This is a genomic window from Streptomyces sp. NBC_00083 (assembly GCF_026343295.1).
GTDB lineage: Bacteria > Actinomycetota > Actinomycetes > Streptomycetales > Streptomycetaceae > Streptomyces.
The window spans coordinates 1-52,694 of the sequence record NZ_JAPELY010000006.1 but is presented as its reverse complement, the minus strand read 5'-3'; the positions used below and the strand labels follow the sequence as shown (position 1 = coordinate 52,694).

64 protein-coding genes are annotated in these 52,694 nt (G+C 71.5%); 45 read left to right on the top strand and 19 right to left on the bottom strand.

The features are described from left to right. The first annotated feature begins 1,084 nt into the window (after positions 1–1,084). Together OOJ98_RS34800 and OOJ98_RS34795 are read left to right on the top strand one after the other, a co-directional pair. On the top strand, positions 1,085–1,705 hold the full coding sequence (locus OOJ98_RS34800; protein ID WP_267059173.1) for a hypothetical protein: 621 nt from the start codon (positions 1,085–1,087) through the stop codon (positions 1,703–1,705). A gap of 115 nt (positions 1,706–1,820) precedes the next feature. Then, positions 1,821–2,180 carry a helix-turn-helix domain-containing protein gene (locus OOJ98_RS34795; protein WP_267059171.1) on the top strand — a complete coding sequence of 120 codons (360 nt, stop codon included), beginning with the start codon at positions 1,821–1,823 and terminating at the stop codon, positions 2,178–2,180. A gap of 1,080 nt (positions 2,181–3,260) precedes the next feature. Here the strand turns inward: OOJ98_RS34795 and OOJ98_RS34790 are convergent. The 4 genes from OOJ98_RS34790 to OOJ98_RS34775 form a co-directional block, all read right to left on the bottom strand. Continuing rightward, the gene (locus tag OOJ98_RS34790; protein WP_266862619.1) at positions 3,261–3,533 is read right to left on the bottom strand and encodes a hypothetical protein; all 273 of its coding nucleotides are present in this window, start codon (positions 3,531–3,533) and stop codon (positions 3,261–3,263) included. Continuing rightward, positions 3,533–3,769 (bottom strand): hypothetical protein, encoded by a 237-nt coding sequence (locus tag OOJ98_RS34785; protein ID WP_266862617.1) that lies wholly within the window; start codon positions 3,767–3,769, stop codon positions 3,533–3,535. The genes OOJ98_RS34790 and OOJ98_RS34785 overlap by 1 nt, the downstream gene beginning before the upstream one ends. 269 nt (positions 3,770–4,038) lie before the next feature. Next, complete coding sequence (locus OOJ98_RS34780) at positions 4,039–4,845, bottom strand: hypothetical protein (RefSeq protein WP_323177969.1); 807 nt, start codon at positions 4,843–4,845, stop codon at positions 4,039–4,041. A 103-nt stretch (positions 4,846–4,948) separates the two neighbouring features. Further along, on the bottom strand, positions 4,949–5,539 hold the full coding sequence (locus OOJ98_RS34775) for a terminal protein (RefSeq protein ID WP_267059167.1): 591 nt from the start codon (positions 5,537–5,539) through the stop codon (positions 4,949–4,951). Positions 5,540–5,824: 285 nt separating this feature from the next. On the opposite strand from OOJ98_RS34775, the gene OOJ98_RS34770 reads away from it, so the two are divergent. After that, positions 5,825–6,478 carry a GNAT family N-acetyltransferase gene (locus OOJ98_RS34770; protein ID WP_267059166.1) on the top strand — a complete coding sequence of 218 codons (654 nt, stop codon included), beginning with the start codon at positions 5,825–5,827 and terminating at the stop codon, positions 6,476–6,478. Positions 6,479–6,551: 73 nt separating this feature from the next. On the opposite strand, the gene OOJ98_RS34765 is transcribed toward OOJ98_RS34770, so the two are convergent. The 9 genes from OOJ98_RS34765 to OOJ98_RS34725 all read right to left on the bottom strand — a co-directional run bounded on the left by OOJ98_RS34765 (position 6,552) and on the right by OOJ98_RS34725 (position 17,635). Next, on the bottom strand, positions 6,552–7,109 hold the full coding sequence (locus OOJ98_RS34765; RefSeq protein ID WP_267059164.1) for an XRE family transcriptional regulator: 558 nt from the start codon (positions 7,107–7,109) through the stop codon (positions 6,552–6,554). A 15-nt stretch (positions 7,110–7,124) separates the two neighbouring features. Then, positions 7,125–9,350, bottom strand: coding sequence for a helix-turn-helix domain-containing protein (locus OOJ98_RS34760; RefSeq protein ID WP_267059162.1), 2,226 nt, complete (start codon positions 9,348–9,350; stop codon positions 7,125–7,127). A 150-nt stretch (positions 9,351–9,500) separates the two neighbouring features. Then, positions 9,501–9,896, bottom strand: a complete 396-nt coding sequence (locus tag OOJ98_RS34755; protein WP_266862606.1) for a hypothetical protein — start codon at positions 9,894–9,896, stop codon at positions 9,501–9,503. A 55-nt stretch (positions 9,897–9,951) separates the two neighbouring features. After that, the gene (locus tag OOJ98_RS34750) at positions 9,952–10,785 is read right to left on the bottom strand and encodes a DciA family protein (RefSeq protein WP_267059160.1); all 834 of its coding nucleotides are present in this window, start codon (positions 10,783–10,785) and stop codon (positions 9,952–9,954) included. Next, complete coding sequence (locus OOJ98_RS34745) at positions 10,782–12,962, bottom strand: hypothetical protein (protein ID WP_267059158.1); 2,181 nt, start codon at positions 12,960–12,962, stop codon at positions 10,782–10,784. Before OOJ98_RS34745 ends, OOJ98_RS34750 begins: the two co-directional genes overlap by 4 nt. Positions 12,963–14,239: 1,277 nt before the next feature. Then, positions 14,240–15,469 (bottom strand): XRE family transcriptional regulator, encoded by a 1,230-nt coding sequence (locus OOJ98_RS34740; RefSeq protein WP_119612054.1) that lies wholly within the window; start codon positions 15,467–15,469, stop codon positions 14,240–14,242. A 326-nt stretch (positions 15,470–15,795) separates the two neighbouring features. Further along, positions 15,796–16,131, bottom strand: coding sequence for a hypothetical protein (locus tag OOJ98_RS34735; protein ID WP_267059156.1), 336 nt, complete (start codon positions 16,129–16,131; stop codon positions 15,796–15,798). A 79-nt stretch (positions 16,132–16,210) separates the two neighbouring features. Beyond that, positions 16,211–16,768 (bottom strand): UTRA domain-containing protein, encoded by a 558-nt coding sequence (locus tag OOJ98_RS34730; protein WP_267059154.1) that lies wholly within the window; start codon positions 16,766–16,768, stop codon positions 16,211–16,213. Positions 16,769–16,822: 54 nt separating this feature from the next. Beyond that, positions 16,823–17,635 (bottom strand): GntR family transcriptional regulator, encoded by an 813-nt coding sequence (locus tag OOJ98_RS34725; protein ID WP_267059153.1) that lies wholly within the window; start codon positions 17,633–17,635, stop codon positions 16,823–16,825. 522 nt (positions 17,636–18,157) lie between these two features. Between OOJ98_RS34725 and OOJ98_RS34720 the strand changes: the two genes are divergently transcribed. From OOJ98_RS34720 to OOJ98_RS34660, 13 genes are all read left to right on the top strand, one after another. Continuing rightward, complete coding sequence (locus tag OOJ98_RS34720) at positions 18,158–18,769, top strand: hypothetical protein (protein WP_267059152.1); 612 nt, start codon at positions 18,158–18,160, stop codon at positions 18,767–18,769. A 171-nt stretch (positions 18,770–18,940) separates the two neighbouring features. Beyond that, positions 18,941–19,105, top strand: a complete 165-nt coding sequence (locus OOJ98_RS34715; RefSeq protein ID WP_267059150.1) for a hypothetical protein — start codon at positions 18,941–18,943, stop codon at positions 19,103–19,105. Positions 19,106–19,376: 271 nt separating this feature from the next. Next, positions 19,377–19,676, top strand: coding sequence for a WhiB family transcriptional regulator (locus OOJ98_RS34710; protein ID WP_266862594.1), 300 nt, complete (start codon positions 19,377–19,379; stop codon positions 19,674–19,676). 110 nt (positions 19,677–19,786) lie between these two features. Then, positions 19,787–20,146 (top strand): hypothetical protein, encoded by a 360-nt coding sequence (locus OOJ98_RS34705; RefSeq protein ID WP_266862593.1) that lies wholly within the window; start codon positions 19,787–19,789, stop codon positions 20,144–20,146. Between the two features lie 453 nt (positions 20,147–20,599). Then, a complete protein-coding gene (locus OOJ98_RS34700; RefSeq protein ID WP_267059148.1) occupies positions 20,600–22,117 on the top strand; it encodes a DUF2637 domain-containing protein in 1,518 nt (505 codons plus the stop codon). Positions 22,118–22,254: 137 nt separating this feature from the next. Continuing rightward, entirely contained in the window at positions 22,255–22,803 is a 549-nt protein-coding gene (locus OOJ98_RS34695) for a hypothetical protein (protein WP_267059147.1), read from the top strand. Next, the gene (locus OOJ98_RS34690) at positions 22,800–23,003 is read left to right on the top strand and encodes a hypothetical protein (protein ID WP_119612063.1); all 204 of its coding nucleotides are present in this window, start codon (positions 22,800–22,802) and stop codon (positions 23,001–23,003) included. The genes OOJ98_RS34695 and OOJ98_RS34690 overlap by 4 nt, the downstream gene beginning before the upstream one ends. A gap of 123 nt (positions 23,004–23,126) precedes the next feature. Next, on the top strand, positions 23,127–25,649 hold the full coding sequence (locus OOJ98_RS34685; protein WP_267059145.1) for a hypothetical protein: 2,523 nt from the start codon (positions 23,127–23,129) through the stop codon (positions 25,647–25,649). A 14-nt stretch (positions 25,650–25,663) separates the two neighbouring features. Next, positions 25,664–26,113, top strand: a complete 450-nt coding sequence (locus OOJ98_RS34680; RefSeq protein ID WP_266862586.1) for a conjugal transfer protein TraB — start codon at positions 25,664–25,666, stop codon at positions 26,111–26,113. An 82-nt stretch (positions 26,114–26,195) separates the two neighbouring features. Next, positions 26,196–28,481, top strand: coding sequence for a hypothetical protein (locus OOJ98_RS34675; protein WP_267059144.1), 2,286 nt, complete (start codon positions 26,196–26,198; stop codon positions 28,479–28,481). A gap of 40 nt (positions 28,482–28,521) precedes the next feature. Next, entirely contained in the window at positions 28,522–28,710 is a 189-nt protein-coding gene (locus OOJ98_RS34670; RefSeq protein WP_054219701.1) for a hypothetical protein, read from the top strand. Positions 28,711–28,752: 42 nt separating this feature from the next. Further along, positions 28,753–28,953, top strand: a complete 201-nt coding sequence (locus OOJ98_RS34665; RefSeq protein WP_267059142.1) for a hypothetical protein — start codon at positions 28,753–28,755, stop codon at positions 28,951–28,953. Positions 28,954–29,038: 85 nt separating this feature from the next. Continuing rightward, complete coding sequence (locus tag OOJ98_RS34660; RefSeq protein WP_267059140.1) at positions 29,039–29,536, top strand: hypothetical protein; 498 nt, start codon at positions 29,039–29,041, stop codon at positions 29,534–29,536. Positions 29,537–29,618: 82 nt separating this feature from the next. Here OOJ98_RS34660 and OOJ98_RS34655 read toward each other — a convergent pair whose 3' ends face one another. Next, the gene (locus OOJ98_RS34655; protein ID WP_267059137.1) at positions 29,619–29,837 is read right to left on the bottom strand and encodes a hypothetical protein; all 219 of its coding nucleotides are present in this window, start codon (positions 29,835–29,837) and stop codon (positions 29,619–29,621) included. Between the two features lie 90 nt (positions 29,838–29,927). Between OOJ98_RS34655 and OOJ98_RS34650 the strand changes: the two genes are divergently transcribed. The 20 genes from OOJ98_RS34650 to OOJ98_RS34555 all read left to right on the top strand — a co-directional run bounded on the left by OOJ98_RS34650 (position 29,928) and on the right by OOJ98_RS34555 (position 41,417). Then, positions 29,928–30,710 carry a hypothetical protein gene (locus tag OOJ98_RS34650; RefSeq protein ID WP_267059136.1) on the top strand — a complete coding sequence of 261 codons (783 nt, stop codon included), beginning with the start codon at positions 29,928–29,930 and terminating at the stop codon, positions 30,708–30,710. A gap of 254 nt (positions 30,711–30,964) precedes the next feature. Then, the gene (locus OOJ98_RS34645; RefSeq protein ID WP_267059134.1) at positions 30,965–31,429 is read left to right on the top strand and encodes an RRQRL motif-containing zinc-binding protein; all 465 of its coding nucleotides are present in this window, start codon (positions 30,965–30,967) and stop codon (positions 31,427–31,429) included. 28 nt (positions 31,430–31,457) lie between these two features. Further along, on the top strand, positions 31,458–31,994 hold the full coding sequence (locus tag OOJ98_RS34640) for a hypothetical protein (RefSeq protein ID WP_267059133.1): 537 nt from the start codon (positions 31,458–31,460) through the stop codon (positions 31,992–31,994). 128 nt (positions 31,995–32,122) lie between these two features. Further along, on the top strand, positions 32,123–32,707 hold the full coding sequence (locus tag OOJ98_RS34635) for a hypothetical protein (protein WP_267059131.1): 585 nt from the start codon (positions 32,123–32,125) through the stop codon (positions 32,705–32,707). Further along, a complete protein-coding gene (locus tag OOJ98_RS34630) occupies positions 32,704–33,042 on the top strand; it encodes a hypothetical protein (RefSeq protein WP_267059129.1) in 339 nt (112 codons plus the stop codon). Before OOJ98_RS34635 ends, OOJ98_RS34630 begins: the two co-directional genes overlap by 4 nt. Then, positions 33,042–33,209 carry a pRL2-8 gene (locus OOJ98_RS34625; protein ID WP_267059128.1) on the top strand — a complete coding sequence of 56 codons (168 nt, stop codon included), beginning with the start codon at positions 33,042–33,044 and terminating at the stop codon, positions 33,207–33,209. The genes OOJ98_RS34630 and OOJ98_RS34625 overlap by 1 nt, the downstream gene beginning before the upstream one ends. A gap of 94 nt (positions 33,210–33,303) precedes the next feature. After that, positions 33,304–34,263, top strand: coding sequence for an ATP-binding protein (locus OOJ98_RS34620; protein WP_267059126.1), 960 nt, complete (start codon positions 33,304–33,306; stop codon positions 34,261–34,263). Positions 34,264–34,350: 87 nt separating this feature from the next. Then, a complete protein-coding gene (locus OOJ98_RS34615) occupies positions 34,351–34,665 on the top strand; it encodes a hypothetical protein (RefSeq protein ID WP_266862567.1) in 315 nt (104 codons plus the stop codon). A gap of 90 nt (positions 34,666–34,755) precedes the next feature. Next, positions 34,756–35,433, top strand: a complete 678-nt coding sequence (locus tag OOJ98_RS34610; protein ID WP_267059125.1) for a GGDEF domain-containing protein — start codon at positions 34,756–34,758, stop codon at positions 35,431–35,433. Then, positions 35,430–35,870 carry a hypothetical protein gene (locus OOJ98_RS34605; protein ID WP_267059124.1) on the top strand — a complete coding sequence of 147 codons (441 nt, stop codon included), beginning with the start codon at positions 35,430–35,432 and terminating at the stop codon, positions 35,868–35,870. Before OOJ98_RS34610 ends, OOJ98_RS34605 begins: the two co-directional genes overlap by 4 nt. Beyond that, positions 35,867–36,145 carry a hypothetical protein gene (locus tag OOJ98_RS34600; RefSeq protein WP_267059123.1) on the top strand — a complete coding sequence of 93 codons (279 nt, stop codon included), beginning with the start codon at positions 35,867–35,869 and terminating at the stop codon, positions 36,143–36,145. Before OOJ98_RS34605 ends, OOJ98_RS34600 begins: the two co-directional genes overlap by 4 nt. 21 nt (positions 36,146–36,166) lie before the next feature. After that, positions 36,167–36,370 carry a hypothetical protein gene (locus OOJ98_RS34595; protein WP_267059122.1) on the top strand — a complete coding sequence of 68 codons (204 nt, stop codon included), beginning with the start codon at positions 36,167–36,169 and terminating at the stop codon, positions 36,368–36,370. After that, the gene (locus OOJ98_RS34590) at positions 36,370–36,855 is read left to right on the top strand and encodes a hypothetical protein (protein ID WP_267059121.1); all 486 of its coding nucleotides are present in this window, start codon (positions 36,370–36,372) and stop codon (positions 36,853–36,855) included. The genes OOJ98_RS34595 and OOJ98_RS34590 overlap by 1 nt, the downstream gene beginning before the upstream one ends. Beyond that, positions 36,855–37,034 carry a hypothetical protein gene (locus OOJ98_RS34585; protein ID WP_266862555.1) on the top strand — a complete coding sequence of 60 codons (180 nt, stop codon included), beginning with the start codon at positions 36,855–36,857 and terminating at the stop codon, positions 37,032–37,034. The genes OOJ98_RS34590 and OOJ98_RS34585 overlap by 1 nt, the downstream gene beginning before the upstream one ends. Before the next feature lie 22 nt (positions 37,035–37,056). Further along, entirely contained in the window at positions 37,057–37,470 is a 414-nt protein-coding gene (locus OOJ98_RS34580; protein ID WP_267059120.1) for an NUDIX hydrolase, read from the top strand. A 101-nt stretch (positions 37,471–37,571) separates the two neighbouring features. After that, entirely contained in the window at positions 37,572–38,093 is a 522-nt protein-coding gene (locus OOJ98_RS34575) for a hypothetical protein (RefSeq protein WP_266862552.1), read from the top strand. After that, positions 38,090–38,779: a hypothetical protein gene (locus tag OOJ98_RS34570; protein ID WP_267059119.1), complete on the top strand. Its 690-nt coding sequence runs from the start codon at positions 38,090–38,092 to the stop codon at positions 38,777–38,779. Before OOJ98_RS34575 ends, OOJ98_RS34570 begins: the two co-directional genes overlap by 4 nt. Beyond that, entirely contained in the window at positions 38,776–39,306 is a 531-nt protein-coding gene (locus tag OOJ98_RS34565; protein WP_266862548.1) for a hypothetical protein, read from the top strand. The genes OOJ98_RS34570 and OOJ98_RS34565 overlap by 4 nt, the downstream gene beginning before the upstream one ends. Before the next feature lie 243 nt (positions 39,307–39,549). Beyond that, a complete protein-coding gene (locus OOJ98_RS34560) occupies positions 39,550–40,482 on the top strand; it encodes a ParA family protein (RefSeq protein WP_267059117.1) in 933 nt (310 codons plus the stop codon). Next, on the top strand, positions 40,482–41,417 hold the full coding sequence (locus OOJ98_RS34555) for a hypothetical protein (protein WP_054219720.1): 936 nt from the start codon (positions 40,482–40,484) through the stop codon (positions 41,415–41,417). The genes OOJ98_RS34560 and OOJ98_RS34555 overlap by 1 nt, the downstream gene beginning before the upstream one ends. A gap of 67 nt (positions 41,418–41,484) precedes the next feature. Here the strand turns inward: OOJ98_RS34555 and OOJ98_RS34550 are convergent, their stop codons facing one another. Continuing rightward, complete coding sequence (locus tag OOJ98_RS34550) at positions 41,485–41,790, bottom strand: hypothetical protein (RefSeq protein WP_267059116.1); 306 nt, start codon at positions 41,788–41,790, stop codon at positions 41,485–41,487. Between the two features lie 633 nt (positions 41,791–42,423). On the opposite strand from OOJ98_RS34550, the gene mobF reads away from it, so the two are divergent. Continuing rightward, positions 42,424–44,202, top strand: coding sequence for a MobF family relaxase (gene mobF / locus OOJ98_RS34545; protein WP_267059177.1), 1,779 nt, complete (start codon positions 42,424–42,426; stop codon positions 44,200–44,202). After that, positions 44,199–44,552 (top strand): hypothetical protein, encoded by a 354-nt coding sequence (locus tag OOJ98_RS34540; RefSeq protein ID WP_267059115.1) that lies wholly within the window; start codon positions 44,199–44,201, stop codon positions 44,550–44,552. The genes mobF and OOJ98_RS34540 overlap by 4 nt, the downstream gene beginning before the upstream one ends. Positions 44,553–45,366: 814 nt before the next feature. Here the strand turns inward: OOJ98_RS34540 and OOJ98_RS34535 are convergent. Next, positions 45,367–45,834 (bottom strand): hypothetical protein, encoded by a 468-nt coding sequence (locus tag OOJ98_RS34535; RefSeq protein WP_266862539.1) that lies wholly within the window; start codon positions 45,832–45,834, stop codon positions 45,367–45,369. Positions 45,835–45,926: 92 nt separating this feature from the next. Next, entirely contained in the window at positions 45,927–46,421 is a 495-nt protein-coding gene (locus tag OOJ98_RS34530; RefSeq protein ID WP_267059114.1) for a hypothetical protein, read from the bottom strand. 260 nt (positions 46,422–46,681) lie between these two features. Between OOJ98_RS34530 and OOJ98_RS34525 the strand changes: the two genes are divergently transcribed. Then, a complete protein-coding gene (locus OOJ98_RS34525; RefSeq protein ID WP_267059113.1) occupies positions 46,682–47,152 on the top strand; it encodes a hypothetical protein in 471 nt (156 codons plus the stop codon). Positions 47,153–47,269: 117 nt separating this feature from the next. Continuing rightward, positions 47,270–48,328 carry a replication-relaxation family protein gene (locus OOJ98_RS34520; protein ID WP_323177968.1) on the top strand — a complete coding sequence of 353 codons (1,059 nt, stop codon included), beginning with the start codon at positions 47,270–47,272 and terminating at the stop codon, positions 48,326–48,328. A 54-nt stretch (positions 48,329–48,382) separates the two neighbouring features. Here OOJ98_RS34520 and OOJ98_RS34515 read toward each other — a convergent pair whose 3' ends face one another. Continuing rightward, positions 48,383–49,087, bottom strand: a complete 705-nt coding sequence (locus tag OOJ98_RS34515; RefSeq protein ID WP_267059112.1) for a hypothetical protein — start codon at positions 49,085–49,087, stop codon at positions 48,383–48,385. 243 nt (positions 49,088–49,330) lie between these two features. Between OOJ98_RS34515 and OOJ98_RS34510 the strand changes: the two genes are divergently transcribed. The 5 genes from OOJ98_RS34510 (at position 49,331) to OOJ98_RS34490 (ending at position 51,698) form a co-directional block, all read left to right on the top strand. Further along, positions 49,331–49,597 (top strand): hypothetical protein, encoded by a 267-nt coding sequence (locus tag OOJ98_RS34510; protein ID WP_267059110.1) that lies wholly within the window; start codon positions 49,331–49,333, stop codon positions 49,595–49,597. Further along, a complete protein-coding gene (locus OOJ98_RS34505) occupies positions 49,566–50,099 on the top strand; it encodes a DUF6879 family protein (protein ID WP_266862527.1) in 534 nt (177 codons plus the stop codon). Before OOJ98_RS34510 ends, OOJ98_RS34505 begins: the two co-directional genes overlap by 32 nt. Positions 50,100–50,115: 16 nt before the next feature. After that, positions 50,116–50,964, top strand: coding sequence for a helix-turn-helix transcriptional regulator (locus tag OOJ98_RS34500; protein ID WP_267059109.1), 849 nt, complete (start codon positions 50,116–50,118; stop codon positions 50,962–50,964). A gap of 96 nt (positions 50,965–51,060) precedes the next feature. Next, complete coding sequence (locus OOJ98_RS34495; protein WP_266862523.1) at positions 51,061–51,243, top strand: hypothetical protein; 183 nt, start codon at positions 51,061–51,063, stop codon at positions 51,241–51,243. Positions 51,244–51,287: 44 nt separating this feature from the next. After that, positions 51,288–51,698, top strand: a complete 411-nt coding sequence (locus OOJ98_RS34490; protein ID WP_267059107.1) for a DUF6415 family natural product biosynthesis protein — start codon at positions 51,288–51,290, stop codon at positions 51,696–51,698. Between the two features lie 245 nt (positions 51,699–51,943). Here OOJ98_RS34490 and OOJ98_RS34485 read toward each other — a convergent pair. After that, positions 51,944–52,694: helicase associated domain-containing protein (locus tag OOJ98_RS34485; RefSeq protein WP_267059106.1), on the bottom strand; the 751-nt coding region annotated here is incomplete at its 5' end.

The following is a 52,694-nucleotide window of genomic DNA, read 5'->3' as shown; positions in this document are numbered from 1 at the left end:
GTACCACATCGCTGCGCGATGTGCAAGGGGCGCAGTCGCTGCGCTCCCTTCGCCCACGCGGAGCGTGGGCGCCTCCCTCCGCTGCGCTCCTGGAGGCAGTGGGGCCGGCCGCTGCGCGCCCGGCTGGCCGCGCGGTGCGCGGCCGGGCCGATCGGGTCCGTGGGTGCGGCTAGTGGGGCCTCCAGTACGGGAGTTGGGGAGCGCTGGGCGCTCCCGGCGGGTCCGCTGCGCTCCCCCGCCTGACGGTCCTTCCGGCTGCGCCTCCAGTCCCTTGGGGCCCGCTGGCGCGGGCCGGGCTGGCTACGAGATGGGGGTCGCTCGTTCGTGTGGGTTCTAGTGTACCGCGTGCATCGGGTTGATGCAGCATGTACCGTTGGCGGAAACACGGGACACCCCCCAACCACCCGGACGGGGCGCGGCTTTTGATTCAAGGTCAGCGCCTGAATTCGTTTCCCACCACTCACGCGAGGAATAACGAATTGCGAAGTCGTGGACCCGAGCCACAGAACGGTACCTCGGATATCGGAAAGCTCGAATTCCGGCCTGCGGAGGTACCGGAGCCGAACGGCCCCCCGGGCCGGGCGGCGGAACCGTCCACCGGCACCGGCCACGCTTCCTCGCTTTTGAACGTCACGGTCGGCACCACCCGAGACTCAGAGCCGCTGCTGCCGTCCACGGCCCGCACGAGGGCGCGGTGCCGCACGCGAAGCCGCCTCAGCCACGGAGGCCGGCCCCCTCGATCCGGTGGCTGTCGACGGCGACACGCCCGCCGCTGCCAGCTGCTTGCCCCGTACGCGCCGGGGCGTGTCGGCCGGGGTTCGCGTGGTGGTTGAGCTCTAGTGACACATAAGAGCGTTCCACGCCGAAACCGGCTCTGACCTGCGGTGATGCGAAACCGTTTGTTCTAGGTTTCCAGAACAAACGCGTCCTGGGTGTTCTGGAGATCCAGAACAAACGGGCCCCGAACCTGACGGGTCATCAGGTAACTGTGAGCCACGGTTTGTTCTGCCCCTCTAGAACAAGCCGGTTTACCTAGTGCTACCGTGCAGGCTGAAACGTTGATCATCTCTGGAGGACTGTGCTGATGGAACAGCTGCCGATCGTCCGCCCCGGCGAGCGCGTGGTTGCGCGGTCGGACGGCAAGGGCGGCTTGATCCTGGGCGTGGAGAAGATCAAGGGCCGGGAGTTCGCCGCGAGCGCGGAGTGCAGCGGCTACGTGCTGGACGCCCGGCTGCTGATGGACGTGCTCGGCAGTCTCAAGATGCCCGGGAGCTGGTTCCAGGTCTGGTGCAAGCTCGTGGCGCTGCAGAACGCCAACCGCGCCGACGACCAGACCCGGGCTGCCGCCCGCGGCTTCGTGAAGACCAACCAGCGCGACCTCCAGGCCCGGTGCAACCTGTCGGCGGCCTCGGTGAACGAGGCCAGCCAGTTCTTCGCGCACATCGGCTGGATGCGGACCGCCAAGCGCGGCGTGCTTCAGCTGAACCCGTGGCTGACGGTGGCCGGCACCTCGGGCGAGCAGGAGAAGTGGCAGGCGCTCTGGAACAGCGCGGAGGGCCCGTCCTGCCTCATCCCGCACTCCGACTACCCCACCGAGTGGCGCCAGGCGCGCGAGGTGGAGAAGAAGGCCGTGGAGTCCGCCCGCCGCAAGGAGAAGGTTGTGACGCTGCGCCAGAGGCGGCCGGTCCGCAAGGCCAGCGCATGACCTCGCGCGGCATATCCTCGTTACACGTCGACCTGATCGGAAGTGGTGAGGCTCCGTGAGCAGCTCTTACGTCCCCAGCCCTCCCACAGAGGCCCCTGTCACGATTCCCCGTGCCGTGCTGCGCCTCCTGGCCCTGGTCGACGTCTCCACCGCCGGCCGCCGCGTCCTGGACGAGCTGCTGTACCTCAGCGACCCGGAGAACGGCACCGCCTCGATCAGCCAGAACGAGATGGCGCGCGAGCTGGGCGCGAGCAAGCCGACGGTGAACCGCGGCTTCAAGGAGCTACGCGAGTGCGGACTCGCCTGGAGCCTGGAAGACGGGCTCTACCAGCTCCACCCGCTGCTGACCGGCGGCAAGGTGTCCTCCCCCGTCATGAAGGTCCCGGAGATCAAGGCCGCCGAACCCGGCCGCTTCACCGAGCAGCGACGGGCCCGGTTCGCCGCCCAGATGGCCAACCTGGCCGCCACCGGCTGAACCGTCCCACCGAAGGTCCCAGGCGCCGCACCAGGAGTGCGGCGCCTTCTTCATGCCCTCCACCGAGCCGGTAGCACTAGCTAAACCGGGTTGTTCTGGAGGAGCAGAACAAACGCGAGCCACCGCGCGGTCCGCGCCGGACGGCCCGCAGCGAGTAGGTGGTAGCACCAGGTGAACCGGCTTGTTCTGGAGCAGCAGAACAACCGCCGACGGCCGGGCCGGACTGCTGCGCTGTTGCTGCACCTGGTGAGGCCGGCCTTGCTACCCGTGCAGCACCCGTGTGCCGTCTGGGTCGGGCAAGTGCTGCACCGCGAGCCGGGCGGCCGGGGCAGCACCCGGTCTTGCACCCCTGTGCTGCCCTTGCACCCTTCACCACCAGGAGCAGCAGCTCGTGCAGCAAGCAGAAGGGTGCAAGGGTCTGGGTGGTGCTGGAGGTCCACATCGGGGCCCCGCGCCAGGAGGCCGGCGGGGCCGCCCAAGCGGGGCCGGGCCGGGCCGTCTCTTGCACCCCAATGTAGGTAAGTAGTTGTAGTACCTACGTGCGGGTTGAACTCTCCCCCCTGAGAGCAGAGCTCGCGGCCGGGAGACGAGATCACCGGCGCAGGAGCCGAACCGCGGAGACACCCGACGCCGCGAAGCGCTGTACGCCGCTGTGAGAGCCCGAGAGGCCCGTGATCGTTGTACGGGAGCCCGGAACCGCTCAGAGCGGCGCAGGAGGCCGCACAGCGCCGGGAAGGATCATGTGAGCCGTGGCGCTACGGGCGCGCTGGTGAGCTCCGCCCGACCGTGCGAATGCTGCGCACCCACCAGAACCGCCAACCGAACATCCGCGTCAGCGAGGTCTTGCGCAGCCTCTACCACCGGTATCTCGCCTACGGCGGGTGCGGAGAGCGCGCTCGTCATCTGGTCAGTCAGTCCTAGGTATTCCTCTTACGCGAGCGATCCCTCACCAACCGGCGGACCCGATCCCTCACCAAACGACGAAGACGCCGATCCGCTGCTGACCGTCCTCGTGGTCGGCGCCGGCCTCGTCGACTCCGGCGAGCAGCAGCCGGTCGGCCTGGTCCCGGACGTCGCGGGTCAGACCTCGATGAAGGCGACCACGACGACGGTCTTCAACGCGGTCACCCAGTACACGAGCCGGACGCGTTCGACGTCGTCAACGTACTGGCGCAGCCGCGGGCCGGTGCTGTCGCCGGGGAGGAGTTCGCCGGCGTCGGGGTCGACGGAGATGACGACCAGGGCGCGGTCCAGGGCGTGCAGCTCGGCTTCGCTGGTGATGGCGTCCAGCTGCTTGGCGGCGGAGTCGGAGAACGCGATCCGGGCGCGGCGCGGGCCGTGCGGTGCGGGCATCAGGCGACGGCCGGGCGCTGGGCGGCGAGCCGGGCGAGGTGAGCCTCGCGCAGGTCCTCCCACGGCGTGCAGTCCTCCACCGCGGGCAGGCCGTTGGCGGCGATGTCCTCCAGGACGGCGGCGAGCTGGTCGGCGCTCTCGCGGGTCCGGGCCGCGTACGCGCGCAGTCCGTCGGCGGCGGCGGGCTCCAGCTGCTGCCGGACAGTGGTGTCGGCGGGGGCCGGCTGTTCGCTCATCGAGGACTCCAGAGGGCAGAACTGGCTTCTCTCACCAAGGTATCGCTGGGCAGGCGGGCCCGGGAGCACTCCGCCGGAACCCGGCCCGTAACTACGCTCCGTATTACTCACAAGTGCGCGTGAGGTCCAATCTTGAGTGTCACGCTCCACCCCCGAAAACGTCCTCTGGAGAGCCCTACACCCCCGAGAAACGGACAAACAGGGACAGATTCGAGGCAGCGTGACACGTAAGATCTGACATCGCGAGGGAGCGTGACAGTCACTTTCTGTCAGCGTGACACCGGGTCTGGGCCCGCAGGCGGTCGGCTCGGTGGCGTTCCTTCGACGCGGGTGAGGAACGCGGCGAGCGCGCCGGCGGCTTCGGGCTCGGTGGCGGCGAGCCGGGCCGCGAACGCCAGCTCGTTGACGTCGGCGCCGGGGACCAGGCGGGCGAGTTCGGCGAGCAGCGCGGCGTGCGCGAGGACCGGTGGCGTGAGAAGGCCGGCGGCTTCCTCGCGGGCGGCGGGGTCGCGGTAGTGCCCGAGGTGTGCGGCCAGGGCGTGGGCGAGCCAGGCGTCGACGTCGGCCTGGACGTACCCGCCGGCTCGCCGGGTCAGCTCGTCACGGACGGCTTCGTCACCGGTACGGGGCTCGGTCTGCTCCAGGGTGCCGAGCTCGCGCAGCGCCTGGAGCTCGTCGGCGCGGGCCGCGATCCGCATTGCTTCGCGCAGGTCAGCTTCCCGGGCGGCGGCGGCCGCGGCTTCGGCGGTGAGCTCGGCCTGGACGACGTCGTCGACGTCCGGGTCGTAGACGGTGCCCGCGGGCGCGGCGGCGAGCAGCTGGTCGATGCGTTCCCACTCCGTGAGCTCCGCCGGGCCGCGGGCGTCGTCGGCCAGGTCCTCGTGCCGGGACGCCTGCCGGGCGTGGAAGCGTGCGTCCTCGAGGGCCGCCGCGATGGCGTCGGCGTCCATGCCCTTCGCCCGGCGCCGTACAACACGGCGGCCGATCCGGGCCGGGTCGACCGGCTCACGGGGCGCGGCGACGCGCGGGGCGAGCGGTCGGCTGGTGCTCTCGCCGGGCGGCCAGAACCGGGTCATCTTCGGTCTCGCATTCATCGTGCGGATTCGGTGCGGGCCGCCGCCAGAGCGCTGTACGGCGGCCCGCAGATCTGGTTTATAGCAGGCTCAGAATTCCGGCGGGTCAGAACCGGAAAGAAATTGACGACACTGACGTGAAGTCCGCGCGGAGGCCATCGGCCCGTGTGCCCCATTCCGTGAAATACGACTCCGTGATGGCCTCCGCGACGATCGGATGCAGATCCTCCTCCGTCGCACCGGCCTCCTGAAGCTCCAGGATCTGCTTCACGTACGTGGGCGAGATGTCCGTGGTGATCTGCCGCTCACGGCCATCGTCCGAGCTGCCCGTGCAGGTGAATCCGAAGTACGCCGTCACCTCCACCATCATCCCCCTGGAGGTGGACGCCTGCGCGCGCGCTTGCGCCCTGACCTGCGGTTGCCACTCGGATTCCGTCTCCTCCACCAGGGCGGCCTGGAGCCGCTTCTGCGGGTTCGTCAGCTTCCCGGACCGGTAGCGCTCCACCGTCCGGCGCGAGACGCCCAGGCGCTCCGCCAGGGCCTTGGTCGACCCCTTCGCCCGCGTGAGAAGGAATTTCACCTGTGCATTTGCTGACTTCGGCGCGGGCCGGGTGAAGACCTTCCGCTCCGCCCGCGCGAGGGCCTCCAGGACCTTGCCGCGGCGCGGGGCCGGCTGCTGCTGCTCGTGATCGCTCATACCTCCAGGGACCACGATCCGCCTGTGGACAACGGCCGCGCTCCCGTCGCCAAGTCGGCTGTCAGCGCCGGGTGTTATGCAGGGGGCCCAGCAGGGGAGGTTGCCGGTGACAAGGGGAGGGACACCGTGGGGAAACGGAACGGGGCACGCAAGGGTGCCCGGCGGTCAGGGAACCCGGCGCGCCGCGAGGCGGAGCATCAGATCTCGGGCGTCGTACTGGGCGAGCGCATGTACTCCGGGGCGGCCGGCCACCGAGCCGGGGCGCAGCCGGGAGAGATTCTTCCGGTGAGGGCTCCGGAACTGCCGGACGGCGTCGTGCTCAGGGACGCGGCCCGCACCGACCGGGCCGCGCTGGAGCCGGTGATCCGGCTGGCTGATCCGGACAACCCCGACGGCTCCTGGCGAGCGCTGTCCGAGGTGATCAATCAGAGCCTGGACCCAGGGCTGCAGACGTACGCGCGGGTGGTGGAGGAGACGTCGTCCGGCGCGCTGGTCGGCGGCATGCTTGCGCTGCCGGCCACGTGGGCCTTCACCCATCCCATGCTCATCGGCTCGCCCAACGCGCACATCATCGCTGGTCTGGTCGGCTGCCTGGACTCCCTCGCCGTCGTCGACCAGTGGCGCGGCAAGGGGATCGCGCGTGCCCTGGTCACCGACGCGGAACGTGCAGTCAGTTCACATTCGGCCGGGAAGCTGGGCAGTGCCGTACTGCTCGTCACGCACGAGCCGGAGCTGACGGACTTCTACGCCGGGCTGGGCTTCACGGTGTCCCCGGACGGCATCGGGATTCCCACGCCCACGGGGTTCATCTGCCACGGCCCGACCAAGGGCTTCCGCTTTTCGGTGAAGCCGCTGCGCACCGGCGTCCAGATGAAGCCCATGGCCACGCCGTACGGGCGGCAGCTGGTCATCCAGGACGTCCTGCCGCTGCCCCGCTGAGTCGACCCTGGCGGATACGCGAGCGAGCCCGGACCAGTTGGTCCGGGCTCGCAGCCTGTTCGGGGCGCGGCTGCTACAGGTCGAACTCCAGGTGTTCGACATCGAGCATGCGGACTTCGTCCAGGCTTCCGGCGCGGCGGCCGCCGTCCTGGAAGTACACCTCCTTGAGTGCTTCGGCCGCGATCTCCCGCAGGCGGTCGTCACTGGCGCCGGCGGCCTGTGCGTCGAAAAGGCGGGCGGCGTAGACGGGCGGCAGGGCGACGGTCAGGTGCCGGATGCGGTCCTGGTCCGTGGAGCCGATCGGCGCGGTGTAGCCCATGCGGGCGCGGGCGTCGATCACGATGCCGCCGGTCGTCGCCGCCTTCTCGCGGGCCTTGGCCCTGATCTGCGGCTGCCACCGCTTGGTCACCTCGCGCTCCAGGCGCGCGGCGAGGTCGGCGCGCGGCCTCTTCGCCTTGCCCGCCACGTACCGCTCCACCTGCCGCTGGGACATGCCGAGCAGTTCGGCGACCGCCTTCGTGCCACCGAGCTGCTTGACCATGTACCGCATCTGCGGGCCCGCGGACTTGGGTGCCGGGCGGGTGAACGCCTTCTGCACCGCCTTGTCCAGGCCGTCCCCGAACATGCTCATCGCCTGCGTACTCCCCTACTCGCCGTTGTCGGCGTCGGTGACGGTGCCGTCCTTGATGGACCGGGCGAGGTTGAGCTCCGGCGCGTTGAACTTGTCCCGGACCTCCTCGCCCCACAGGACCGACTGGGTGCCCTCGTGCTTGACCAGGCCGGGGTTGATGCCGAGCTTGAACCCGCCGGGCAGCGGCCTGCCCTCCCGGTAGGGCAGGAAGTCCAGCGGGCTCGGTCCGTTCGCGGCGTAGACGACGCAGTCGGACAGGATCGCGATCGGGTACTGCCCGGTGAACGCCGCGTGCTTGACGATCTTGCGGTGGAGGTTGATCCGGGTGCGGGAGATGACCGCCGCCCGGATGTCCGGCCGCCACGTGGGGCGCTCCAGGGCCCGCCACCGCTCGCCCGGCCGCCAGCCCTCGCCCCGGGGCCGCTCGCGCAGCTTGCCCAGGCCGCCCTTGACCGTCGCCTTGATCGCCGAGACGACGATCGTCAGCTCCGGGTCGCGCTCCTTGTAGCCGTCCATCGCCGCGAGGAAGTCCTCCGGCGACAGGTCGGCGTCGACCCCGAGGTCGGCCATCGTCGCCAGGTAGGCGTCACGCAGCCGCCCGTACCAGCCGTCCAGGTAGCGGCCGTTGTCGTACCGCACCCACGCCTCGATCGGCGCGACGTCGTAGCCGAGCTCCTGGGCGTACGCGACGGTCGGCGTCGCGTACCAGGCCGGGCCCGTGGGCCGGTCGCCCTTCGGCGTGAACGGGGAGGGCAGCAGCGAGCCGTCCAGCTCCACCCACTCCTTGCCGACCTTCACCCGCGACAGGTCGACGTGGGACAGATCGACCAGCCACGAGCCGGGCAGCTTCGGGTCGAACGCGAGGCCCTTGACGTGCGTCGGCTCGCCGAGGCCGACGTTCAGCCCGTTCGCGCCGGCGGCGAAGGCCATGTTCACGTCCAGGCCGACCAGGTAGCGCAGGGTGCACTCGGCATCGGTCATCGGCCGCGCCCAGTCGTACGCCTCCTCGAACAGCTTCTCCGCCGGTCCCCGCACGTGGAAGCGCGGCAGATCCAGCGCAGTGACCACCGGGTGCCCGTCCGGGGCCTCGCACGGCGCGCAGTCCACCGGGTCGCTGCCCAGCGACCCGGGCGTCTTGGTCTCCGCCTGCCGCAGGACACCGGTCTCCTCATCCCGCACGGCGTGGGTCGGCGGGTGCAGCGCGGTCATCAGCTCCAGGCCGGTGACGGCGGTGGAGCCGCGCGGCGTCATCACCCGCGACGCGTAGACGCCCAGGACGCGGGCGAGCTCCGCCGGCGGAAGCTGCGCGGCGTCGCCCCAGAACCGGGCGTCCAGCGCGTTCCACGACGGGATGCACAGCTGCACGCACTGGCGGTCCGAGCCCTTGGCCGGACGGTAGATCCGCGCCCACGGCCCGAAGCCCCTCTTGGTGAGCTTCCAGTCGGCGCGCACCAGCTGCTTGATGACCTTGTGGCTCTCCGGGATCCGACCGGCGTCCTTCTCCTCCGCCGTGAACGAGACCGGGAGGCCGTAGCGCTCCAGGGCGGCCTCGGTGAGCACGAGCAGCGGGTCGGCGGGCCGTCCCGGGCCGGACAGCTTCGGCTGGCCGAGCTTCGCCTCCTTGAGCGTCCAGTCCACCAGGGACGGCAGGGACTTGGCGGGCACGTCCAGGACCAGGCCGCCGGTGCAGTACGCCAGCACCTTCCCGTCCTCGACGTCGACGACCGCCAGCGGACCGTTCTCGAACCGCGGGTCGGTGTCGCCCGCCGGGGTTCCGGCCGGGGCCGCCTTCTTCGCGCCGGGGCGGCGGGACGTCGACGGCCTGGTGGTGCTCGCCGGGCGGGACGCGGCGGCTGGAGCAGCGGCGACGGGGGCCGGGGCGGGGGTCTGGGTGTTCTCGGTTGCAGTCATGACCGCAGCCTCGGACGCCGAACCTGTGGACAGAGGACGGGCTTCCGCCGGGTCGGGCGCGCCGGTGAATGTGGCGGGCACCGGGGCCGGGTAGAGCTCCGCGAGCTGCTTGAGCAGGCGCGCGTACGCCTCACGCTCCGGGCCGCGCGGCTCGGTCGGCTTCTTCGTCGACTCCCAGGCGGACACCGTCGCCCGCCGCACATGGAGAGCACCGGCGACATCGTCCAGCGTCAGGCCATGGGCGACCCGCAGCCGCTTGCGCTCCTCCGCCGACGGCAGAGCAGAACGGGACGCGACCAGCGCGTCGACCGCATCGAACATCTCGGACATGGAACACCTCCTGACCCACACTCTACCCCATGAACCGTAAGGATCGCGTACCTTCGCCGTACGAATACCGTACGGTGCGCGTTCGGAGGGTGGAAACGACGCGCGGCGCCCCTGCTGAGCAAGGGCGCCGCGGTCAGGTTGGAAGGCTGGTCAGTCCGACTGGAAGAGGTCGTACCGCGCCGACGTGGTCGTCCACCTCCCGTTGGGGGAGGGAAGGTTCGTGACGGGCCGGACGTACCCGTCGTAGACGAGGAACGCGATGACCGGGGAGCCGACGCGGCTGTGGGACGACGGCCCCTCCTTCGCCCGTAGCCTCCAGTTCCCGCCCGGCAGTACGCCGCGGACCTGTGGCTGGTTGTATCGCTCCACCCGAAGGAAGCCCGGCCGGTCCTTGGCGACCACGAGGCGGCCTTCCGCCTGGTCCAGGATGAGGGCCCTGCCGTCCGCGTCCCAGGATTCGACCAGCACCTCCAGTTCGTCGTCTTCGCCCTCAGCTGCGTCGGCGTCGGTGAAGTAGGCGTAGTAGCGGGCCGGTTGAGTGTCCATTCGACGATGGTGACCCTTGACCAGCAGAGCAGGGAGGAGATCCAGTCAATTCCGTTCACGCCGACTCCTGGAGCCGAGCCGGCTGCGGCAGCACGGCCGCGGTCCCGGCCTCCCTCGCCGCGCGCTCCGCTCGTGCCCGACGCAGAGCCGCAGCGTGGGAGACGTCGGCCTGGTGACGTCGCTGGGCACGAGCCGCCGCGATCGGGGCCGTCGCATCGTCCGCGACGACGTCGGCTTCGGGGAACGCCCTGCGGGACAGCTCGCGCATCGCCCGGTTCTGCCGCTCCACCGCCTCCGCGATCCCCGGGTCGACCCGGGACGGCACGGCGACCTCCTGGTGCGCGGCGAGCGCGCGGCGGTAGCCCTCACACGCCGTCTCCCTGGACTTCGCCGGACCGGTGGGCGCGGCCGGGACCGGATCTGCCGCAGCGACATCGGCCGGACCGGGCGCGGGGACGGCACCGGGCGCCAGGACCCGCAGGGCACGTACGACGGTGCGGCCCGCCGCCTTGTTGGCGGCCGCGATGACGCGGGTCTGCTCCAGGCGGGCCTTCGTCGCCCACGCCGACGACTCCGGGCACACCGTGAGCTGTCCGGAGTCCGGGTCGTACGCCACGGCGGCGACGTGCCCGGCGAGCTCGGGGGCGATGGCCGCCCACCGCTCCCGCAGCGTCGCGCCGGCGGCCGGGAGCTCCCACGCCCGCTCGGTGACCAGCGCACCGATCGCCGCGCCCAGGCCCAACGGCTCACGCCCGTCGCGCCGCACCGCCGCGCGGGCCCGCGGTTTCTTCTTCGCCTTCTGGCCGGCGCCGTTCTTCCGGGCCTGCTCCATCGCGGCCCGCAGCGCGACCCGGGCCAGGTCGACCCCGGACACCTCGCCCTCGCTCATGCCTGCCCCCAGGTCGCGTAGCCGAGGTCCAGGTGCCCGAGCCGGGAGTGGTGCTGCGCCTGGTCGACCACCTGGTTGCTGAACAGACGCCGGGCCGACGGTTCGCCGTACTGGTCGATGTGGTCGAGGACGACGCTGTGGTCCTTCAACCCCCGCACCCGCCAGGCCCGGACCTGCTCACGGGTCAGGTCCTCGAGGACGAGCTCCTGCTCCTGGTCGTCGCCGTCGACCGGGTCCGGTGCGGCAAGCGGACGCGGCGCGGGCAGCACGACCGGCGCCATCGGCGCGGCCGGGACGTCGACGGCCTGCTGCGCGGCCGCGGCTTCGGCACGGGCCTGAGCTGCGGCGGCCTGCTGCTCGCGGACCTGTGCCCACCGGTGCTCGCGGATCCACGCCTGGGCGGTGACGTCCTGGTGCAGCTGCTGCGCGGTCGCCGTACGGCGCTCGGTCTCGGAGGCGTGCGGCATCGCGGCGTCGACGGCGGCCGCGACCGCACGGCGCTGGTCGCGGCGGTCGGCCTGCTTTTCCTCGCAGCGCGGGCAGTCCTGCCCGGAGTCGAGCAGCACCCGGTCGTCGCACCGGACGTCGCCGCACCGCTGACGCTGGGGCAGGGCCAGGCCGATCAGCCAGCCCACCGGGTCCTTGATCGGCCCGTACAGCCGCATCTGGTCCTCCAGGCGCCGGGCGAGGCGGTCGGCGAGGATCTGCGGAGCGTCCGTACGGCCGGCGAACCCGACCACCCGGGCCAGCTCGCCACGGGCTGCGGCCTCCACCAGCTTCCGGGCGGCCGGACGCTCCAGGCGCGCCCACACCAGGTCGACCGGAGCCAGGACGGCCCGCAGATCCTCCGACGGCAGAGCCACCCTCCCCCGCTGCTGCCTGCCCTGGCCCGCACCGTCCACGGCCCGCACCGGAGCATCGGCCACCGGCCCGCCGCTGCCCTTGATGCCTTCGACGACCGGGGACTTCTTCGGCTGTTCCCCGCGGAGCGGGCCGCCGTCCTCGCGCTCGCACGCGCGGTCCGGCAGACCGTGGTTCCCACCACGGCCTTCGCCGGAAAAGCCACCAGAGAGCGCGAGAGACCCACCAGGAGTAACCCCAGAAGCGTGGAGAGCGTGGTGCTGTGCAGTAGCGGCGAGGTCTGCCGATCCACCGATCCCGTCCTGCCCGGCCCCCTCGATCCCAGTCGCCACAAGGGTCTCGCCCGTCTCGCCGGACTCAAGATCTCCGGATGCAGTACCGGCGAGGTCTGAAAACACGGAATCCGCGACCCGGCGGGCCTCCCGTACGGCCACACCGTGGGCCTTGGCGACCGGCACCAGGCGCACCCGCGACTGCGCGTTCAGGCCCGAGCCGGTCTCCTTGCGCACCACGTCCGCGACGCCGTGCTCCTGGAGGCGCCCCAGCACCTTCGCCCCGGCCGCCGCCGTGCAGCCCAGCAGCCGCGCGACCGTCGCCGCCGGACGGCCCCGGTCGGTGTCGACTGACCCCGGGCACAGCTGCAGCCAGCCCGCCGAACCCGTCGTCAGCACCATCAGCAGCAGCCCGAGCCGGTCCGTCGCAGCCCCCCGGCCCGTACGCCCGGCGAGCAGCCCGGCCGGGATCGGCGGCTTGTCCTTCGGCTCCCACCCCGGACCGAACAGCACGGTGATCAGGCTCAGCAGCACCGCCAGCTCCGAGCGCGACAGCGCCAGGGCGTGCCGCCGGTCGCCGGCCTGCTGCGCCCGGTACATCGGGATCACCCAGCACTCCAGGCCCGTCGCCCACCCGATGGCGTTCGTCGCGACGTTCGAGCCGAGGAACCCCGCGCCGCGCAGCTCGGGCAGCACGGTGTGCGCGACCGTCGACTGGGAGACCCCCAGCCACCGCCCGAGCTCCTCCGCCCAGATCGACGTCTCGAAGTCCTTGCGCGCATCCGCCTTCGCGGTCAGCACGACCGACGCCAGCCGAGTCCCGTCCGACGCACCGGCCAGCGCCGGGGACGTCACCAGCGCGCGCACCGCCGCGAGCAGCCGGGCCCGCATTGTCTTCGACAGCTGGAGCGGGTTGCCCAGCTTCAGCCGCGCGACCGGACCGGCCTGCGCCGGGACCGACCGCAGCCGACGGCGCGAGGCCCCGCCGGCGAAGTGCGTACGCGGGCGCGGGAGCACGGCGGCCGGTGCCGCCACGGTGCTCATCGGCCCACCGCCACGACCGGAGCGGCGGTCATCGCGAGGACCGAGGTCGTCTGTGTCGTCATCAGGCTGGTGTATGCGCCAAAGCGGACACCCCCGCCCGGAGCCGCCGGAACTGCTGTTTCGTGATCCACCCGCCGAGCCTGCAACGGGAGCCCTGTGGACAGAGTCCGGTGAGCCCCGATCACCCCCATCGCTCCCGCACGGCGGGCAACAACCTTCGAACCCGTCCCGCCACACGGGACGGCCCCCTCGAGGACGTCGTCGACGAAGTTGTGGATGACGTCCCGGGCGGGGTGGATCAGCGCGGCGGCCGACCTCGTTTCCGGGACTCCCGAGGCCGGGCGGACCGCCGACCCGGCGGCATCCGTGTGACAGTCGAGGGGTGTGATGTACGTCACAATCCCGTCAGAGGGGACACCACAACCTGCGGCAATCACCCCAGAGGGGGTACTGGCCTGGTCGTGGTCGACCTGACAAGACCTGCGGTGCTCGTGCACTATGGCGATACCAGCCTTCATATGGATCAACGCAGACGGGCCCCCTGCCGGGAGCGCGACTCGGTGGTTCGTGTGGATGTGTGGGAGCCCCCTCCGTGAGGAGCGGGCTGAGTACGAAGGCCAGCGGCGGATCTCCTTTCGTTGCGGGTTTTCGAACTGGTGTTTCGAAGCCCTTGCTGGGGCCTCGAAACCGACGGAGCCGCGAAGCCCCTTGCTGGGGGCCCGCGGGTCTTGCAATGGCGGCCCTGATGAGGGGCCGGTGGGAATGCAGCGGCTTGATAAGCCGCGGCTCAGAGTCGGCTGCGAACCGAGATCTGAGCGACCGACCTGGGTTGCGAATCCAGGCGGTAGACGGGCCGCGCGAGGCCGAAGGGGATTGCGAGTCCACCTTCTGTTGGCGCGCGCGGCTGATGGCCGGCTAGGTCATCCCAACCCCCTGAACACGGAGGCTGGCGTCAGCATGCGCGGACGCAGTCCGGATGGCGTGATCGCAGAAGATCAACGGCGTAGCGGCGCGTGTAGTTCCGCGCGTGCGGGTAGCCTTCATCCCGCGATCACCTCCATTCCAGGTGCGTCGCCAACGGAGCGTTGCCCCGTTCGAGCCACCCCGTAGACCAGGCCCGGTCGCGGGGTGCTCGTCGTTTTGGATCACTGCTGGGCACAGCCTAACTGCACGACCCGACATATTTGCGGGGCGAATTCGTGCAGAGTCCGAGAGGCCCGGAATGCCGAGACCGCGACGCGGTACGTAATCGGAAAGTTGCCCGCCGAACGGGAAGCTCATTGGCCACCCCGCAGTTCGCGAAGATGGGTGACGAACTCCTGCGCCTCGGAGGCGTGTCCGTAGTGCGTCTGGAGGGCCTGCCCGAGGTCGGCGGCCACCATCGCGAGCGACGGCAACGACTTCCGCTCCCCGGTCAAGGCCCGCTCCCCGTAGGCGAGCGCGGTGTCCAGGTCCCCCTCGCGCGCGGCGACCACGCCGAGCGTGACGCGGGCCTCCGCGATCCGCATGGGTGACCGTTCCGTCCCGTCAAAATCCGTGCCCGCCCGGATGACCTCATTGGCCAGTTGCTCCGCGAGCCGGTTCTCGCCCGACTTCCTAAGCGCGTCCATGCGGTAGAAGTCGTATTTCGCGGGGTCGACCACGAAATGGTTCTCGATGTTCTCGGGGTACGGCTGGAGTTCGAGGATCTGGCGTCCCTTGTCGAGCGCGACTTCGGTCTGCGACCGGTCGCCCAGCCGCGCCCACGCCTTGGCTTTCTGCGCGTACAGCTGCGCGGCAACGCTCTCGGTCGGCGCCACGGCGATGCCGGCCTCCGCGGCCGCGATGACGCCGCGGTAGTCGCCCCGGGTCAGCGCGAACCACGCCCTCATCTCGTGCGCCCAGCCCTGCACGCTCAGCTCCCCGGCCTCCTGACCGAGCATCAGCGCGGCCTGGCGTGTGGCCTCCGCATCGCGGGGGCGGCCGGAGTCGTACTCGACGCAGCCCACCAGGAGCGACAGCTTCCCGGCGAGCGCGATGATCTCGCGGTGCTGCGCCAGGCTGACCCGCTGGTGCTGGAGGCCGACGACGCGGGCGAGCCACGCCTTGCCCTCCAGGAGCAACTGGTCGGCGGGCAGGTACGCGTACTCGCAGCACAGCCGGTCCGCTGTGATCCGCAGCGCGTCCAGCGTCGCGACATCCACATCCGAGGCGCGCAGCCGGGCGATGATGTCGACGGTGTCCATACCGCTGACCTGCAAGATTTCCGCCCGACCGTCACGGCGGCTGCGCTCGGGGAAGAACGCGCCGGTCGTCGTGTTGAAGGTCTGGGCGATGGCGGACCTGTACTTCACCGGCTGCGCGTCCCCGGCCTCCCAGCGCTTCCACTGCCGGAGCAAGTCCTGCTCGCTCACGACCTGGTCGTCGGGGAGCCGGACCATCAGTGCGCGGACCGCGTCGACCTGAGACCAGTCGCGCGCCGCGCGCTCCTCAACCATCCGACGTGCCCAGTCGGGACGCTCATCCATCGCCGTTCCCCTTCCCCGTACGGTCCAGCGGCGCGGCCTGCCCGACAGGGTGATGCCCGAGCGGAGGCCGGCCCTTCTGCGGCCGAGCATCGCACGGCCCCTTGATCGCGCGGAGGTGACAAGTGGCGGTGACATTCCGGATGTCACCACCAGTCGTCACTTTGCGCAGCGTCTCAAGGGGCGCACGGTGTGTGCCGTTCACACGAGTCGATCCACGTCCCAGGGGGAGGCGCACGGCACATGCTGAGGCCCGTACGACAGCCGCGAAAGATGAGCGCAACGGGTTCTTCACGGCTCCTCCTTCACGGTGCTTTCGGAATTGGGGATCAGCTGGTCGCGTCGTCGCTGGCTACACGGCGGGCTTGGACCAGGTACGCGTACGCCGCTCCCAAGTGGCCGTATGCCGTGACGTCGTCTGCCGCGACCGCCGCGGTTGCCGACTCGGAGGCCCTGCGCAGCTGCTGCGCCACGGCGGAGGGCATGGTCGGCGCGTCGGCGAACTCGCGCAGGGTCTGTGCTACTTCGGAGAGGGACGCCTCATCGGAGACGCCGGTCGGACCGCCCAGGCCCGAGAGCATGGGGATCCACCCGGTCGTCACGGCGAGGGAACTGCGGATCTCGTCCACCAGCTCGGGGGCGCTGAGCCGCTTCTCGGTGCTCATGTGGGGATCGGTCTCCAGGGACTCAGGGGTGTCAGCGAGGCGGGCGCCCCGGCTGTGCCGGGACGCCCGGGATGCTTCGTCAGGCGAGCGGGGCGGCGTAGCGCAGCTTCCAGCCCTTGCCCAGGACGTGCTGGGTCACCTCGACCACGCGGCCGTCAGCGGCACCGATGTGGTTGATGGTCAGCACGTCCGCTCCCTCGGGCAGACCGAGCCGAGCCGCCTCCTCCGAGGTGGCGGGACGGAGTTCGACATCCTCGACCGCGCTGGAGCCCTGGTCGAACCCGGCCTCCTTCATGCGGCTGATGATGCCGCCGACGCCGGTGTCCGCCTGCTCGATGCCTGCGGCCTCTGCGACGTCGACCGGGATGTACGTCGTGACGAGCTGAATGACGCGCTCACCATCGAACATCTCCCGAGCCCGCACGACGACCTCGCCGTCGACGCCCAGGAGCTGAGCGACATCCGCCGGCGCCGTGGCGCGGCTGACGGAGACCTCGGTCCGCGGAGCGCGGCCCGACCGGCGCAGTTCGGCGTCGAACGCACCGTGCGCGCCGTTCTCCTCTCGCTGGTCGGTGGTGTACCGGGTGCGCGCGTCCCGCAGGACCACGCCGCTGTCGTCGATTCGGTTGCTAGCCATGTGCTGAATGCTCCTTGCTCGTGTCTTGATGGACGTTTGTGTGTTCCGTGCTGGTCAGCCGGTTCCCGGGGTGTCGATGACCCACTCGTAGGCCAACCGCCACTTGGAGCGCGGCAGGACGTGCAGGCAGATCTCTACGATCCGGCCTTCGGCAGTCAGTCCCTTGTGGGTGATCTCCAGTACGGCTCGCTCAACAGGAATGCCGAGGGCATCGGCCTCTTCCGGAGTGGGCGAGCGAACTTCGATCTCCTCGCGCAGCCGCACCTGTCTGAAGCCGGCCTCAGCCATCCGCGACTTGCTGCCTCCGGTGCCCGTGTTGTTCTCCGCGAGCACGGGGCAGGCGTCAACGACGTCCGGCGGGAACCAGCTCGTGGCCACTTGGACGACTTCCAGGGCCTCATCGTTGCCTGGGAGCCCCACCCGCATGATCCGCTCACGCTTGAGGGTCTTCGCGCGGTGGTGCATCCCGTAGAGCTCAGCGACCTTCTTCGGCGGCACGTCCTTGGCGATCGTGACGACCGGGTCCTTGTTCTCGAAGCCCATCGACCGCATCTCAGCCTCGAAGGCTCCAACGGCTCCGCCGGCCTCTCGCAGCGTCGGCAGGTAGCGCTGGGTGCGATCCGAGACGATCTTGCCGATCACCAGGGACACGTAGGTGCCCTTGCCCCGGCGAGAGAAGACCAGACCTTCATCTTCGAGCAGTCCGTAGATGTCGCGCGCGGTCTGGTAGGCGACGCCGTGTTCCTTCTGGAGCTGAGGCACGCCAGGCAGGCGCGACCCAGGTGCGAGTGCGCCTCGCTCGATCTTGTCCCGGATCTCGGATGCGATCCGTTCGACCTTCCCCGGCTCCTTCTGCTTGGTGGCCACTGCTCCCCCTCTCCGTACACGTCGTGGCAGCCAGTGGATCTCGCTGCCCGGTCCGCACAGCATTGCATGTCTAGTTGTTTCTCGAAAGCCGAGACGCGACACGGTTTAAGTGGCTCCATAAAACCGCAGGTCAGGTGCGGTGATGGAAACTACTTAGCTAGACAGGTTGACCGGGGCCCAATAGTGAGGTTCTATCGAGATGCACCAGCGAGCGGTGAGTAGCCGCTTGCAGGGTGTAGCCGGTGTTGTTCCTGCACATCTGGGCGCATCACCAGCAGCAAGACCGCAGTAGTCGTCCGCCCTTCGGGGTCGGCCGGAGTAGCCCTCCTCAGCTCGCTGGGATCCGAGGGCGTGAGAGCACCATCGAACTCCTCCGGAGCCTGACGGCCGCGACAACTGCGTGCACGTCGCAGCGCTGTGCGCTGTCTGTCCTGCGGGACGCCGGCCTCGTGCCGTGCGGCCTGGAGGGCAGAGAGCACATTCGCGACGCGCTCCCTGCCACTCCGTCCATGAGGAGTTCAGATGTCTGCTTCCACCATTGAGCGCCCCGCCCGCACCCGCCGGAGCCGGACCCGCTCCCGCACCGTCAACGCCCGCCCGGCGCTCGTCATCTCCACCCTCAAGCCCCACCAGTACGACCTGCGCCCGGCCTGCGCGTCGCTGATCTGCCCCGACTGCAAGACGTGGGTGCCGATCACCGGCCTCCAGACCCGGAAGCCCAAGGTCGTACCGCACGACACCGGCCTCGCGAACAAGGACGCGTCCGTCCGCTGCCGCCTGGGCAGCAACCGCCTGGTCACCATCGACATGACGGTCAAGAAGTGGCAGGAGCGCCTCGAGGACGGCAACTCGGAGACCGTTCACCGCCGCAAGACCACGGTGCTGCGCAAGCCGAAGGTCGCGCTCGCCCCGGCCGTCAGCCAGATCGCCGCGCAGAAGCAGACGGCGACGGCGGACGACGACTCCGGCGACGGCCGGCCCCTGTGGCTGCTGCGCGAGATGAAGTGGGCGTCGACCGAGTCCGCGGTTCGCGACGCCGACACCCGGCGCGCGCAGCTGCCGGACGGTGAAGCGCCGCTGGGCGCACCGCCGGTCCCGCTCAAGGCGCTGCACCCCCAGCGCCGCGCGAGCTGATCCGCTCTGGACGAACGACCAAGGCCCCGGCCACCCCGCAGAGGGGCGGCCGGGGCCTTGGCTGCTCGTACAAGCAGTCAGCTCCCCAATTGGGGAGTGATCGCGACAGCCCTTGGGATTGCGGCCCGGGAGCTGTCCAGGACCTGACTGGAGGACCTGATGCAGCACAGCATGACACGCACCACGGCGCAGCCGCGGGCCGGAGTCATCGACGACATCGAGCGCGAGGACGACTCCAAGGGCTACGAGCCCGAGGACGCCGCCCGCGTCGACGTCGCCCTGGCGCTCCTGCTCAACCTGACCCTGGCGCAGGCCGGTTGGGAGGTGGCGGCGTGATCACCAGCCTCACCGACGCCGAACGCGAGGCGCTCTCGCAGAAGAACCGAGAGCAGAACCAGCGGTCGGAAGCCAACCGCCGATGAACATCCGGCAGTCCAACCAGCAGCGCTGACCCCGGCCCTGCCCGTCGTCCCCGTGCCTTCCCGGCCGGGGCCGGCGGAGAGCGCCGGGAGCTCCCCCGCTCCGGCCGTACGGCCGCCGACACAGAACAGCCCCAGGGTGGCCGCCCCGGGGCTATCTCCTGCACTGGACCTTCTGGGAGGCCCTGATGAACCGCTCCATCGTACGCACCCCGTACTACGGCGCCGTCTCCACCGCCGTCGCACCTGCCCGGCCCCGCCCGGCGTGCGAGAACGAAGACCCCGAGCTGTTCTTCCCGATCGGCGACACGGGCCCGGCCCTGCTCCAGGTCGAGGAAGCCAAGGCTGTCTGCCGCCGCTGCCCGCTGATGGAGAGCTGCCTCCAGGGCGCCCTGGAGCGCGGCGAGACCGCCGGTGTGTGGGGCGGGCTGTCCGAGCCCGAGCGCCGCCGCATGAAGCGCCGGGCCGCCCGCCGTCGTTCTGCCTGATCCGTTCTGACGGTTGCCTGATCCGCTCGCACCGACCGCTGCACCACGGCGGCCGGGACGGGCGGTGACGGGGAGCCGGACAGCCCGGACCGACAGTCGAGGGAGCCCCCATGGCCACGACGATCACCCCGCTCCAGCCCGGCACGGAAGCCGCCGCCAAGGCCGCCGCGTTCGCGATCTTCGGCAGCGACATCCCGCCGATCGACCCCGACGACTACAACGGCAGCTGGCGCACCACCCTCCACGTCATCGCGGAGGAGTGGGTGGGCGAGGGCCGTGTCGAGCGGCACGCCGCCCGCACCGCGACCGCGATCAACGACCTGCTGAACACCGAGAAGCTGTTCGGCGTGGGATCGCCCGAGGCGCTCGCCGGCGGCACCGCGCTCAAGCCGCTGATCGACAAGTGCCGGATCTACGGCATCACCACCGACGACCTCCGGCGCCACGGCGCGCAGCTCCACACGAGCTGACTTCGCGCCCGCCCGGCGGGAGCCGTTCCCAGTTTCGAGACCGCCCCGCAGCACTTCGCGAGTACGGCCGCCCGCCCCCCGGGCAGCCGGCCTTTTCGCGCGCCCGGAGCGGGTAGAGCCGGTGTCCGGTTCGCAAGCAACCATCCGCACCAAGAGCCGCTTCGGGAACGCCTCACCGCGTTTCGGGAGCAGCCCCCGCCGTTTCGCGTACGCCCTGAACGACCCCCTCCGGAGGCACTCATGACCATCACCGACTGGCCGCGCACCGCGGCTGAACCCGACTCCGACTCGGCTTCACCGGCCGCCGTTTCGGGAACGTCCACGCCGGTTTCGCAGACACCCAGCACCGTTTCGGACGCGGCTGAGTTCGTTTCGGAGACGGAAAGCGGAACCGGAACGAAGCACTCCCCGGGCCCGCTGACCGGAACTCAGAAGTGGGCGGCCGGTGCGATCGTGATCGCCGCGCTCGTGCTCGCGGGCATCGGCCTGTACCTCTCCTTCGAGCACGTCGCGGTCTTCGCGTTCGAGCAGCTCCGCTTCGAGTCGCTCGGCAAGGGCCAGCTGTTCGCGGTCGGCGTCGACGTCGGCATCATGGTCATGATCGCCGTCGACCTCCTGATGGCCTGGCTCAAGCGCCCCATCAGCTGGATTCGCTACCCGGTGTGGCTGCTGACCAGCGCGACAGTCGTCCTCAACGCCGCCTCCGGCGCCCCGGAAGGGGCCTGGAAGCTGCTGGACTACGTCGCCGCCGGCGCCCACGGCGTCGTCCCGATCCTCTTCATCACGGTGGTGGAGCTCGGGCGTACCGCGATCGACCGCATCGTCCGGCCCGACCAGGCCGAACGCGACTCGATCCCGTGGCTGCGGTGGGTGCTCGCCCCCGTCGCGACGGCCCGGATCTTCCGCCGGATGCGGCTGTGGGGCGTCACCTCCTACCCGGAGATGATCCGCCGCGACCAGGAGCTCATCGCCTACGAGCAGTGGCTCAAGCGCAAGTACGAGGGCGGTGACATCTCCAAGGCCAGCGAGGATGAGCTGCTGCCGATGAAGATGGCCCCGTACGGCTACACCGTCGCCCAGGCCCTGGCCATGCCCGATGAGCAGGAACGGGCAGCTCAGGAGCGTGAGGAGGAAGCCGAGCGGCGGCGCCTGGACGCGGAGACCCGCAGCGAGGTCGCCCAGTCCAAGGCCGAGTCCGAGCGCCTGCGCGCCAAGGGCGAGGTGGAGACGGTCCGTGCCGAGATCGACGGCCAGACCGGCCAGGCCCGCGCTCACGCTCGTGCCCAGGTCAGCGCCGCAGAGCGGGCCGCTGAGCTGGAGGAACAGGCCCTCGACAACGCGGTGATCGCCGAAGCCCGCACCCGCGAGGCGGAGGCGGCGCGCAAGGAGGCCCAGGAGCGCGAGGCTGAGGCGGAAGCGGACCTGCGCGCAGCCGAGCTGGAGCGCCAGGCAGCCGAGAAGCGGAAGCTCGCGGCGGAGGCCGACCGGGTCGCCGCGGCTGAGGCCCAGGCGGTCGAGACCCGGACCATCGCCGAAGCCCGCAAGGCCGCTGCCGAAGCCGATCGGGTCGCTGCCGAAACGGAGCGGGTTGCTGCCGAAACGCGGCGCGCCACTGCCGAAGCCAACCGCAAGAAGGCTGAGGAGGACCGCCGCCAGGCGGACGCTCTCGCCGACATCGCGCGCTCCCAGAAGGAGGCCGCCGAAGTCGAGCGGGCTGCTGCCGAAACGCGTCGGGCCGCTGCCGAAATCGAGCGGCGCGCGGTCGAAGCCGAGGACGTCGCGAAGCTCAAGCCGCGCGAGCGGGCGGTCCGCAGGGTCGCCCGGATGATCCTCGCGGCCGGTGGCGACGCCGACCGGCTGCCGCTGGCCGACATCCAGCACGAGCTGGCGGTCACCTCCCCCGGCACCGCCTCCGAGTACCGCCAGGAGGCAGCCGAGCTGCTCGCCGGCGGATACCGCCCGGAGCAGTGACCTGCACGAACCGCGAGTTCGACGGTTCCACCGGCCCCCGAGACGAAGTCAGCGCCTCGGGAGCGCGGTGAAGGCGCCGAAACGCCACGACAAAGCCTCCCAGATCGCCCCCGCCCCGAGAAGGAGATCCCCACCTCATGGATATCAACGCACTGTTCACGGATGAGGGCCTTCGGGCCTTCACCGCCACCGTCCGCGACCAGCACGTTCGCGATGCCCAGCAGTACGGGCAGATCGCCGACATCGTGCGCCGGCGCCTGGAGCAGACGCCGATCGAGGGCGACCGCTGGATGGCCAAGAAGCTGCGCGCCTGGAAGGTGTCGCGGCAGCTCAGGGCCATGCAGAAGGCGTCCGGCGAGGCCGCGAGCAAGGCGGAGGCCCTGTACGCGACTTACGTCAACGAGGTCCTGGAGCTCCCGCAGCGCCGGGCGGTCGCGGAGGCCAAGAAGCTGGAGCGCAAGAACGGCCGCCAGGCCGCCGTCGGCGCGGCCGTCGCGAGCTCGCTGAACAAGACGGTGACCGCGCTCAACACCCCCCAGGAGCAGGCCCCGGGCGCGGTCCCGCAGGCGAGGCCGGCGGAGTTCGTGGCCCCGGACAACCCCTGGAACCAGTGGCCGATGGCGGCCGGTGGTGAGCGGCCGACCAGCTCGATCAACGACTACTTCGCGAAGGGAGAGCAGGGGTGACGACGCCTCGGCAGACGCAAAACCGTGCGAAGCACTGGAACGGGCGGATCGCGGAGGCGGAGACCGAGAAGGAGCGGGCCGGGGTCTGGTACGACGCGTGCCGGACCCTGGCCCGCCAGGCCGAACGCGACGGCAAGCCGGACGTGTGGCGCAAGCTCACCGCCACGCTGCACGACTTCTACAAGAACAACGGAGGGTGACGAAGTTCTTCTTCTTCACCGCCTCCTCCCCACCGCCTGGAGCACCCCAAGGCGCGCGCGTGTCGTGCGCGCGCGAGGGTGCCCCAGGCGGTGACCGTCTGTCAACTCCGAGAGGGAGACGTCATGGCCGACGACGACGGCCCCAACAACTTGATCCACTTCCCCCGCGTGGGCTACACGGCCCCTGCTGAGCCCCCTGCGGAGACGCCCGGTCCGGCCCCGGCCGACGTGCCGTTCGCGGCCCCCGCCGACGTCTCCCCGGTACCCGCAGACGCCCCCGAAGCGTTTGCACCCGCGACGCGAACCTCTCCTCTGGACACGATCGCGGCCCTGCCTGAACCCGGTCTCGGGGCCCCATTCACCGCCGACTCGGGGACCACCACGGCCCCCGCTCCGGCGGGCGCGATGGTCCCGGCGACGTTCCGGTCCGAGGCCGGGCAGCCGGCCGCCGCGCCGCGCCTGGGCTCGCTGTCCCTGGCGGCGATCCTCGCGGTGTCGCTGGCGGCCATGCGCGGCATCCACTCCGCCGTCGCGACGGGCCGGGCCAACCGGGAGCAGCGTGAGGCGGTCGCGAAGACCGCGAGCACGGCCAAGGACGGCTCCTCCGGGGGCGGTTCGAAGAAGCAGGTGCAGCCCAGCCACGAGTACGGCCGCAAGTCCCTCCAGCGCGGTCCTGGCGGCCCGGGAGGCCGCTCCGGCGGCGCTGGTCCGGGCAGGTCCGGGCGAGGCGGCAGCGGGTCGTTCAGCGGCTCGGGAGGCCGGGGGCGCGGCGGGTCATCGACCCGGTCGCCCAGCGGTTCCGGCGGCGGCTCGGGCGGCGGGCGCGGACGCGGTCCGGGCTCCGGCTCGGGCGGCGGCGGAGGCCGCACCACCTCGCCCAAGAACGGCTCCGGGATCACCCCGCTCAAGCGCAACTCGCAGGGTGGCGGCCACAGCCTCAAGAAGAACCGCGGTCCCGGATCGTCCGGTGGATCGGGCGGTTCGGGAGGCTCCAGCGGCGGCGGAGGCGGCAGGAAGAACCGCGGCCCCGGCAGCGGCGGCGGGTCCGGCTCCTCCGGCGGCGGCTCCACCACGAACCGCAAGCGTGGCCCCGGCAGCACCGGGGCCGGGGCCGGCGGTTCGTCCGGCGGTCCGGCCAAGAAGCGCGGACCGGGCTCCGGAACGGGAACCGGCAAGACGACGGGCCCCGGCACCGGCAAGGGCACGGGGACCGGCCCGAAGGGCGGGACGAAGAAGTCGCCGCGCGGTACGACCGGCCCGTCCGGGATCCTGCGCAAGAAGCCCGGCACCACCACCTCCGGCACCGGCCCCAAGACGAAGCCGAAGGGGAAGGGCAGCAGCGGCGCGGGCACCACGGCACCCGGCAGCAAGCGCGGGAAGGGCAAGACCCGCTCCGGCAAGGGCGGGACCGGCCCGGCCTCGGTGCCCAAGACCCCGGGCGGGAAGTCCCGCAAGGGCAAGAAGCTCACGCTCACTCCGGGCATCGCGCACGGCACGTTCGCGTCGTCGGTGAAGCAGGACTGCCGCTGCCGCAAGTGCCGGCGCTTCCGCAAGGAGTACAGCCGAAAGGTCCTCGGGGCGATGAAGTCCGCGGCCCGGGGCCGGACCACCTTCGGCGAGGCGGTGCACGAGACCGCTGAGAAGCGGCTCAGGCGCCGCCGCAAAAAGATGGGCCCGCCGGTCGTCACCAAGGTCAAGGTCAGGAAGCCGAAGAAGAAGACCGGCCCGAAGACCAAGACCCCCAAGCCCGGCAGCACCACGCCCGCCGGGCCCGCCGCGAAGGCACCGGCCGGCCCGGCCGCGACGGCGCCGACCCGCCGCACGCCCTGGTCCACGGCCAAGGCACGGGCCCGCAAGCGCGCCCGGATGCGGACCACCACGGTCCCCGCGCCCCTCCCGGCGCCGACGACCGGCACGACCACACCGCCCACGCCTCCGGGACCGACCGGTCCTCCGGCAGCTGCACCGGCCCCGGCCGCTGCGGTCGCCGGGGCCGGTGCAGCCCCGGCCCCGCCGGGCGGCGGCACGGTGCCGGGCACCGGCGCGCCGCGCCTGTCGCCGTTCGAGGCGATGGGCATGGCGACAGCGGTGTCCGCTCCGGCTGATCCGATCACGGTTGAGCGGGCCGACTCCCCGGGGTCCGGCCCGTCCACGTCCGGCGCGGGCACTCCCGCTGCCGGTCCCCCGAGCACGAAGGAGAACAGCGTGAGTGACGCCTGGCTGACGAAGTGGGGCAGCGGCAGCGTCGCGGACATGGACGCGCAGCACGAGACCGAGGTCACCCTCGACGACACGCTCGACGTCCTCGAGGAACTCACCGCGCAGTCGTTCAAGGCGCACGAGACCTGCAACAAGCTCTCCGTGAAGGCGCGGCAGATCCGGTACGAGCTGGACGAACTCGCCGCCGACCTGCGCTCCACGCACAACGTCATCGGGCGCCTGACCGGCGCCGCGATGGCGAAGCTGGCGGAGTCCATGGAGCTCCTGGCCCGCAAGGCCGACGAGATGGCCATCAAGTCCCTGACGGCCGCGGAGCTCTCCGAGAGCGCGGAGAACGCGATGTTCGACGCCTACCGGCCCCTGGTGCAGGCGACCGAGGACGCCGGCCTGCTCGTGCCCGCCGCCCGCGTCCACAACGAGAACTGAGAGGAGATCAGCACGTGAGCGACAACCTCCCCGCCATTCCGGGCATGAACAACGGCGTCGCCAGCACCGGCGGCGGCGCCAGCAACGGCAACGGCTTCCTCGCCCTCGCGGGCCGGACCGCCAAGCTCGCCGCCTCCGCCCTCTTCCTCAAGGAGGGCATGCACCTGCTCCGCTCCCACATGCAGGCCAACGCGAATGCGGCCATGCGCCTGTCGGAGATGTGCGGCCAGGCCGAAGTCGAGCCCCAGTTCACCTCGATGATCGAGGACACCTCCACCGCCCTCACCGGCGTCGCGGAGGCATCCGGCGAGATGGTCAACGCCGCCGACGCCGTCGACACCGACGCCCGCGGCTTCAACGGCGCGCACGAGCGGGAGTACCGCCCCGGCTACGAAGCCTCCAACGGCTCCGGAGTCCGGCAGGCCAAGCCCGGCTTCTACCGGCGCTCCGGCCGCCGCAGCTGACCCACCCCACCCCCACCGCAGCAGGGACCGCGCCCACACCAGGCGCGGCCCCTGCTGCCCCTGCCCTCGAACGGAGGCTGTGTTGAGCACCATCGACCAGGCGGCGCCGACCGCCGACACCACCAAGAGCGTCCCGAGCCACGTCATCTACCGGCGCGTCCTGGCCGAACGCACCTCCTACGCCCTCGCCGCCGCCGGAATGGCCGTCGGCCCCCAGCTAGACGACAGCGCCTGGTCCTACCTCGCCTCCGGCGGCATCGGACTGGGCACCCTCGCCTGGCTGTACGCGAAGACCAAGGACCCCGACCAGGGCCTCGGCATGCTGACCCGGGCGCAGCGGGCCATCCCGTTCCTGACGGCCGCCGGCACCTACGTGGCGAACCTGATCACCCCCGGCTTCAACTGGTGGGAAGTCGTCGCCCCCGCCGCGTGGGCGTCCCTGATGGGCTGGATGGCGCCGCTCACCCGCAGCGCCGGCCTGGTCCTGGAGCTCACCGAGCACCAGGCGCAGACCGGCCCCGCCCGGGAGCTGACGTACACCGAGTTCCTCGCCGCGAAATGGGCGCAGGCCACCGGCGACGGCACCCGCCTGGTGTCCATCGCGCCGTTCCGCGCGGACCGGCCCGACTTCGAGGCCGTCGTCGTCGCCCAGGCCGGGAAGGCGGTGCCCACCTTCACCGAGGTGCAGCTGGCCGCCGCGTTCGACTTCCCGGTCGGCACCGTCAAGATCCGCCCGGTGCAGGGCTCCGGGCCCGGCCGGATGCGGCTGGTCGCCCGCCCCACCTCCGAGGACGTTGAGGCTGTAGCCGAAGGCATCCGGGGCCTGTGGGATAGCGCGGTCTCCGCCCCGGGCAAGGCCGCCCCCGGCGTCGACCTGGTCAACTACCGGGCCGAACCGCACCGCATCGTGCTGCATGTCGCCGCCCCGCCGGGAAAGGAGATCCACCTGCCGCACCGGGCGATCTGCTCCGCGTTCGGCATCGACGACCCCTCCCGGCTGGTCATCGAGACCGACGGCATCCGACAGGGCGTCGTCTCCATCTACAAGACGAACCCGCTGATGAAGGTCCGCAAGGCCACCGTCGAAGACCTGACGATGGACTCCAAGGGCCGTATCACCATCGGCGTCTGCCACGACGGCAAGCCCGCCCGGATGCGGCTGTGGGACCCCGAACTGGGCGCACTGCGCGGCATCACCGCCGGCGTCACCGGCGCGGGCAAGTCCGTCCTGCAGAACCTGATCCTCGCCTCGGAGAAGCGCTCCGGCGTCGTCTCCTGGGTCGGCGACGTCCAGGGCGGCATGTCGCTGCCCGAGGCGGAAGGCCGGGTCGACTGGTTCGCCAAGGGCCCGGTGGAAACGCTGCTGATGCTCACGGCCGCGCACGCGGTCATGAAGTACCGCGAGCACGTCAGCAACGCGATGGGCCGCGGGGACTTCGCCCTCGGGCGGCCGTGGCCGCTCATCAACATCACGCTGGACGAGATCAACCGGCTGCTGTCCCACCCGGACGAAGCGATGCGCAAGGCCACCGCCTACCTCATCGCCGACATCCAGAAGACCGGCCGCAAGGTCGGCATCGGCATCCGGCTCGCCGTGCAGTCCCTGCACCTCAAGGACCTTGGCGACGACGACGCGATCCGCCAGCAGGGCAAGGTCGGTGCCCTGTTCCTCATGCGCACCGCCTCCTCCTCCACCAAGGAGATGGGCCTGGACGGCATCGCCCCGACCGGCTTCCAGATGGAGAACATCCCCGCCCGGATCTACGAGGACGGGCAGATCGAAGCCCTGTTCTCCGGCAAGGACGACGAGGACGGCGAGTCCACCGCGGGCATGGCGTACATGTTCCTCGACGGGCGCGCCAAGTTCATGCGCACGTTCTTCGCGAAGAAGGTCGACGGCGTCTACCCCGACCTGATCGCCCTGTACGGCGACGAACCGGCGAACGGACTGACCGAGGGCGAGGCCAAGGCCGCGCAGGCCGGGGCCGCGATCTACGGCGTGCGGCACACCAACCCGTACGCCGACTGCGAGACCCTCGCCCAGGCGTTCTCCGACGCACCCGGCAGCAAGCCCACGGCCGGCCCCCCGGCCGCCGACGCCGACGCCGACGCCGACGAGGCACCCGCACCGTTCGACGCGCCGTTCGGCATCCCGTTCGGGGACAGCGGTCCCGACCTCGGTGAGGAGCCCGGCCTCCAGGACCAGATCCTCGAACTGCTCGCCGACGGGCCCCAGCAGCTCAAGGACCTGCGCGCCGCGCTGCCCGGCTTCCAGCCCTCCAGCGTCAGCAACGCCTGCACCCAGCTCAAGGCGAAGGGCCTGGCCATCTCGCGCAAGCGCGGCCACTGGCAGCTCGCCGACAGCTGACCCGCACCCACCACCCACTCACCGAAGGAAACCGATACCCGTGGCCCTGTCGATCTCCCTGGTCCTGCTCCTCGGCATCATCGTCTTCATCCTCGTGCGCACCGGCTACCAGCGGATCATGCCGGGCATCGCCGTCGCCCTGTTCGGCTTCTTCCTCGCCAGCACCGGCATCGCCCCCACGATCACCAGCGCCGTCTCCTCCGTCACCGGATGGATCAGCAGCTTCTGACCAGCCCGCCCAACCCGCCGAAACGAGAAGGAGGACACGACGATGAACCGCCCCCTGGTGCTCCTGGTCGACGACGCCGCCGACGTCCTGGCGGCCAGCCCCGAGGCCCGCGCGCTCGTCAACGAGCTGCTGCGCACCGGCCGCCGTAACGGCCTGGTGGTCCGCTCCGAGGGCCGCCGGCCGCTGCCGCACTGGCAGTACCCGACGGCGGCCGCGCTCGAGGACGCCGCCGACCAGCAGTAGCCCCGCCCGCTCCCCCACCCCCTGCGCCCTCCCCGCCAATCCGGCGGGGAGGGCGCCCCGCGTCTGCCCCGAACTGGAGATCACCGTGGAGTTCGACCACATCACCCGCCCGCTCACCGACGCCGAAGCCAGGGCCGAAGCCGAGCGGATCATCACGCGGTCCTTCCAGACCGAGACGCCGCCCGTGCGGCAGTTCCCGACGTCGTTCCGCGACGAATCCGAGGTCCCGGCGTACGGCGACACCCCGCCCGTCCATCAGGACGACAAGCGGATCGTGCCCGCGTGGGCGGCCGGGATCGCGGTGGCCTCCATCGGCGTCGGCGCTGGCATCACCGGGGTTGGCTGCGGGGCCTGGCTCGTGCTCCAGGGCCTGGCCTCCGTCACGCTCTACGGCGTCCTCATGGTCACCCTGCCGTTTGCGGGCGTCGCCATGGTCGCCACCGCGATTGGCGGCGCGATCAACAAGGCCCGCAGCGCCGTCACGAACAACGTGTACGAGGCGCCCGTCGTGCAGAACACGCAGATCAACAACACCAGCAACCAGCGCGGGATGTTCTCCCGCACCCGCAACGACGTCCGCTGAACTCCGGGCGCCCTGCCTCGTATCCGACAACCCGCCACTCGTGCCGGGCTTCGGGTGCGGGACAGGCCGTCCGGCCTCGCGGTCAGTCGTAGTCGATCCAGATCCGGCCGTCGCCGTCGACCTCGGCACCCCGGATCTGACCGCCGACGATCGCCCCGTTGATCGTCACCTCGACGTCCTCTTCCACGTCGATCCACAGCACACCGTCGTCGTCGGTGAACGCGGGCCAGATCGTCCCGTCCGTGTCCACGACCTCTTCGAAGACGACCTCTTCCGGCTCATCGCGGGTGAACCACCCCATCGCAGCCGCCTCCCTCTCCAGTCCTGTCGCACACAGCTTGTCCCACTCGCACGCTCCGTGAACACCGCATCGACACCTTGGAGTTGCCCCGTGCCGTCCAACGACAACACCCCCGGCCAGAACCGCCAGGAGCTCACCTACCTCCCCGTCCCGTTCCCGAAGGCGCCGCCCAAGCCGCCGCGGTTCGCCGCGCTGCGCGAGCGGCTGCGCGACGGGTGGAACCGGGCCTGGGACGTCGACGGCGTCCTCTACGAGATGTGGCAGGACGTCCTCCGCGCTCCCGAGGACGGCCCGCGGTACATGGCCCCCTGGATCCGCGCCGTGCTGATGGTCGCCGGGGTGTCCTTCGTCGTGCTGATGGCCAAGGCCGCCGGCGAAGTCGTCCTCCAGGCGCTGCACCAGCTGCTCACCGCCGTGCCCAAGGTGCAGGTCGGCGTCGACACCTCCAGCGGCGTGGCCGCCGTCGTCGACCAGCCGGTGCGCACGTACATCGCGCAGCACTCCGCCGGCCTCGCCGTCGAAGGCTCCACCGTCTACACGCTGTGGCTGCTCACCGGCATCGTCGGCCTGGTCCTCGGCTACCTCTCCCGGAACAACGGGGTGCGCGCGATGTGGACCGCGTGGGGCGCGGCCACCGTGTTCATGGTCTGGACGACCACCCCGGAGGCCAGCCGCACCGTCGCGGCCGGGCTCGCCGTCCTCGCCTGGACGTTCCTGTCCGCGTTCGCGATGCGCGGCCTGACCTTGCGCCGCCGCGTCGTCGCCGGACGCCCCGCGAAGGTCACGGTCAAGCCCGAGATCCACGTCCCCGTCCAGCCCCCGGCCCCGGCCGCCGAACAGCACCCGCACAGCGGCTGCCCGTTCCGGGACTGACCTCCGGTCGCTCCGCCTGGTCCTCGCCCACCCGCTCCTGGGTGGGCGAGGGCTGGACAGGCCGACCGGCCACCTCGCGCCCCGCCGACAGCACGACGTCGGCGGGGCGCGGCGCTTGCTGTCCACCGACACCAGGAGGAACCGCTCGTGCTCATTCCCCGCCCGCGCCGCCGGATCGGCCGGCCCCGCCCGCAGCGCCCCGGCCCCCGCTACCCACACCGCCCCCACCGGCTCCCCGGTACCTGGAGCCGGTGATGCCCCGCCCTCGGAAGAAGGGCCGACGCCGCGAGGTCAAGAAGGTGCCGCGCAGCACCGCGACGCTGGAGGAGTTCGACCGGCGCTCCTGCCCCGAGGGCCTTGTCACCCGCAGGCAACTGCGCGAGCAGGGCCTGAGCCCCGGCGGGCACGGCCCGGTCGCCATCCTGCGCTGCAAGTACTGCGCGTTCCGCCCCGACATCTCGTGCAACCACCCCACCAGGGGCTGGCTGTACGACGTGGCGCTCGCCCGGCCGAAACGTGTGCCGACGATGGCGCAGGAATGGGCGCTGGACCGGGCGATGGCCGCGAGGTCCACGTGCCCGGAATGCCGCAGGCGCTACTACTTCTGCCTCCCGCTGCGCACCCAGGGCTGCTGCGACCCCTGCGCCAGGGGATACGAGCCCAGCCCCGACACCTACTTCGCGTCCACGGCCCCGGTCATCCACCGGCTCGCCGCCTGATCAACGAACCCCTCGAAGGAGAGTCACCGTGTCGCTGTTCACCCGCACCGCCCCCGCCCCTGTTCCCGAGCCGGAGACGTGGACGCCGGAGGGCACGCTCGTCTCCCAGCGCTACCGGGCGCTGGAGGGCGCGACCGTCCTTGTCTACACCGCCGACGCCGACCGGAGCACCGCGCACTACGCCGCGGCCTGCCTGGGCTGCACCTACCGCGCGGACCAGAACGCCGGCCACAACCCGATGTCGGAGGCGGAGGCCGCCAAGGCGGCCAACGCGCACGCCACGGCCTGCCGGTCGATGCCGCGCGGCGTGCCCGCCCGGCCCGACGACCCCGAGGCCGTCGAACTGATCCGCTCCCGGCTGTGGCGCCACCGGTACGGCACGGCGCCGCGTCCGGTGCACCTCGCCGACTTCAACGCGCTGCGCGTCGACGTCCAGCGCTCCACCGACTGGATCAAGGCGCTGCTGGCGTCCCTCGCGCAGACGGAGCCCGGCTTCCTCACCGCGACGCCCACCAGCTCCGGGCAGGGCACCCGCTTCACCGTCCAGCCCTTCGGCCGGCCTTGACGTACGAACTCCGCCCCCGGCCACGCAGGCCGGGGGCGGAGCGGCACACCGGGGCGACCGCAGCATCGGCAAGGAGGCCGGCCGCCCCGCTCCCTTCACCCGAGATTCGAGATCAGGAGAACCCCAGCATGCCCCGACTGACCCTCACCACCGAGCGCCTGGCCCTCTTCGGCACCCTGCTGGCGACCTTCGGCGAGCTGCACCCCGCCTGTGACCACTGGGTCCAGGGCTCGAAAACGGCTTCCCGGAAGCGGATGTACGGCGAGGACCTGGTCCACGCCGACGGCTCCCCGGCCACGCCGGACTCCACCCGCCCGACGATGACCACCAGCGCGCTCGGCAGGCGTGCCGTGGCCTGTCACGTCGCCTCGTACACCGCCGTGCAGCTCGGGGCGACCGTCGCGATCACCCGCGCGTTCGGCTACCGCGTCACACCGGCCGCGCTGCTCGCCGGCGCCGCCATCAACGCTGGGACGCACGCGGCGATCGACCGTGGGGCCGCTCTGCTGTGGCTGGCGAAGAAGACCCGGAAGACCGGGTACATCGAGCACTGCCAGGCGGTCCGCCTCGACGACGAAGGCACGGTCACCAAGGAGCTCACCGGGCCCGGCAGTTCGTGGATGGAGCTGGACGCCGCACTGCACCGCGCGATCGGCGTCGGCGCGGCCGCCGTCACCGTCTGGCTCACCACCCGCCCCGGCGCCCGCCGGTGACCCGCACCCGCATCGAACGCGTCCGCGCCGCCGTCGGCATCGCCTCCCTGGCCCTCCAGCAGATCGAGGACGACCTCAGCGCCGACGACGTCGACCAGGAGGAGCTCGCCGCGATCCTGCGCGAGCTCATCGAGGACACCGACCCGCCCGGCGGCTTCATCCCGTTCCTCGCGCAGCTGGTCACCGCCGCCGCCCGCAGGGCTGAGCAGATCGAGCCCGACCGCGACGGTGACGCCTCCTGCCCGCTGCACGAAGCCGCCGCCCTGATCACCGACAACGCCGGGATGCGCCTCATCTGGGCGGCCCGCTCCCTCCAACCGCAGGGAGAGCGCTGATGGCGAACACCAAGGCGGAGAACCCGCCCCGGGGTCAGTGCACGCAGTGCTGGCACCACGCGTACGCCAGCCGCCAGGCCCACGCCGGGCTCGGTCCGCGCGAGGACTGCCCGCAGTGCGTGGACCACATGAACAACGGCCACCCCAACCACATGATCGTCCGCTGACGGCGCTGCGCGAAGCCGCCGTACTGCTCACCTCCCACGCCGGGCAGCGCCTCATCCGGGCTGCCCGGCACCCTCACCCGCAAGGAGATCTCGCATGACCGAGCTGATCTACCCGGAGATGCCCGAGCACAGCCTCGTGGTCCTCATCGGCCCGTCCGGCGCCGGGAAGTCCACGATCGCGCGCACCTGGCCCGCCTCTCAGGTCCTGTCCCTGGACGCGCTGCGCGAGGTCGTCAGCGACGACGCGGGCGACCAGGACGCGACCGGCGACGCGGTCGCAGCCCTGCACCTGCTCCTGGAGGCGAGGATGCGCCGCCGGCTGTTCACCGTCGTCGACGCGACCAACGTCACGGCAGCAGCCAGGGAGCCGCTGGTCGCCGCCGCCAAGCGGCACGACATGCTTCCCATCGCGGTCATGGTCACCACGCCCGGCAGCGTCTGCATCGAGCGGCAGGGCCCGAGGCCGGCCAACCGCACGGTGCCGGAGGACGTAGTCGTCAAGCAGCGCCAGGACATGGTCGACTCCCATCGGACCCTCAAGGCGGAGGGCTTCCCCGAGGTCGTCTTCTCCGACAGCCTCTACCGGCTGCTGCCGTTCCTGGAGCGCCTGAGCGGGACGCGGCAAGCCGACCTCGGACTGGACGGCAGCGACGGCCTGGGCGAACTGAACCTCGTACGCCGGACCTTCGGCGAGGAGATCCTGCCGCTGTGGCGGTGGAAGCCCGGCTCGAACGTCGCCGGCGGCGACCGCGTCGCGGAGATCCGCCTCGGTCAGATGTACCTCACCCTCGCCCTGCGCACCGACGTGGACGGTGAGGGCGACGTCGGGTTCGACGTGATGGTGCCGTGCCCGGACGACGACGAATGCACCGGCTACGCCTGGGTGCCCGCCTACAGCGTCACCTGCCTGTTCCGCGCGCTGAACGGCGACCTGGACGACGACGAGGACATCGTCTGCACCGTCCACGGCCCGAACAACGACGACGACCAGGACGACGACCCCGACGGGCGCGCCGACCTCGAAGAGCAGGCCCTCGAAGCGATCCGAGGCTGACGGACCTCCGTGCTGCCCCGGCCCCGGCTCACCGCCGGGACCGGGGCGGTCGCGGTGGTCCCTCAACCGCCGCGATCACGAGAGGAGATGGACGTCATGACCCAGCCCCCGTACTACGAGGTCGACGTCCCTATACGGAGCACCGAGACACCCGGCCTGGAAGGCGTGCACGTCTTCACCGGCTGGGCGGACAGCCGCAGCGCCGCCGTGAAGGCCGCGCACGAGGTCTACGACGCGGCGCGCGCCGCAGCCGAAGCCGGACGCGAGATTCCCCACGGAGGTCCGGGCGGCTGGTGCGCCTGTGGATACCGGCCCGGCTGGGAGCTCGACTGGCCCGCCGCGACGGCCGGCCCCTGGAGGAGCCCGTACAGCTGGCTCAACTCCAAGCCCTTCGAGATGTAGCTCTGCCCCGGGACAGCCGCTCTGCTTGGCGGCTTCGACGGCTGCCCCGGGCCCACCCAACCCGTACGAGACGAGAGGGAGATCCTCAGTATGGACTCCGTTCTGCGCGTACAGGGCCGGATCGGCCCGCGCACCCTCCTGATCACCACCGCCGCCCTGCCGCTCACCGGCTGGACCGTGCACGCCCTGGCGCTGCACCGCAAACTCGCGGCCACCCGGAAGGACCCGCTGACCGGCCTGCTGCGCCGCGACGCCTACACCGCCCGTGCCCGCCGGCTCCTGGTCCGCCACGGCGACAAGGTGACCGTGGTCATGGTCGACGCCGACCACTTCAAGCAGATCAATGACGGCATGGGCCATGCGGCCGGGGACACGGTCCTCGCCGCGATCGGAGCCCGGCTCACCGCCTGGGCGGGCCCGCGCGCGTCCGTGGGCAGGCTCGGGGGCGATGAGTTCGCCGTGGTCCTGGAGCTGACCTCCGACCGTCGCGCGCACCGCCTGGAGCAGCTGGTCCGGATGCTGCACACCCCGGTCACCCTGGACGACGGCCGCACCGTCGACGTCGCCGCCTCGGTCGGCGCCGCGGCCCCGGCCTCGGTCGGCTCCCGCGACCTGACCGTGCTCCAGAGGGCCGCCGATGCCGCCCTCTATGACGGCAAGCACTCCGGCCGCGCGGCCTTCGCGACGGCGCAGCACGTCACCGTGCCGTCCATCAACGGCCGCCGGGCCGGGCGTCCGGGTACGGCCGTGTGGGGGCGGGCCGCATGAGCATCGCGACCCTGCCCGAGGGCGACTGGATCCGCGGCATCAGCATCCGGCAGCCGTACGCGGCCTGCATCCTCGCCGGAGCCAAGACGGTGGAGAACCGGCCCGCCCGGTGGCGGACCGGCTGGGTGCTGCTGCACACGAGCCAGGCCGTCGACCGGCCCGCCCTGCGCGTCCCGCTGATCGGCCGCACGATCCGCGACCGCCAGCTGGTCACCGGAGCGGTCGTCGGCGTCGCCCGGATCACCGACTGCCACCAGGACCTCGAGGGAGCGCCGCTCTGCTCGCAGTGGGCGCACCCGGACTCCTGGCACCTGGTGCTCGCCGACGTCCAGGAATTGCCCCTGCCCGTCCCCGCGCGCGGGCAGGTCGTGCCGTGGAAGCCGACCCCGGACCTGCTGGAGCGCGTGTTCCAGCAGCTGCCCGACTTCCGGCCGTGACCCGCACCGGAGACAAGAAGAAGCCGTTCGAGCCGGGCCTGGTCCCGGCTCCCGGCACGCTCCTCGAATGGCGCGACAGCCAGCACTACGACCGCTGGCAGGACCGCCCCTGCGTGCTGTGCGACAAGCCCACGCCGATGCGCTCCCACGCCGGGGAGCCCGTCCACAAGGCGTGCGCTGAGGACTGGATCGCCGCGAACCCCGTTGAGGCCCGCCTCGGCAGGTTCGCCTCCGACACCCAGTCCAAGAGCACCAAGCGCGCCACCCACGCCTGACCCCTCCCCCCGGAGGTCCCCATGAGCAGCACCGACCGCGACGTCGACCACACGCTCGCCTACCCCGAACCGCCGGCCTCTCCGCTCTGGCACCGCCACGGCACCGCGAAGGCCCGGCCGCTCACGCCCGCTGAGCAGAAGCGCAACTGCGAGCTCCTGGTGCTCGCGCAGCGCACCCCCCGACCCCGCTCCCGCTCCACCAAGACCCTGGCGGAGGCCAACTGATGGACACCAAGCACTGCGCCGTCGACGGCTGGGTCGACGCCATCCCCACTCCCGGCCGCCGCTCGGACACCGCCACCTTCGACCTGATCGTCCGGCCCGCCGACATCGACACCCTCGCCGACGACGCGCCCGACACGGTCGTCTCCTGCATCAGCGGCGACCCCCGGATCACCCACGCGCTGCTCACCGGCATACAGCCCGGCGACCTGCTGCGCGTCACCGGCACCCTGGTCCAGCCGCAGGCGCCCGGCGAGGACGCCCACCTCACCGTCGACGGCCTGGAGGTCCTGGACACCGCGCTCATCCCGGTCCTGAGCGACATGGTCATCGACAGGTACGCCGACTACGTCGTCATCTTCGACGGAGACCACGACCAGGTCCCCGTCTTCACCGCGAGCGGCCGGTGGGTCGGCCTGGCCGACAACCCCGACGCCATCGCCACCCTCATCGACATCGACGAGCGCGTGAACGGCGGTGACGCCTGATGGCCACCGTCGCGCCCTCCCGCACCGTCCTGGAGCGCTTCCCCGCCGGAGGCCCCCGCGGCTCCTGGCCGGCCGAAGCGTACGCCGCTGCCCAGCGCGCTCAGGGCACGCAGGCGGAGGTCGTGATGGACCTCCGCACCGACCAGTTCCTCGTGGTCACCGACACCACCACCCACTGATCCACTTCACCGAGAGGTACACATGACCGAGACCGAGACCACCCGCTACACCGCCGACGTGGTCGCCCTGACTCTCGACGGCAACGTCCTGCTGATCGAGCGCGACTGGCCGCCGTTCGAGGGCGCCTGGGCTTTGCCGGGTGGCCACCAGGACGAAGGAGAGACCAGCCGCATGGCGGCCGCCCGGGAACTCCTGGAGGAGACCGGAGTCCGCGTCGACCCCGACCAGCTGCGCACGATCGGCACCTGGGACCAGCCGGGCCGCGACCCGCGCGGCAGGTACAGCACCGATGCCTACCTCGCCGTCGTCCCCGCCGGCACTCCCATCGCCGCCGGGGACGACGCCCGCACCGCCCGCTGGTGGCCCCTGGACGCCCTGCCGGAACGACTTGCGTTCGACCACGCCGACATCCTCCGCGCGGCCACGACCTCCTGAGCCACACCGCAGCGAGCCCCGAAGCGCCGCACCCCGACCGGAAGGCCGGGGTGCGGCGCTTCCCCGTTCTCACCACCCATCAGCACACCGAGAGGCCCCGCGTGTTAGCCACCCTCATCACCGCCGCACTCACCATCGTCGCCACCCTGCTGGGCGCGATCGTCAGCGGTCGCTTCGCGGAGCGCGCCGCCGAACGGTCGGTGCGCGTCAGCCACGGCGAGGCGATCCGCCGCGACCGGCTGGAAGCCGTCACCGCGCTGGCCTGCGCCGCCAGCGACCACCGCACGGCGATGTGGAGGCGCGGCGACGCCGTCCTCACGGGCGCCAGCTCCGAGCGGATCGAGACCCTGCGCGGCGAGAGCCACATGACCCGCAGCGCGGTCACCCGCCCGCTGGTCGCCCTGCGCGTCCTCTTCGAGGACCAGGCCGTGCGCGCCGCCGCCGACCGCATGATCACGCTCACCTACGCGATCCGGGACGCGTACGCCACCACCGAAGACCTCACCGCCGCCCGCGAGGCCGCGAAGGTCGCGCACGACCAGTTCGTGAACACCGCCGCCCGCTACCTGAGCCCCGCCCCGTCGACGGCCAACCGCACCCCCGAACAGGAGCCCACCCGATGAAGCGCCCCACCTTCCGCCGCTGCGGGACCGCCCCCGGCGCCCTCTCCCCCGAGGACCAGGCCGTCGTCGACCAGTTCCGCGCGATGCTCACCGCCGTACGCAACCCGCAGCCCTGGACGCCCGGCGGCTCCCAGGACATCGCCGTGCGGGTCGGCCCGTTCGTGGAGCGCGCGCACACCCGGCCCGGCGACGACCACGGCCCCGAGATGATCGCCGTGGCCCTGGTCCACCCCGACACCCCGCACGCCGCGGGCTACCTCCACGGCCGCCGGCTCGGCTACACCGAACGCGGCTGGCTCCGCTGCGACACCAGCGCGATCCTCGGTGTCTGGCAGCCCGGCTACGCGATGCTCACCCACGCCGCCGCGAACCTCTCCCTGCCCGACGACGTCGGCATGGAGCTCGCGCACTACGCCCTCTACATCGAGGCCCGCAAGCGCGACGACAGCCTCGACGGCTACACCCTGCTGCGCCTCGGGCCGTACACCCAGACCCGGCACGCTCAGCAGGACTACGACCGGCTCACCGCCACGCTGGAGGGCCGGGAGACCACCGCGGTGCCCGGCTTCCGCGTCTCCGCGCGGTACGCGCCGTTCGACGTCAGCGACCATCAGCTGTTCGTCGACCCGTACGAGGCCGACGCCGTCGCGCTCCTGGACGCCGCCGTCGCGGGGGTGAGCGCATGACCACCCCGGCCCTGTACGAGATCGAGACCAGCGAGAGCGACGACGGCACCACGCACCCCGCCGAACAGCTCTGGACGCCCTGCGCCGACGGCGCGGCCGACCACGGGTTCATCGCCCACCAGGGCCTGTTCGTCGCCGGGATCGACGGAGCCGACGATGACCTTTACCCGGTCGGCTTCCTGGTCCTCGGGCACCAGCGGTGGGCCGACGCCATCGAGGCCGCCGCCGCGTACATGTCCCGGACCCACGGCTGGCGGAACCTGCATCTCTACCCCGGCGACGACCCGGCGGTCCTCATCCCCCGCATCCCGCGCGCCGTCCACACCCACGGCGCCTTCTTACGGCACCCGCACCCCGAACACGGCTGCGGATGCGAGTGGGACGACACCTGGCGCATGGTCTGGGCACCCAGCACCGAGCCCGGAGCCATCCCGATCACCGCCCTGCGACACCCCGCCGCCCCGGCGACCGCCGCCGGCCTCCCCAACCCCGACGAAGACGGTGCGCCCGCGACCTGGGCGACCTGACCCCTGCTCCACCCGAAGCCCTGCCTCCGGCCCCGTGCCGGAGGCAGGGCTTTTTTCGTTTCTGGAGGCAGAGCCGTCAACTCCGCGCCGTCCGGCACTCGATGGATCATGAGCCCGGAAATGGACTCCCCAAATGGGGAGCGACGCTCGCAAGCCAGTCCTGGCAAGGGTTCTGGGTGTGCCAAGATGCCCCTGCCGCGCACGGTGCGGCCCACGCATGAGTAACAAGGAAGGGCACCCCCCGTGCTGAACCCAAGCGCAGCGCAGCCGATCGAACCCCCCGAGGGAAGTACCGTCGTCGGCACAGGGAAGGGCGGCGTCGGCAAGAGCACGGTGGCCGCGCACCTCGCCGGCGAATCCGCGGCTGCCGGGGAGCGGACCCTCCTCATCTGCGTGACCGGGCAGGATGACGACGACCTCGGCATCAAGCGGTTCAACCGCGGAATCCACCCGGAGGGCCCGTCCGTCATAGACGGTGAGGGCCTCTACAGCGCCATACACGATCGCACCCCGCTCCGGCCGATCCGGGAAGTACGCCCGAACCTGGACGTGATGCCTGGCGGGCCCAAGGTCGGGGAGATCGACGGACTCCTGATGCTGCGCACGCTCCAGGAAGGTGCAGGCGTCGTCATGTCGCTCGCGCAGGCCCTGGCCCCGATCGCGGCTCTCTACGACCGCATCATCTTCGACAGCGCCCCGGAGAAGGACTCCCTGGAGCAGCTGGTGCTCGCCGCCGCGAAGTACCTCATCGTGCCCACCCGCTCCGACGATTCCTCGGTCCGCGGCATGGAGCGCATCAGCAAGAACTTCAAGCTGGTGAAGACCCAGGTGAACCCTCACCTCCAGATGGCCGGCGCCTTCCTCTACGGCTCGAACCGCGCGGCGACGCTGATGCACGCGGCCGTCTACGAAGACATCCGCACGGCTCTGGGCGAGGGCACGCCGATCCTGGAGACGATCGTGGGCTACCGAGAGGTGCCCGCCCGCAACGCCCGCAAGAAGGGCCTGCTGTTCGGCGAGTACGCCGACCTGCTCCCGACGACCGCGACCACCTACGACGTGAAGGCCGGCCGCGCCACATCGGCCGACGTCGTCCCGGACACGATCATCCCGCTGGCCAAGGAGATGCGGGAGCTGAACCAGGAAATCTTCGACCACACCAGGAGGAGGGCCTGATGGGCCTGTTCGACGTCGACGAAGAAGCCCAGCAAGGCCAGGGCGCAGGCGGCCTCTTCGGTGGAGGTCTGGCGGCAGCGGCCGGTGCGGCGAGCGTGGTGGTCAAACCACTGCCCGGCACCTCCCTCGCCTTGATCCCCGCGCCGTACCAGCCTCACAGCGAAGACGAGCTGTCCGACCAGGAGCGCGCGGACCTCGAAGCCTGCAAGGCCGGGGTCGACAACCTCCGCAACGCCTTCTGGATCGCGGGCAAGTCGTTCGAGACCATGAGCGTGGCCAAGCTCCACCGCGAGGAGAACCCCAACTACGCGGCATGGGTCTGGGACACCTGGGAGGTCTCCGAATCCCAGCTCTACCGGCTCATCGACGAATGGCGCGTCGGTGAAGCGCTCGCCAACCTCGGGCACAAGCCGCCGGAGTCCCACGTCCGCGCGATGACCGAGCTGCGTCGGCAGACGAACGACAAGGTCGCGATCACGGTCTACGACACCATCGCCCGATGCAGCCCCCGTGTCACAGGGGAGCTCGTGGAGAAGGTGGTGGGCGACCTCGGCTTCCTCCCGAAGGACGCCAAGCCCGCTGACGTCGGCCGTCGCGTCCGCGAGCTCCTGGAGGCGCCGGAGAAGAAGTCCGACGCCGACGAGAAGAACGATGGTGTCCCCGACATCAGCTCGCTCGGTGACGACTCCCCAAATGGGGAGTCGAGCCAGAAGCCCAGCAATAGCAAGGCGGACCCCCTTGCGACGAAGGACATCGAGCGACTGCAGAACACCCTCGCCTCCCTCCAGGAGGCGGCGAAGAAGGTGAACAAGTCGGCAGCACGCCGGGCCGTCGAAGCGCAGCCGGACATCGCCGTCCCGCTCATCCAGGAGATCGGCTCGCTGCTCCAGCAGATCGACAGGGCGGTGGCGATCAGGCTCCCGAAGGCGGAGTGACCTCCGAGGTCGATGACGAAGGCCGGCCCCAGACCACCGGGGCCGGCCTTCCGCGTTCCCGAAGCCGTCAGGGCCCGGTGAGGATGTCGTGGGTGCCGATGCGACGCCAGATCACGTGCGGGGTGTCGGGGCGACGTGCCGGTCCGTATTGCCACGTGGCGCGTCCTGCGGGGCCGGTGCCCATGGACCAGGTGAGCTCGTAGATCCCGGTCGCCCGTTGAACGCGCTTGACGCGAAGGCCGGCGCGGAACCGTCCTCCGGCGCGCAGATCCTCGACGAAGGCCGCCACGGTCTGGCGGAACTTGCGGCGCTGTTCCGGGGTGAGGCGGTCCAGGTCGGCGGCGAAGCGCGGCAGGGTCTCGTACGTGGGCACGGTGAACCTCCAGGACGCACGAAGCCCCCGGCCGGTCGGCCGGGGGCGGTGGTGGCTGTTCGTGTTGAAGGGCGTCGGTGACGTGGTGTGCTCAGCGGTGGTGGACGGTCCGGGGAGTGGTGCGCTGGTGCGCGTTGGATGGCGTGGGAGTCGGCTGGAGGCGGATGTCGTAGTGGGTGGTGCTGTCGGTGCGCAGCATTCGCACGGCCGCCGTCAGCTCCCGTCGCGGCCGTTCATCAGGTCGTTCCACTTCTGCTCGATGACCGGGTCGTTGGTGCAGCGGGTGCAGTGGGGCAGGTAGTCGGTCCGTGTGGGGTACGGCACGCCAGCCGAGCGGACGACGACCCTTGGGCGGCGCGTGAGCGGGCGACGGCACAGCGGGCAGAGGTCTGCGTGGATCAGTTCGTTCAACATGGGGCGGACTGTGCACACGTCGGCGGCTTACCGTCTCGGGCTGCCGGGACAGCCCGCCTGGCGGGCGCTCCGGTAAAGACTTGGTGATGGCCTCCCGCCCGGCGGGAAGGACCCCGGATCGCGCTTTTATGCAGGTCATGACCGGTGTTCCATGGCCCGGTGATCAGCAAATCGGCGCTCCGTCCGGGTGACGGAGTGCGCTACCTCTTCCGCGGCGTGATGGTCGGTGACGGCCACCGCCCCGCAGGCACGGCGCTGCGCGACGCCCAGGACGAGGCCGGCGTCCCGCCCGGGATCTGGCGGGGCCGGGGCCTGGAGGCGGTCGGCCTCACGGCCGGGGACGTGGTGAGCGAGCGGCAGGCCGAACTGCTCCTGGGGGAAGGCCGGCACCCGGACGCCGACCGGATCGAGCGCGAGCGCCTGGAGGCGGGCGACGATCCGGCGAAGGCCCGGCGGGCGGGCGTGCTGGGCAGGCCCATCGAGCACAACCGGTCGCCGAAGACGGAGAAGGCCAAGGAACGCGTCCCCTGGCTGGGCATGGACCTGGTGTTCCGGCCGCCGCCGACGGCGCACATCGCGTGGGCGCTGATGGGTGACGAAGAACGGCGGGTGCTGGAGCTGTGCCAGGACATCGCCGTGGACAAGACGCTGGAGTGGCTGGGGGAGTCGGTCGCGCAGATCCGGTCGGGGAGCGGCGGCAAGCACCGCACACCGGTCCGCGACGGGCTGATCGTCGCAGTGTTCCGGCACTACGAGTCCAGAGCTGAGGAATCGAAGCCGCTGCTGCACGATCATGCGGTGGTGTCGATCCGCGCCCGCCGGCCGGACGCCAAGGGCACGTGGGGCAACCTGTCGGCGGACACGCTGCTGTCGCATATCGTCGCCGCCGACACCCTGTACCTCCTGTTCTTCATGGAAGAGGTGTCCGCCCGGCTCGGGTGGGCCTGGGAGCCGCGCGAGGTGACACCCGGCCGCCGTCCCGTCATGGAGATCGCGGGCATCGACCAGCGGCTCATCGGCTGGCAGTCCACGCGCCGTCAGCAGATCGAGGAAGCGATGTTCGTCCTCACAGCCGAGTACGTGGAAGAGCACGGGCACGAGCCGGGGGAGAAAGCCGCCTACGGGCTGGCCTGCCGGGCCGCCGACCGGACACGCCCGCCCAAGCGCAAGGAGCCACGGCCGCTGTCCGAACTGCGCCAGCGGTGGCGGGAGTCGGCCATCGACGCCTTCGGCGCCGACGTCATCAACCGGCTGGCGCAGCGGGCGCGAGCGGCGGCCGCCGCGGTGTGGGCGCGGGTGCGGCCGGTCATCGACGTCGCCCTGGCGGCCGTCGACGTCGTCGCCGTGGTGTACGTGATGCGCGGGGCGTTCAAACGCCACCACCTGCTCGCCGAAGCGCGCCGCTACCTCTCCTACGTCCTGCGCGGCCGACCCCACCAGCCGGGCCTGGACGAGACGATCGTGCAGACCGTGGTCGACGACTACACCCGCCCCGTCGCCCGGGGCCTGATGATGACCGCCGACCTGCACGCCCTGTACCCGCGCGACACCAGCGACCAGGCCGTGCTGCGCCCGCTGACCCGCAACCGGACGCTTCCTCTCTACGCGCGGGCCCGCCTCGCCGCCGACGCGTTGAAGGCCCGGATGCACGCGGCGCGCCGTGCGGAGCGCCTGGGCTCCCGAGCCCGCCCGCACACCGTCGCCGTGCCCGGCACCTCGAGGTCCGGCCTGCTTCCGTTGCGCCCGGACCGGGAGGCCAACCGCGCCCAGGAGCAGCAGCAAGGAACCGAGGCTGCCGCGCTGGAGCAGACCCGCTCCACGATCGAGGCCGTCGCCCAGATGGCCGCCAAGCTCCAGGACACAGTCCGGGAGCGCGCCGCCGCCCGCGCCGCCGCCCACGCCGCCCGGCAGCGGCCCACCCCGCCGGCACCGTCACACACCCCGCCGCCCGGCGTGCAGCCGACGCCTGGCCGGACACCCACAGGAGGACTCGCATGACCACACCGGAGACCCCCGAGATCCCGGAGCCGAAGGACGTCCTCGCCCGAGCCCGCGCAGCCAGTGAGGAGATAGCCGCCGCGCTCGATGAGGACCAGGAGCCCGAGCCCGAGAAGCCCGCGGGCTGGCAACCGATCTGGAAGCGGCCCCGGACACCGAAGTCGAAGGCAGCCAAGAAGAAGCAGCTGGACGATCAGCGGGAGCGGCTCCAGGACGCCGCCAAGCGCCGCCTCGCCGCCGGGGAGTCGCGCCGGCCCCGCTCCCGGCAGAGCCGGATCGGCAACGCGGCCGCGCGCCGCGATGCCCGCGCCCTGTCCCGAGTACGGCACTCCAACGCCTGGCTGCGGTGACGATGCCCGGCATCGTCCACCGAGTGGAACTCACGATGTCCTGCACCCGGTGGCGATGCACGCCACCGGGTGGAGCCCACTCAGTGGCGTCCACTCAGTGGAGCCCACCCAGTGGACTCCACCGTGGTGCGCACCGGATGACGATGGACGCCACTCTGGTGCGCACCACGATGTCCGCCACCGCACCCGGTGCGCCTCGCGACGATGCCCGGCACTCTCGCGCGCACCACGATGTCCGGCACCCGATGCTCCGCACCGCACCCGGTGCGCACCGCCCGGATCGCGCGCACCGGTCGACGATGCCGGGCACTCTCGCGCGCACCACGATGTCGGGCACCCGATGCTCCGGACTCCACCCGGTGCGCACCGCCCGGGTCGTACGCATCGGCGGGCCCGACCCCTTGTCCACCTCCAGGCGGGAGGTCGGTGACCCCTTGTCCAGGTCGGGGCGGGCGCACGTTTCCCCTTGACCACGTTGGATAGCGGAGCGTTTCCCCTTGTCAGAGCCGGTCTCGGCTTTCGATCAGACAAAAGTCAAGGGGCTGTGTGATATAGGAGCCCGCTCCCGCCTGCGGACGGCGAACCGTGACGGATGCGCGCACTCGATCCGCGCGGCGCGCGGGGTGCACCGCACCGTCCGGGAGGTGCGGTGCACCGGATGCGCGCGGCGCGATGCACGGTGCGCACGGAGCACCGCACCTCCGGGGAGGTGCGCGCACCGGATGCGCGCGGCGCGGTCCACGGTGCGCATCGCGCGCGCCTCCCCCCGGTGGCGCGCGCACCGGATGCGCACCACCGGCGGGCCCGGTGCGCACTACACGGCGGTGAGGCGCACCGGGTGCGCACCGGCCGGTGCGGGGTGCGCATCGAGGGCCTGGCCCACGCCGACGGCCTCCAGCTGGCGCAGGACATCGGCGACGTCCTCGTGGTCCTCGGTGAGGAACTGCGCGGCGAAGTCGATGACCGCGCGGGCGATGCCCTCCGCCGCGTCCGGCCCGGCCTGCGCCCAGACCCGCAGCGAGGTCACGAAGACGCGCCCGAGGGCCTCCAGGGCGAACGTGTCCGCGCACGGCTCGCCCGCCTGCGGACCGGGCAGCGCGGTGACCGGGACGACGATCCGGGTGACGACGTCGACGAGCAGCTCGGGCATCCGCGGTTCGGCGCCGGCGAACTCGCGGGCCGCGTCGACGTCGTCGGCCTGGACGGCCCGGAGGTAGTTGAAGGCGCTGATGGCCGCGTGCGGGGTCATCGGGGCGAGCGGCATGGTGGTGGTGTCGGGCATAGGTGGCTCCTCATGTACGGGCCGTCTCGCTGATCGGAGGGCCGCAGGATGTGATTGCTGGCGGGGGAGGCGCGGGGCGGTGAGCGCGGGGCTCACCTGGCGCGCGTCACGGGGCGGTGGTGTCCACCGGGCAGGCCGCGGACGATGCCGGCCCGCGCGTCCAGGAGCAGGCGGCCCCTCGCGCACGACTCGTAGGTGTTCAGGGCGTGGGCGATGTTGTCGCGGCTTTCGCGTTCGACGAGGACCTCCGCGATGAAGACGAGGATCGTCTGGGCGATGCCCGGGGCGGCGTCCGGTCCGGCCTGCTGCCAGTTGCACAGGCCGTACAGGAAGACCTTGCCGAGAGCCTCCAGGGCGAAGGAGTCCCATGTCGGTGCGTCGTCGTCCGGGCCGGGCAGAGAGGTGCCTGCCTCGACGATCCCTTCGGCGATGCCGGTGAGGAGGGCTGACATGTGCGGTTCGGCGAAGATGAGCTCGCCGGCTATCCGGGCGTCACCGGCCTGGATCGCCCGGAGATACCTGAAGGCACTCGCCACTGCTTCCTCGGTCAGCGGCTCGAACAATGCATCGGCGGGGTTCTGCTGCATGACAACTCCTCATCGATGGCCCGCCACGCTGATCGCGGCGGCCTCAAGAGGAGCCTCTAATTGCGGCCCTGTGGACAGAGTCCGGGCACCGACGGTGAGCACTGCCTCGTAGCCACCGCGCCGCGTTTTCCCTTGACCACGTTGGCTACGTGCGACATACCGCCCATTTCGATGGGGGAGAAATCTCCGTCCCGGCACGCTGCGCGACGACCTGGGAAAAGGCGCTGCCGCCTGGGACATGCCGCTGGGAGACTGCGGGGATGACCACGCAGCGGCTGCCGTTCCCGGTCCCGGACGACCGGGCCCACTACTTCGTCACCGGCTACGCCGACATGCACGACCTCGTTGAGGACCTGGTCGTGCCCGACGGTGTGCCCGAGGCTGCGGCGACGGTCCTGCGTACGGCCCGCGAGCTGCTGCGCCAGTCGTACTACTGCTACGAGTTCTCCACCGTGGCGGTCATGCACTCCCTGATCGCGGTGGAGATCGTGCTGCGCGACCGGATCCCGGACGCGGGCAAGAAGCCGCTGCACCAGCTCATCAAGCAGGGTGCCAACGCGGGCATCCTGACCGCCCGGCAGGCGGAGTACCTTGATGACGGCCGTAAGATCCGCAACCGTCTGGTGCACGGCCACACCGCGCACGCTGTGATGCCGCCGGCCATGTCGGTGCCGATGGTGACGACCTCGTTCGCGATCGTCTCCGAGCTCTGCGCGGCGCCCACCGGATGATCACAGCTCGGTAACGGTGATCAGTGATTCGTCACACCGTTGGCTTTCTCGACACCTCTAGCAAGTGAGGGGGGATTCCATCCGGACCCCCGCGCCACCTGCGTGAGGAGCCACGTCATGACGTACAACAACAGCGCCCGGCAGCCCGACCCGGAGCCGCGCCCGACCTGGACAAGGGGTGCTGAGCACCTTCCGGGCGACCCGGAATCCAGTGCCGTGAACGGTGCCGCGAACGATTCCAACGTCGTGCCCATCACCGCAGCTCACACCGCCCGTCAGGGTGCCCTCCAGCACGCCGACACCTCTCTCCCTTTCCCTGAGACGTCGGCGAAGGGGAAGAAGTCCACTCCCACGGCCGGGAAGGTGCGGGCCGATGCGCTGCGGATGCTGGGGTGTGTGCGGATAGCGACGGTTCGGCAGATGGCTTCGGTGATCACGGCGGAGGATGCGGATGGTCGGTCGTACGTGCGCAGGGCGATGAAGAAGCTGGCGGAGCTCGGGCTGGCGGAGACGAACGGCAAGGCGGGAAAGCATCCGATCTGGAACCTGACGGTGGCGGGGCAGAAGGCTCTGGCTGACGGCAACGAGCTGCCTCTCCGACCGAAGGCCGGCACCGGAGCGAAGGCGGTGAAGGCCGGGTTCGGTCCGCACGGGGTCGCGGTGACGGACACGATCCTCGCCTTCGGCGGCCGGGACCATCTGACCGGCTGGCAGGTGGAGGTCAACCACGCCATCAAGGAGACCGGCCTCAGCTTCAACACCGACGCCGTCCTCGCGTGGCCGACCAAGACCAGCGAGGTGCGCCTCTTCGAGCTCGACAACGGCACCATGCCCCAGGCCCGGCTCGCACGTGAGGTCTGGGACTACGAGCGCTACGCCGGGCACCGCGTCTGGGAAGGCGCCCGCGGCACGATCGGCGGCACGTTCCCGTTCTGGCAGCGCCACCGCTACACCCGCTCGAAGACCTTCCCGCGGCTGCATGTCGTCTTGGCAGGAAAGGCGGAGCACCTCCTCGACAACCGCCTCCAGGCGCTCGCCGCCGACGTGGAGGGCATCGCCGTGGCGGTGTGGGTGAACACCCTGCCCAGGCTCCAGCGGGGCGATCCCTGGTACGAGATCGGCGTCGACGACCCGTACGTTCGCCGCGAGCGCTACCCCGAGCCCGCCGGCCGCTGACGTCCGAGCCGGGCAAGCCCTTCGGTGCGGGAGGGCTTGCCCGGGGCGGCCCGGCTACGCCATGGCGGCGGCCACGGTCTCCAGGACGACGCGCTGCTGCGGGTCGACGGGCACGTCGGCCTGGCGCAGCGAGCGCAGCGTGGTGCCTTCGGCGCACAGCCTGCACAGCCCCATCACCGGCATCGGACCGGCGCCGATCAGGGTGTGCGAGGAAGAGCTCTCGTAGACGGGCCGGTAGCAGCCAGGGCACAGGCGGCAGTCCTCGAGGTCGTCCGCCGGCGGTGCGTCCGGACCGAGCACCGGCACGATCCGCAGGAGGCTCTCCCCGGCTTCCGCCCACAGGCCCATCGGCCGTTCCGCGCTCCGCTCGAAGACGACGTCGCCGTCCGGGTCCTCAGGGGTGCGGACCCGGGCCAGCGTGCCGACGCCTTCCTCCGGGTGGTCGGGCATGAACGCCAGGACAGTCTTGTGGCCGGGGCTCTCGGTCACACCGAAGACGTGGCCGCGCCCGGCCGCGAGGGCCGCGCCCACCTCGTTCAGCCCGCCGTCGACGTCGTTGCGCAGGCGCAGCGGCCAGGCTGCCGGAACGCCGTCGATCTCGGCAGGGGAGGAGGTGATCAGGATGCCGTTGCCGGACTGGCGAACGTCCAGGTGCTGCATCCCCTCGGTGGAGTGGAACGCGGTGCCGAACCACTCCGTGGCCGGGCGGTCGCTCTCGCCCCGTGAGCGGCGTGGCTTGTGCTGCTTGTGACGTCCCATGCTGTGCCTCGCAGACGTGACCCCGTGCGCGGGCCGATCGGTCCGCTGAACGGCACAACCGGCAGCCCGCCGGCCCCGGCACGCCGTGGACCCGTCGGCCACCCGTCCGGCCCACCCGGCTGTCGCTTTCGGCGCGCTGCTGACCGTACGGGGGACAGATCCGGCCCTGGTCTTGACCGAGGGGGCCGGGGCGCGGGACGGTCGGCGCAACTAAGCGCAACCGACTCGACACGGGAGAGCGCCATGACGTTACGGTTCGTCGGGATCGACCCGAACACCGGAGGCGGTGGATCGCCGACGGTGTGGGTGGAAGAAGAGAGCGCCGACCTGATCCTTCAAGGCGAGGAAGCCGAAGCGTTGTTGAAGGCGATGGTCGGCGGGACCGAGTGGGTGCCCGGCCACGCGGCGGGCATCCCGCCGCACGAGACGGTGATCCGTATCCCCGTCCGGATGGCGGCGATTCTGAGGGAGGCGTGCAATGTCGCAGAGCAGCGTGCCGGACTTCGCTGAACTGCTGAGGGGCGCTCAGCACAGCGCGGTGCACCTGGAGATGCGCGACCGCTACGGCGTCGGCGATGAGGCCGAAGAGATCGAGCTGTTCGCCCGGACCGGTCAGATCGACCTGGACCCCACGGCCCGCTGGTGGCCCGAGTGGCTCGGACTGGTCAGGGAGACCCTGGCCAGGGGAGTGGTGATGCGGCGCGCCCGGATCGTCTCCGAGCCGGTCACCGACTACATCCGGTGGGAGCACGCCGCCACCGTGCTGAACGTGGGCGCCGGCGAACAGGTCCGCTGGCTGCCCCGCCGCAACGCCTCGGACATCGCCCTGCCGGGCAACGACTTCTGGCTGATCGACGACCGCCTGGTGATGTTCCACTTCTTCAGCGGCGACGGCGACTGGGTCGACCCCGGCTGTGAACTCACCGAGGACCCGGCCGCGGTGAGCCTGTGCGCGTCGGCGTTCGAGACGGTCTGGGAGCGCGGCATCCCGCACGAGAAGTACACCGTCTAGGCCCCTGAGCAGCCACATGACCGCCTCTCCATCCTCCAGCGCACAAGCAGCCCGCGAGGCGCTCGCCGTGCGGCTGCAGCACCTGCGCAGGGACGCCGGCCTCACCGGGAAGGAACTCTCCGCCCGGTGCGGCTGGCATCCGGCGAAGACGACCAGGATCCAGAAGGGCGAGGCCCCGCCCTCGGACGCGGACATCCGCACCTGGTGTGCGGCGTGCGGCGCCGACGACCAGACCGAGGACCTGATCGCCACCGCCCGCGCCGTCGACTCCATGTACCTGGAGTGGCGCCGCCTGCACCGCAACGGGATGCGTACCGTCCAAGAGGGCTGGTACGCCCTGCACGAGCAGACCCGCGTCTGCCGGGTCTACGTCTCCAACGTCCCGCCGGGCTTCTTCCAGACCCCGGCGTTCGCCACCGCCCTCATGGGGCAGATCACGACCTTCCAGGGCACGCCGAACGACGTCGCCGAAGCCGTCGCCGCCCGGGTCGCCCGCTCCCGGTTCCTCTACGAGGGCGGCCACCGCTACGTCGTCCTCATGGAGGAATCCGTCCTGCGCTACCGCACCGCCGACCCCGACGCCATGCGCGGGCAGCTGCGCCACCTCCTGGCCGTGATGCCGCTCGCCTCCGTCTCGCTCGGGATCATCCCGTTCACCGCGCAGCGCACCGTGTGGCCGCTGGAGGCGTTCTACCTCCACGACGACACCCAGGTCGTGGTGGAGACCCTGACGGCTGAGATCAAGGTGAAGCAGCCGCGCGAGCTCGCCGACTACGCCAAGGCGTTCACCGGCCTCGCGGAGATGGCCGCGTACGGAGACGGGGCCCGCACGCTCATCCGGGCCGCGATCGACGCCCTGGAGTGAACCTCCGCAATTCTCCGCAACTTCGTTGAGGGCGCCGCCCGTAGCTGCGTAGCGTCGACGGCACCGACGGACCACCAGCCGGAGAGGCGGGTCCCCATGCGTGCACACACCGACTCCACCGCCCCGGCCCCGGAGGGCCGCGGCCTCCAGCCGCCCGCCTACGGCGTTCCCTCCCCGGCCCTGCTGGCCCGCGCGGACCGCGGCTTCGCCCGGTTCCTCGCCCAGCAGAACGAGGACCAGGACGACGGGGCCGACGGCGGCGAGGACACCCAGCGGTGACCGCCGGCCACCCGCGCGAAGACGCCCCAGCAGCGAGGCCCGCCATGCACACCAGCAGCCACACGGTCCTGTACGACCCCGACGGGCTGATCGAGGCGGAGCTCCCGCTCGACCGCGAACCGTACGAGAGCCTCGTCAAGGCCGTCCTCGCGTGGACCGGCGAGGACACGCTCGCCGAACGCGACTACGAGCAGATCGGCCTCCAGCTGACCGGCCACGCCCGCGCCGTCGCCTCCGACGTCCGCCGCCGCGCCGACCAGCTGCCCAAGAGCAGCGGACGCCGGGCGCTCGCCGACGTCGTCCTGCGCGAGGCGGAAGGCCGGCTGTCCGCGCCGCTGGAGGGCACCGTGCGCTGCGTCCAGAACCGCGCCCGCCTCGTGCGCGCCCTCTACGAACGGCTGGACCGCCTGGAGGCCGCACCCGCCCCGGAGAGCGTCGCACCGAGCGGGGTCTGAACCGCGCCCCTTCGCCCGCTCCCAGCCGCAACACCCGGTGAAACACCACCGCGCAACACGGGTGCAACGGGCCCCGCGTTTCACATCTGACCTGCGGGAACGCCCGAAGGAAGCCGGGGTGGCCCGTTGCGTTTCACCCTGCGTTGCAGGTCCTCGCGGGCATCCGACGCCGAACAGCCGGCCTGCCGACGCACGAGACCCCGGACCTTGGCAGGCCCGGGGTCCGGTCGGTGGCGGGGGAGCGGTCAGTAGCCGTCGCGTTCAGAGGGCGGCCCGTACTGCTCGATGAGGTCACAGGTACATGTACCGCCCGCGTAGAGCGTCTTGTCGCACTCATCGTGGTGGTCACGCTGAGGCGGTGCGGCCTGCACGGCGGCGGGCTGCGCCGGAGCGTCCTGGGCGACCCGGACCGCTCCTGCCCAGTCGACGCCCAGCGCGGCGAGGGCGGCGAGCTGGTCGGCGCTGAGCTTGTCCCGCCTCGATTTGACGTTCGAATTCCACACGCCCAGCTTCACGGTCACCGGCTCCGCCTCGCCGTCGACCACGATCGTCTCGCTGTGCCCGCGCGGCACGGGCCGGTCCGCGCCTTCCCGCTCCACCCACTGCGCCAGAGCCGCCAGGCCCCGCTGGAAGGCCGCCTCCGCCTTGCTCCCGGCCTTCTTCGGGCCCTTGGCCGCGTCGGCCGGCGCTGCGGGGAGCTCCGCCGGGGCGGCAGCGGTCAGGGGGAGGGTGGCGCCGCGGATGCCCAGGGCGGTCAGCCGCTCGCGCTGCTCGGGCAGGAGCTGCGCCCAGGTACCCGGCTCCTGCTGACGCCACCTCCAGGTGCCGATGTCATCGCCGTCGTGCATGACGCCGCCCGCGATGTAGGGCAGCACGCCGTCGGCGTCGACCAGATCGGCGAGCACCCGGTAGTGCCGCTGCCAGTTCAGCGGCCACGGGCAGTCCCAGTCCGGGTCGATCTCGGTGAGCTGCTGCGCGCGCTTCGCCGCCCGGTCC

Excerpts from the sequence above, each read along its gene's own strand:
- OOJ98_RS34745 (WP_267059158.1), bottom strand. The coding sequence starts at position 12,962 with ATGAGCACCGTGGCGGCACCGGCCGCCGTGCTCCCGCGCCCGCGTACG.
- OOJ98_RS34705 (WP_266862593.1), top strand. The coding sequence starts at position 19,787 with ATGGCCACGACGATCACCCCGCTCCAGCCCGGCACGGAAGCCGCCGCC.
- OOJ98_RS34765 (WP_267059164.1), bottom strand. The coding sequence starts at position 7,109 with ATGAGCATGTTCGGGGACGGCCTGGACAAGGCGGTGCAGAAGGCGTTC.
- OOJ98_RS34775 (WP_267059167.1), bottom strand. The coding sequence starts at position 5,539 with ATGAGCGATCACGAGCAGCAGCAGCCGGCCCCGCGCCGCGGCAAGGTC.
- OOJ98_RS34645 (WP_267059134.1), top strand. The coding sequence starts at position 30,965 with ATGCCCCGCCCTCGGAAGAAGGGCCGACGCCGCGAGGTCAAGAAGGTG.
- OOJ98_RS34510 (WP_267059110.1), top strand. The coding sequence starts at position 49,331 with ATGACGTTACGGTTCGTCGGGATCGACCCGAACACCGGAGGCGGTGGA.
- OOJ98_RS34790 (WP_266862619.1), bottom strand. The coding sequence starts at position 3,533 with ATGCCCGCACCGCACGGCCCGCGCCGCGCCCGGATCGCGTTCTCCGAC.
- OOJ98_RS34720 (WP_267059152.1), top strand. The coding sequence starts at position 18,158 with ATGTCTGCTTCCACCATTGAGCGCCCCGCCCGCACCCGCCGGAGCCGG.
- OOJ98_RS34685 (WP_267059145.1), top strand. The coding sequence starts at position 23,127 with ATGGCCGACGACGACGGCCCCAACAACTTGATCCACTTCCCCCGCGTG.
- OOJ98_RS34540 (WP_267059115.1), top strand. The coding sequence starts at position 44,199 with ATGACCACACCGGAGACCCCCGAGATCCCGGAGCCGAAGGACGTCCTC.
- OOJ98_RS34635 (WP_267059131.1), top strand. The coding sequence starts at position 32,123 with ATGCCCCGACTGACCCTCACCACCGAGCGCCTGGCCCTCTTCGGCACC.
- OOJ98_RS34595 (WP_267059122.1), top strand. The coding sequence starts at position 36,167 with ATGAGCAGCACCGACCGCGACGTCGACCACACGCTCGCCTACCCCGAA.
- OOJ98_RS34625 (WP_267059128.1), top strand. The coding sequence starts at position 33,042 with ATGGCGAACACCAAGGCGGAGAACCCGCCCCGGGGTCAGTGCACGCAG.
- OOJ98_RS34760 (WP_267059162.1), bottom strand. The coding sequence starts at position 9,350 with ATGTCCGAGATGTTCGATGCGGTCGACGCGCTGGTCGCGTCCCGTTCT.
- OOJ98_RS34710 (WP_266862594.1), top strand. The coding sequence starts at position 19,377 with ATGAACCGCTCCATCGTACGCACCCCGTACTACGGCGCCGTCTCCACC.
- OOJ98_RS34495 (WP_266862523.1), top strand. The coding sequence starts at position 51,061 with ATGCGTGCACACACCGACTCCACCGCCCCGGCCCCGGAGGGCCGCGGC.
- mobF (WP_267059177.1), top strand. The coding sequence starts at position 42,424 with ATGGTCGGTGACGGCCACCGCCCCGCAGGCACGGCGCTGCGCGACGCC.
- OOJ98_RS34555 (WP_054219720.1), top strand. The coding sequence starts at position 40,482 with ATGGGCCTGTTCGACGTCGACGAAGAAGCCCAGCAAGGCCAGGGCGCA.
- OOJ98_RS34730 (WP_267059154.1), bottom strand. The coding sequence starts at position 16,768 with ATGGCTAGCAACCGAATCGACGACAGCGGCGTGGTCCTGCGGGACGCG.
- OOJ98_RS34750 (WP_267059160.1), bottom strand. The coding sequence starts at position 10,785 with ATGAGCGAGGGCGAGGTGTCCGGGGTCGACCTGGCCCGGGTCGCGCTG.
- OOJ98_RS34535 (WP_266862539.1), bottom strand. The coding sequence starts at position 45,834 with ATGCCCGACACCACCACCATGCCGCTCGCCCCGATGACCCCGCACGCG.
- OOJ98_RS34615 (WP_266862567.1), top strand. The coding sequence starts at position 34,351 with ATGGACGTCATGACCCAGCCCCCGTACTACGAGGTCGACGTCCCTATA.
- OOJ98_RS34780 (WP_323177969.1), bottom strand. The coding sequence starts at position 4,845 with ATGACCCGGTTCTGGCCGCCCGGCGAGAGCACCAGCCGACCGCTCGCC.
- OOJ98_RS34620 (WP_267059126.1), top strand. The coding sequence starts at position 33,304 with ATGACCGAGCTGATCTACCCGGAGATGCCCGAGCACAGCCTCGTGGTC.
- OOJ98_RS34785 (WP_266862617.1), bottom strand. The coding sequence starts at position 3,769 with ATGAGCGAACAGCCGGCCCCCGCCGACACCACTGTCCGGCAGCAGCTG.
- OOJ98_RS34695 (WP_267059147.1), top strand. The coding sequence starts at position 22,255 with ATGGATATCAACGCACTGTTCACGGATGAGGGCCTTCGGGCCTTCACC.
- OOJ98_RS34665 (WP_267059142.1), top strand. The coding sequence starts at position 28,753 with ATGAACCGCCCCCTGGTGCTCCTGGTCGACGACGCCGCCGACGTCCTG.
- OOJ98_RS34505 (WP_266862527.1), top strand. The coding sequence starts at position 49,566 with ATGTCGCAGAGCAGCGTGCCGGACTTCGCTGAACTGCTGAGGGGCGCT.
- OOJ98_RS34610 (WP_267059125.1), top strand. The coding sequence starts at position 34,756 with ATGGACTCCGTTCTGCGCGTACAGGGCCGGATCGGCCCGCGCACCCTC.
- OOJ98_RS34740 (WP_119612054.1), bottom strand. The coding sequence starts at position 15,469 with ATGGATGAGCGTCCCGACTGGGCACGTCGGATGGTTGAGGAGCGCGCG.
- OOJ98_RS34800 (WP_267059173.1), top strand. The coding sequence starts at position 1,085 with ATGGAACAGCTGCCGATCGTCCGCCCCGGCGAGCGCGTGGTTGCGCGG.
- OOJ98_RS34590 (WP_267059121.1), top strand. The coding sequence starts at position 36,370 with ATGGACACCAAGCACTGCGCCGTCGACGGCTGGGTCGACGCCATCCCC.
- OOJ98_RS34580 (WP_267059120.1), top strand. The coding sequence starts at position 37,057 with ATGACCGAGACCGAGACCACCCGCTACACCGCCGACGTGGTCGCCCTG.
- OOJ98_RS34735 (WP_267059156.1), bottom strand. The coding sequence starts at position 16,131 with ATGAGCACCGAGAAGCGGCTCAGCGCCCCCGAGCTGGTGGACGAGATC.
- OOJ98_RS34500 (WP_267059109.1), top strand. The coding sequence starts at position 50,116 with ATGACCGCCTCTCCATCCTCCAGCGCACAAGCAGCCCGCGAGGCGCTC.
- OOJ98_RS34715 (WP_267059150.1), top strand. The coding sequence starts at position 18,941 with ATGACACGCACCACGGCGCAGCCGCGGGCCGGAGTCATCGACGACATC.
- OOJ98_RS34530 (WP_267059114.1), bottom strand. The coding sequence starts at position 46,421 with ATGCAGCAGAACCCCGCCGATGCATTGTTCGAGCCGCTGACCGAGGAA.
- OOJ98_RS34605 (WP_267059124.1), top strand. The coding sequence starts at position 35,430 with ATGAGCATCGCGACCCTGCCCGAGGGCGACTGGATCCGCGGCATCAGC.
- OOJ98_RS34755 (WP_266862606.1), bottom strand. The coding sequence starts at position 9,896 with ATGGACACTCAACCGGCCCGCTACTACGCCTACTTCACCGACGCCGAC.
- OOJ98_RS34655 (WP_267059137.1), bottom strand. The coding sequence starts at position 29,837 with ATGGGGTGGTTCACCCGCGATGAGCCGGAAGAGGTCGTCTTCGAAGAG.
- OOJ98_RS34490 (WP_267059107.1), top strand. The coding sequence starts at position 51,288 with ATGCACACCAGCAGCCACACGGTCCTGTACGACCCCGACGGGCTGATC.
- OOJ98_RS34525 (WP_267059113.1), top strand. The coding sequence starts at position 46,682 with ATGACCACGCAGCGGCTGCCGTTCCCGGTCCCGGACGACCGGGCCCAC.
- OOJ98_RS34520 (WP_323177968.1), top strand. The coding sequence starts at position 47,270 with ATGACGTACAACAACAGCGCCCGGCAGCCCGACCCGGAGCCGCGCCCG.
- OOJ98_RS34565 (WP_266862548.1), top strand. The coding sequence starts at position 38,776 with ATGACCACCCCGGCCCTGTACGAGATCGAGACCAGCGAGAGCGACGAC.
- OOJ98_RS34570 (WP_267059119.1), top strand. The coding sequence starts at position 38,090 with ATGAAGCGCCCCACCTTCCGCCGCTGCGGGACCGCCCCCGGCGCCCTC.
- OOJ98_RS34585 (WP_266862555.1), top strand. The coding sequence starts at position 36,855 with ATGGCCACCGTCGCGCCCTCCCGCACCGTCCTGGAGCGCTTCCCCGCC.
- OOJ98_RS34515 (WP_267059112.1), bottom strand. The coding sequence starts at position 49,087 with ATGGGACGTCACAAGCAGCACAAGCCACGCCGCTCACGGGGCGAGAGC.